The 41,240-nt window shown below is 63.9% G+C and carries 31 protein-coding genes and 1 pseudogene; 11 read left to right on the top strand and 21 right to left on the bottom strand.

Features of this window, described 5'->3' with window-relative positions; genetic code table 11:
* Positions 1–363 precede the first annotated feature (363 nt).
* The 6 genes from dctP to J5F18_RS03865 all read left to right on the top strand — a co-directional run bounded on the left by dctP (position 364) and on the right by J5F18_RS03865 (position 7,254).
* A complete protein-coding gene (dctP, locus tag J5F18_RS03890; protein WP_346301021.1) occupies positions 364–1,371 on the top strand; it encodes a TRAP transporter substrate-binding protein DctP in 1,008 nt (335 codons plus the stop codon).
* Between the two features lie 64 nt (positions 1,372–1,435).
* Positions 1,436–1,939 carry a TRAP transporter small permease subunit gene (locus tag J5F18_RS03885; RefSeq protein ID WP_346301020.1) on the top strand — a complete coding sequence of 168 codons (504 nt, stop codon included), beginning with the start codon at positions 1,436–1,438 and terminating at the stop codon, positions 1,937–1,939.
* Positions 1,936–3,270 (top strand): TRAP transporter large permease subunit, encoded by a 1,335-nt coding sequence (locus J5F18_RS03880; protein WP_346301019.1) that lies wholly within the window; start codon positions 1,936–1,938, stop codon positions 3,268–3,270. The genes J5F18_RS03885 and J5F18_RS03880 overlap by 4 nt, the downstream gene beginning before the upstream one ends.
* Positions 3,271–3,524: 254 nt before the next feature.
* A complete protein-coding gene (locus J5F18_RS03875) occupies positions 3,525–4,523 on the top strand; it encodes an iron ABC transporter substrate-binding protein (protein ID WP_346301018.1) in 999 nt (332 codons plus the stop codon).
* A 53-nt stretch (positions 4,524–4,576) separates the two neighbouring features.
* Positions 4,577–6,184 carry an iron ABC transporter permease gene (locus J5F18_RS03870; RefSeq protein WP_346301017.1) on the top strand — a complete coding sequence of 536 codons (1,608 nt, stop codon included), beginning with the start codon at positions 4,577–4,579 and terminating at the stop codon, positions 6,182–6,184.
* The gene (locus tag J5F18_RS03865) at positions 6,181–7,254 is read left to right on the top strand and encodes an ABC transporter ATP-binding protein (protein ID WP_346301016.1); all 1,074 of its coding nucleotides are present in this window, start codon (positions 6,181–6,183) and stop codon (positions 7,252–7,254) included. Before J5F18_RS03870 ends, J5F18_RS03865 begins: the two co-directional genes overlap by 4 nt.
* Positions 7,255–7,456: 202 nt before the next feature.
* Here the strand turns inward: J5F18_RS03865 and polA are convergent, their stop codons facing one another.
* Entirely contained in the window at positions 7,457–10,225 is a 2,769-nt protein-coding gene (gene polA, locus J5F18_RS03860) for a DNA polymerase I (protein ID WP_346301015.1), read from the bottom strand.
* Positions 10,226–10,379: 154 nt separating this feature from the next.
* On the opposite strand from polA, the gene J5F18_RS03855 reads away from it, so the two are divergent.
* The 3 genes from J5F18_RS03855 (at position 10,380) to speA (ending at position 13,627) form a co-directional block, all read left to right on the top strand.
* Positions 10,380–10,673, top strand: a complete 294-nt coding sequence (locus J5F18_RS03855; protein ID WP_346301014.1) for a DUF2782 domain-containing protein — start codon at positions 10,380–10,382, stop codon at positions 10,671–10,673.
* Between the two features lie 75 nt (positions 10,674–10,748).
* Positions 10,749–11,708, top strand: coding sequence for a homoserine kinase (locus J5F18_RS03850; protein WP_346301013.1), 960 nt, complete (start codon positions 10,749–10,751; stop codon positions 11,706–11,708).
* Positions 11,705–13,627, top strand: coding sequence for a biosynthetic arginine decarboxylase (gene speA / locus J5F18_RS03845; protein ID WP_346301012.1), 1,923 nt, complete (start codon positions 11,705–11,707; stop codon positions 13,625–13,627). The genes J5F18_RS03850 and speA overlap by 4 nt, the downstream gene beginning before the upstream one ends.
* Before the next feature lie 117 nt (positions 13,628–13,744).
* On the opposite strand, the gene J5F18_RS03840 is transcribed toward speA, so the two are convergent.
* The 10 genes from J5F18_RS03840 to J5F18_RS03795 form a co-directional block, all read right to left on the bottom strand.
* Positions 13,745–14,410: a fumarylacetoacetate hydrolase family protein gene (locus J5F18_RS03840; RefSeq protein WP_346301011.1), complete on the bottom strand. Its 666-nt coding sequence runs from the start codon at positions 14,408–14,410 to the stop codon at positions 13,745–13,747.
* 643 nt (positions 14,411–15,053) lie between these two features.
* Positions 15,054–15,995 carry a tyrosine-type recombinase/integrase gene (locus J5F18_RS03835; RefSeq protein WP_346301010.1) on the bottom strand — a complete coding sequence of 314 codons (942 nt, stop codon included), beginning with the start codon at positions 15,993–15,995 and terminating at the stop codon, positions 15,054–15,056.
* The gene (gene mobH, locus J5F18_RS03830) at positions 15,992–17,764 is read right to left on the bottom strand and encodes a MobH family relaxase (protein WP_346301009.1); all 1,773 of its coding nucleotides are present in this window, start codon (positions 17,762–17,764) and stop codon (positions 15,992–15,994) included. Before mobH ends, J5F18_RS03835 begins: the two co-directional genes overlap by 4 nt.
* Positions 17,765–18,544: 780 nt before the next feature.
* On the bottom strand, positions 18,545–19,252 hold the full coding sequence (locus tag J5F18_RS03825) for a hypothetical protein (RefSeq protein ID WP_346301008.1): 708 nt from the start codon (positions 19,250–19,252) through the stop codon (positions 18,545–18,547).
* A gap of 18 nt (positions 19,253–19,270) precedes the next feature.
* Positions 19,271–20,575 (bottom strand): TRAP transporter large permease, encoded by a 1,305-nt coding sequence (locus J5F18_RS03820; RefSeq protein WP_346301007.1) that lies wholly within the window; start codon positions 20,573–20,575, stop codon positions 19,271–19,273.
* Positions 20,572–21,078: a TRAP transporter small permease gene (locus tag J5F18_RS03815; protein ID WP_346301006.1), complete on the bottom strand. Its 507-nt coding sequence runs from the start codon at positions 21,076–21,078 to the stop codon at positions 20,572–20,574. Before J5F18_RS03815 ends, J5F18_RS03820 begins: the two co-directional genes overlap by 4 nt.
* A gap of 63 nt (positions 21,079–21,141) precedes the next feature.
* Positions 21,142–22,194 (bottom strand): TRAP transporter substrate-binding protein, encoded by a 1,053-nt coding sequence (locus J5F18_RS03810; protein ID WP_346301005.1) that lies wholly within the window; start codon positions 22,192–22,194, stop codon positions 21,142–21,144.
* A 2-nt stretch (positions 22,195–22,196) separates the two neighbouring features.
* Positions 22,197–24,170 carry an aconitase family protein gene (locus tag J5F18_RS03805; protein WP_346301004.1) on the bottom strand — a complete coding sequence of 658 codons (1,974 nt, stop codon included), beginning with the start codon at positions 24,168–24,170 and terminating at the stop codon, positions 22,197–22,199.
* A 199-nt stretch (positions 24,171–24,369) separates the two neighbouring features.
* Positions 24,370–25,272 (bottom strand): LysR family transcriptional regulator, encoded by a 903-nt coding sequence (locus J5F18_RS03800; protein ID WP_346301003.1) that lies wholly within the window; start codon positions 25,270–25,272, stop codon positions 24,370–24,372.
* A 40-nt stretch (positions 25,273–25,312) separates the two neighbouring features.
* The gene (locus J5F18_RS03795) at positions 25,313–26,200 is read right to left on the bottom strand and encodes a LysR family transcriptional regulator (RefSeq protein WP_346301002.1); all 888 of its coding nucleotides are present in this window, start codon (positions 26,198–26,200) and stop codon (positions 25,313–25,315) included.
* Positions 26,201–26,393: 193 nt separating this feature from the next.
* Between J5F18_RS03795 and J5F18_RS03790 the strand changes: the two genes are divergently transcribed.
* Positions 26,394–29,882 carry an indolepyruvate ferredoxin oxidoreductase family protein gene (locus J5F18_RS03790; protein ID WP_346301001.1) on the top strand — a complete coding sequence of 1,163 codons (3,489 nt, stop codon included), beginning with the start codon at positions 26,394–26,396 and terminating at the stop codon, positions 29,880–29,882.
* A 225-nt stretch (positions 29,883–30,107) separates the two neighbouring features.
* Here J5F18_RS03790 and J5F18_RS03785 read toward each other — a convergent pair whose 3' ends face one another.
* The 10 genes and pseudogenes from J5F18_RS03785 to J5F18_RS03740 form a co-directional block, all read right to left on the bottom strand.
* On the bottom strand, positions 30,108–32,336 hold the full coding sequence (locus tag J5F18_RS03785; RefSeq protein WP_346302166.1) for a DEAD/DEAH box helicase: 2,229 nt from the start codon (positions 32,334–32,336) through the stop codon (positions 30,108–30,110).
* Positions 32,337–32,465: 129 nt separating this feature from the next.
* A complete protein-coding gene (locus J5F18_RS03780; RefSeq protein WP_346301000.1) occupies positions 32,466–32,708 on the bottom strand; it encodes a plasmid related protein in 243 nt (80 codons plus the stop codon).
* A gap of 137 nt (positions 32,709–32,845) precedes the next feature.
* A pseudogene (locus tag J5F18_RS03775) lies at positions 32,846–33,955 on the bottom strand (DUF6094 domain-containing protein); the annotation flags it as partial.
* 68 nt (positions 33,956–34,023) lie between these two features.
* Positions 34,024–34,617 carry a hypothetical protein gene (locus J5F18_RS03770; protein ID WP_346300999.1) on the bottom strand — a complete coding sequence of 198 codons (594 nt, stop codon included), beginning with the start codon at positions 34,615–34,617 and terminating at the stop codon, positions 34,024–34,026.
* Positions 34,618–34,699: 82 nt separating this feature from the next.
* Complete coding sequence (locus J5F18_RS03765; RefSeq protein WP_346300998.1) at positions 34,700–35,323, bottom strand: DUF3275 family protein; 624 nt, start codon at positions 35,321–35,323, stop codon at positions 34,700–34,702.
* A gap of 93 nt (positions 35,324–35,416) precedes the next feature.
* Positions 35,417–35,956 carry a DNA repair protein RadC gene (radC, locus tag J5F18_RS03760; RefSeq protein ID WP_346300997.1) on the bottom strand — a complete coding sequence of 180 codons (540 nt, stop codon included), beginning with the start codon at positions 35,954–35,956 and terminating at the stop codon, positions 35,417–35,419.
* A gap of 77 nt (positions 35,957–36,033) precedes the next feature.
* A complete protein-coding gene (locus J5F18_RS03755; RefSeq protein WP_346300996.1) occupies positions 36,034–36,399 on the bottom strand; it encodes a hypothetical protein in 366 nt (121 codons plus the stop codon).
* Between the two features lie 329 nt (positions 36,400–36,728).
* On the bottom strand, positions 36,729–38,051 hold the full coding sequence (locus J5F18_RS03750; protein ID WP_346300995.1) for a sodium ion-translocating decarboxylase subunit beta: 1,323 nt from the start codon (positions 38,049–38,051) through the stop codon (positions 36,729–36,731).
* Positions 38,052–38,062: 11 nt separating this feature from the next.
* Entirely contained in the window at positions 38,063–39,880 is a 1,818-nt protein-coding gene (gene oadA / locus J5F18_RS03745; RefSeq protein ID WP_346300994.1) for a sodium-extruding oxaloacetate decarboxylase subunit alpha, read from the bottom strand.
* A 53-nt stretch (positions 39,881–39,933) separates the two neighbouring features.
* Positions 39,934–40,182, bottom strand: coding sequence for an OadG family protein (locus J5F18_RS03740; protein ID WP_346300993.1), 249 nt, complete (start codon positions 40,180–40,182; stop codon positions 39,934–39,936).
* A gap of 179 nt (positions 40,183–40,361) precedes the next feature.
* Here J5F18_RS03740 and J5F18_RS03735 point away from each other — a divergent pair.
* The coding region (locus tag J5F18_RS03735; RefSeq protein ID WP_346300992.1) for a tRNA-dihydrouridine synthase at positions 40,362–41,240 on the top strand (879 nt) is incomplete at its 3' end.

The following is a 41,240-nucleotide window of genomic DNA, read 5'->3' as shown; positions in this document are numbered from 1 at the left end:
TCAACGCTGACGCAGCAGGGAATCCTCGCCCTCTCCGTCGGCAACATATTGATTGTAAAGCATCTCTCTTGCCAGCACCGCGCCGGCGCCCACCCTTGTCCAGCCGCCGAATGCTTTATCAGCAGGTTATCGATTATGACAGCGACAGCGTGCTAGGTTGAGGAGGCTGCCGAGCCTGCCCAGCCGGTCAACCTCCGGCCGCCGGCGACGCCCCTCCCCGCAGACGCTGACAACAGGGGAAAGCAGCGGCACCCGATACGTCTTCTCGACCAACAGCAATAACCCCGCACAGGGACCGGCCTGGCCGCCGGCGTGGCATTGGCCGCCCTTACCACCACCGCCCAGGCCCAGGAGCGCTGGACCATGACCTCCACCTGGCCGGACAGCATCGATCTGATCCAGATCGACCGCCACTGGGTGGAGCTGGTCAACAAGCTGGCCGGCGACGAGCTTACGATCGAGTTCCGCGCCGGGGGCACCCTGATGCCCGCAACCGAGGTGTTCGACGCCACCGAGACCGGCAGCATCGAGGCTTCCGGCGACTGGCCCGGCTACTGGGCCGGCCGCAACCCGGCCTTCTCGCCGCTGGCCACCACCACCATGCTGTTCAACGGCGTCGACTACCTGAACTGGATCCAGCAGTGGGGCGGCTTCGATCTCTACCAGGAGATCTACGGCCAGTACGACATGGTCTACCTGCCCTACGGCATCACCAACAACGAGTCGGGCTTTATGGGCCGCACCCCCATCGAGAGCCTGGCCGACCTGGACGGCAAGCGCCTACGTCTGGCCGGCCGCGACCAGGGCCGGGTGCTCGAGCAGCTGGGCGGCTCCCAGGTGACCCTGGCCGGCGGCGAGATCTACCAGGCCGTGGAGCGTGGGGTGGTCGACGGCGCCGAGTTCTCCACCCCGGGCGTCGACTATCAGGCCGGCTTCGCCGAAGTGGTCGAATACTGGTCGGTGCCCGGCTGGCACCAGTCGGCCAGCGTGTTCGGGGTGATGATCAACAAGGACGCCTGGGACGCCCTCTCCGAGGAGACCCAGGAGAAGCTCAGGATCGCCGCCGACGCCACCATGGCCTGGTCATTGGCCTGGTCCGAGCGCGGCTCCACCGATGGCACCGAGAAGTTCATCGAGGCCGGCGTGACCATCAACCAGCTCTCCGACGAGGAGCTCGACCGCATCCAGGCGATCACCAACGAGGTGATCCTGCGCGGCGCCTGTGAGCACCCCGACCACGCCAAGGTCTACCATTCCATGATCAGCTACCTGGAGCACTACGCCACCTGGCGGGACATCTCCGCGCCCTTCAACATGAGCCGCACCATGGACAACCTGCCGTCCCTGGAAGAGCTCGAGGCCTGCCTGTAAGGCTCCCCCGGCCGCCCCGGCACTGCCCGGGGTGGCCCGCGTTCCGACGTCGGAGGCTGTTCCCATGAATGCGATTGCCAAGGCGATCGACTCGCTCAACGAGGTGCTCGGGCGGGTCATCGCGCCGCTGATCGCCGTCATCACCCTGGTGGTGCTCTACGATATCGCCCTGCGCCTGTTCACCGGGCGACCCAGCGACTGGGCCTTCGACATCACCAAGATGCTGTTCGGCGCCCACTTCATGCTGATGGCCGCCTACGGCCTGCGCCATCACGCCCACGTCGAGGTCGATGTGCTCAAGCGCCTGCTCTCGCGCAAGAAGCAGGCCGTCATCGAGATCCTCGGCTACCTGATCTTCTTCGTGCCCTTCATCCACATGCTGCTGACCCTGGGCTGGAGCTTCTTCATGCGCTCCTACAGCCGCGGCGAGACCACCTACGGCATGGTCTCGATCCCAGTCTACCCGATCAAGGGCGTCATCGTGGTGGCCGCCTTCCTGATCGGCCTGCAGGCCATCGCCATCGTCATCCGCGCCATCCAGCAGCTGCGCGAGGAGAGAGCCGCATGAACCTGAGTCCCGAACTGCTCACCCTGTTCATGTTCTCCGGCCTGCTGATCGGCCTGTTCATGGGCCACCCGCTGGCCTTCGTGCTCGGCGGCGTGGCGGTGATCGGCGCCTACCTCGGCCCCGGCGAGCGCGTGCTCGGCACCATCATCAACAACATCTACGGCAACGCCATGGACAACTACGTCCTGGTGGCCATCCCGCTGTTCGTGCTGATGGCGCGCTTCCTCAACGATTCGGGGGTCACCGAGAAGATGTTCGCGGTGATGCGCCTGCTGCTGGCCAACCTGCGCGGCGGTCTGGCGCTCACCGTGGTCATCGTCTCGGTGCTGCTCGCCGCCACCACCGGCATCGTCGGCGCCTCCATCGCGGTGATGGGCATGATCGCCCTGGCCCCGATGCTCAAGCACGGCTACAACAAGGAGCTCAGCTCCGGGGTGATCATGGCCAGCGGCTGCCTGGGCATCCTGATCCCGCCGAGCATCATGCTGATCCTGATGGCCAGCTACTCGCCGGTCTCGGTGGGCGCGCTGTTCGCCGGCGCCCTGGTGCCGGGGCTGATGCTCGGCGCCATGTACGCCCTCTACGTGCTGGTGATCTGCTACATCAAGCCGAGCTACGGCCCGCCGGTGCCCGCCGAGGAGCGGGCCGAGACCTCGACCGGGCAGCTGCTGATCATGCTGGCCAAGTACGTGCTGCCGCCCATGGCACTGATCCTCGGCGTGCTCGGTGCGCTGTTCACCGGGGTGGCCACCGCCACCGAGGCCTCGGCCCTCGGCGTGGGCATCGCCTTCCTGCTGTTCCTGATCTTCGGTGACCGCAAGCCGAGCACCTGCTTCCGCACCCTGATCGAGGCCGGCAAGACCACCACCATGGTGATGCTGGTGCTGGTGGGGGCCACCGCCTTCACCGGGGTCTTCTCCCGCGGCGGCGGCATGACGGTGATCAGCGACCTGGTGCTGGCCATGCCCGGCGGCACCGTGGGCGCGCTGATCCTGATGCTGTTCCTGGTCTTCCTGCTGGGGATGTTTCTGGACTGGACCGGCATCGTGCTGCTCAGCTTCCCGATCATGCTGCCGATCGTCCAGCAGCTGGGCATCGACGTGCTGTGGTTCGTGGTGATGGTGGCGGTGGTGCTGCAGACCTCCTTCCTCACCCCGCCGTTCGGCTATGCGCTCTTCTACCTGAAGGGGGTCGCGCCCAAGGGCGTGGAGATCGTCGATCTCTACAAGGCGGTGATCCCCTTCGTGGCGCTGATCGTGCTGGCCTGCCTGCTGATGGCCTTCTTCCCGGTGCTGGTCACCGGCCTGCCCTCGGCGCTGCTCGGCTACTGACGCCAGGTACCGGCCCTCCAGAGCGCCCGCCGTGCCCCGCACGGCGGGCGCTTCGGTTTTCGCCGTTCGGCTCAGGTGGGCAGGACGTGGCGGTGGCAGGAATTGACGTATGTCATGAAAAGCCTTTTGCGTATCATTATCATTTGCAGCAGACAATAATTTTGCTATCGTGCCGATAGACCGAGACTGGCAGTGGAACCATAACCGCCGCAGAGCGGATACGAACCAACCGCCAACCACAGGATCATTCCGACATGCAGAAGTCGCTGTTCGCCTCCGCCACCCTCGTGGCCACCCTGCTGGCCGCCCCCCTGGCCTCTGCCGCCGACCTGACCCTCTACTCGGGGCGCGGCGAGTCCATGGTGGAGCCGATCATCTCCCAGTTCGAGAAGAGCACCGGCATCAGTGTCAACGTGCGCTACGGCGATACCGCCCAGCTGGCGGTGCTGCTGCAGGAAGAGGGCGAGCGCTCACCGGCCGACCTTTACTGGGGCCAGGACGCCGGCGCCATGGGTGCGCTGAGCCGGGCCGGCCTGCTGGCCGAACTGCCCGGGGACATCTACGAGGGCCTGCCCGGCATCTACACCAGCGAGACCGGCAACTGGGTCGCCGCCAGCGGCCGCGCCCGGGTGGTCGCCTACTCGCCGGAGCGGACCAGCGAGGACGAGCTGCCCGAGAGCGTCTTCGACCTCACCGACGAGCGCTACGAGGGGCGCGTGGGCTGGGCGCCCACCAACGGTTCCTTCCAGTCCTTCATCACCGCCATGCGCGTGGAGCACGGCGACGAGCGCACCCTGGCGTGGCTCGAGGGCATGAAGGAGAATGGCGCCGTAACCTTCCGCAACAACACCAGCCAGGTGCAGGGCATCGCCGACGGCGAGGTGGACTTCGCGCTGGTCAACAGCTACTACCTGCCGCGCTTCGTGGCCTCTGATGAAGACTTCCCGGTGGAACAGGCCTTCTTCGCCGACGGCGACATCGGCAACCTGGTGAACGTGGCCGGCATCGCCGTGCTCGAGAGCAGCGACAACCAGGAGGCCGCCGTGGAGTTCGTTCGCTTCCTGCTCTCGCCGGCCGCCCAGCAGTACTTCACCGGCAACGTCTACGAGTATCCGGTCACCCGCGACGCGATCCAGAACCCGGTGCTCGAGGACTTCGACCGCTTGCTGGAGGTCTCCCCGCAGATCGACCTGGACGACCTGGAGGACCTCGAGGGCACCCTCCGGCTGCTGCGTGACGCCGGGCTGCTGTAGCCCGGGCCCGCGACCCGCCTCCTTCGGGGGCGGGTCATCGATAACGAGGCACCATGACCCAGATGCGCCACACCGCCACGCCGCACCGCACCCCGGGCCTGCCCCGGCTGCTGCCACGCGGCGTTCCGCTGCATATCCTGCTGCCGTCGCTGATCGCGGCAGGCGCCATGCTGGTGCCCCTGATCTACCTGGGCCTGCGCGCCTTCGAGGCCGACAGCGCCACCCTCGTCGATCTGGTGTTTCGCCCCCGCAACCTGCAGCTGCTGCTCAACACCCTGCAGCTCGCCGCCGGCGTGGTGGCGCTGACCACCCTGATGGCCTTCCCGCTGGCCTGGCTGGTCACCCGCACCGATATTCGCTTCAAGAAGACCCTCACCGTGCTGGGGGTCATCCCCCTGGCGGTACCCGGCTACGTGATGGCCTACGCGCTGATCGGCCTGGGCGGCAACTACGGGGTGCTGGCCCAGCTCACCGGCTTTCAGCTGCCGCGCCTCCAGGGCTACTGGGGGGCGACCCTGGCGCTGTCCCTCTATACCTTTCCCTACCTGTTCCTCAACCTGCGCGCCGCCCTGGCGGGCCTCGACGGCAACCTCGAGGAGAGCGCGCGCAGCCTGGGCTACTCCCAGCGGGAGATCTTCCGCCGGGTGACCCTGCCCCACCTGATGCCGGCGCTGATGGCCGGCTGGCTGGTGATCACCCTCTATGTGCTGGGCGACTTCGGCGCCGTGGCGCTGATGCGCTACGAGGCCTTCAGCTACGCCATCTACACCCAGTACTCCGGTGCCTTCGACCGCGTCTACGCCGCCTGGCTGGCGCTGATGCTGCTGGCGCTGGCCACCTGCTTCGTGATGCTCGACAGCCTGGTGGTGAAGCGCAAGTTGGCGCGCATCGGCACCGGCGTGGCCCGCCCGCTGACGCCCCAGCCCCTGGGGCGGTTGCGCCTGCTGGCCTGGCCCTACCTGGTGGCGCTATTCACCACCTCCATCGGCCTGCCGGTGATGATCCTGGCCTACTGGCTGCTGCTGGCGCCGCCGGATCTCTCCTTCTTCGCCCGGGTGCCCGGCACCCTGCTGCGCTCCGCCGGGGCGGCCCTGCCGGCGGCGCTGCTGGCCGCCGCCTTCGCCCTGCCCATCGCCTTCCTCACGGTGCGCTACCGCTCGCCCGTCGCCAGCCTGGTGGAGCGCTCCGCCTATATCGGCTATGCGATTCCGCCGCTGGCCCTGGCGCTGGCCATGGTGTTCTTCTCGCTGCGCACCGCCCCCTTCCTCTACCAGACCCTGGCGATGCTGATCATCACCTGGGCCATGGCCTCCCTGGCCCTGGCCCTGGGTCCGATCCGCAGCGCTCTGCTGCAGACCCGCCCAAGCATGGAGGAGGCCGCCCACTCCCTGGGCCACGGCCCCATCAGCACCTTTATTCACGTGATCTTCCCGCGCCTGCGCCGCGGCATCCTGGCCGGCGTGGTGCTGGTCTTCGTGCTGTGCATGAAGGAGCTGCCGATCACCTTCCTGCTGGCGCCCACCGGCTACACCACCCTGGCCGTGACCGTCTTTACCCGCACCTCGGAAGGCATGCTGGCCGAAGCCGCGCCCTTCGCCGCCGCCATCGTGGTGTTCTCCAGCCTGTCCGTGGGCCTGCTGCTCACCAAGGAGGGCAAATGATGTCCAATCTCAACCTCAAGGCCGCTCCCCGGGGCACGCCGACCCGGCTGCCGGAGCCGCTGCTCTCGGTGGACGGCCTGCACAAGCGCTATCGCCATCAGGACCCGCTGGCGGTGGAGGACGTGGGGTTCTCCCTGGACAACGGCGAGATTCTCGCCCTGCTCGGCCCCAGCGGCTGCGGCAAGACCACCACCCTGCGCATGATCGCCGGCTTTGAGCACCCCGATGCCGGCGAGATCCTGCTGCGCGGCGAGAACGTCACCCGGCTGCCACCTCAGCAGCGGCGCATCGGCATCGTCTTCCAGGATTACGCGCTCTTCCCGCACATGACGCTGGGCGAGAACGTCGCCTTCGCCATGCGCCATGTGCCCAAGGCCAAGCGAGCGGCCCGCGCCCGGGAGTGGCTCGACCTGGTGGGCCTGGCCGATCTCGCCTCGCGGATGCCCGACCAGCTCTCCGGCGGCCAGCAGCAGCGGGTGGCGCTGGCCAGGACCCTGGCCGCCGAGCCCGAACTGGTGCTGCTCGACGAGCCCTTCTCCAACCTGGACGCCGCCCTGCGCGAGTCGACCCGCAAGGAGGTACGCCGGCTGTTCAAGGCCGCCGGCACCTCGGTGATCCTGGTGACCCACGACCAGGCCGAGGCGCTCTCCTTCGCCGACCAGGTCGGGGTGATGCACTACGGCCAGCTGCTCCAGGTGGACCGTCCGGAACGCATCTACCAGGCGCCGGCCACCGCCTTCGTCGCCGAGTTTCTCGGCCACACCAACCTGCTCGAGGGCGAAGCCGACGGCGAGATCGCCCGCACCGCCCTCGGATCGGTGGCCATCGACTGCCACTGTCGCGGCCCGGTGCGCCTCTCGCTGCGCCCGGAGTACCTGGCTCTCTCGGCGGCCCCAGACGATCGCGGCGCGATCATCATCGAGCGGGAGTTCCGCGGCCACGACTGCTTCTACCTGCTGGAGCAGCAGGGCCAGCACTTCTGCGCCATCACCCCCAGCCATACGCTGTGGAAGATCGGCGAGCAGGTCAGCCTGGAGCCCCAGCGCACCGCCACGGTGCTGAGGGACTGAGCGCCTAGCGCCTAGCGCCTAGCGCCTAGCGCCTAGCGCCTAGCGCCTAGCGCCTAGCGCCTAGCGCCTAGCGCCTAGCGCCTAGCGCCTAGCAGGAAGATGCCGCCAGCCATGTTGCCGTCAAGTGCCTCGACTCGGCACCAGCCGCCCGTCACTGAACAGCTGGGCGCTAGGCGCTTGCAGCTGGGCGCTGCCCGAAGGGCTAGTGCGCCTCGTCCCAATTGGCCCCGCTCTCCGCCTCGACGATCAGCGCCACCTTGAGCTCGGCGGCGGCCTGCATGCGCCTCTTCACCTGCTCGATGAAGGCATCTACCTGCTCCTCGGCCACCTCGAAGACCAGCTCGTCGTGGACCTGCATCACCATCCAGGCGTCCATCTCCCCCGCCTGTAGCCAGGCGTCCACGTCGATCATCGCCCGCTTGATGATATCCGCCGCGGTGCCCTGCATGGGGGCGTTGATGGCGGTGCGCTCGGCGCCCTGGCGGCGGGCGCGGTTCTGGGAGTGGATCTCCGGCAGGTAGAGGCGCCGGCCGAAGACGGTCTCGACGAAGCCGTCCTCCGCCGCCTGGGCGCGGATGCGCTCCATGTAGCGCGCCACCCCGGGATAGCGGTCGAAGTAGCGCTCGATCCAGGTCTGCGCCTGGTTGCGCTCGATATGCAGCTGGCGACCCAGCCCCCAGGCGCTCATGCCGTAGATCAGCCCGAAGTTGATCGCCTTGGCGCTACGCCGCTGGTCCCCCGAGACCCTTTCCAGGGGCACCCCGAAGACCTCCGCCGCGGTGGCGGCATGGATGTCGCGCCCCTCGGCGAAGGCCTCGAGCAGCCCCTTGTCCTCGGAGAGATGCGCCATGATGCGCAGCTCGATCTGGGAATAGTCGGCGGCGACGATGCGGTAGCCCGGCCGGGCGATGAAGGCCTGGCGGATCTTGCGCCCCTCCTCGGTGCGGATCGGGATGTTCTGCAGGTTGGGGTCGCTGGAGGAGAGGCGCCCGGTGGCGGTGACCGCCTGGTGGTAGCTGGTGTGCAGCCGCCCGGTTGCCTGGTTGACCAGCCGCGGCAGCTTGTCGGTGTAGGTGGACTTCAGCTTGGCGAGCCCCCGATGCTCCATGATCACCTTGGGCAGCGGGTAGTCCAGCGCCAGCTCCTCGAGGACGGCCTCGGCGGTGGAGGGGGCCCCCTTGGGGGTCTTCTTGAGCACCGGGATCTTCTGCTCCTCGAAGAGGATCTGGCCGAGCTGCTTTGGCGAGCCCAGGTTGAACTCGCGCCCGGCCAGCTCATGGGCGCGGACCTCCAGCTCGCCGACCCTCACCTCGAGCTCCCGGCTCTGGGCGCGGAGGCGCGCCGGGTCCAGCGCCACCCCGGTGCGCTCCATGCGCGACAGCACCGGCACCAGCGGCAACTCGATCTCTTCCAGTACCTCGGCCAGGCGACCCGTGGCCGCCAGGCGCGGGCGCAGCTCGCGGTGCAGGCGCAGGGTGATGTCGACGTCCTCGCAGGCGTAGGGGGCCGCCTGCTCCAGGCTGATCTGGTTGAAGGTGAGCTGCTTGGCGCCCTTGCCGGCGATCGCCTCGAAGGAGACGGTCTTCTCGCCGAGGTACTTCAGCGCCAGGGAGTCCATGTCGTGGCGGGTGGCGGTGGAGTCCAGCACGTAGGACTCCAGCATGGTGTCCTCGAGGGGCCCCGCCACGGCGATGCCGTGGCTGGCCAGCACCGAGATGTCGTACTTGAGGTTCTGGCCGATCTTGGTCTTGGGGGTCTTCTTGAGCACCGGGATCTTCTGCTCCTCGAAGAGGATCTGGCCGAGCTGCTCGGGGGCATCCAGGTAGTCGTGGGCCAGGGGGATATAGGCGGCCTCCCCCGCCTCCAGCGCCAGCCCCACCCCGACGATACGGGCCTCCATGTAGTTCAGGCTGGTGGTCTCCAGGTCGAAGCAGAAGGCTTCGGCCGCCTGCAGGCGCGCAAGCCAGGCGTCCAGCGCCCCCTGCTCGAGGATCACCTGATCCTCCCGGGCGCCGCCGCCGGCGGCCGGCGCTTCCTCGTCGGCGTCGCCCGGGGTCGGCGTGGCGCCGGTGACGTCGTCCACCCCCTCGTCCTTGCCCTCCAGCAGCTCGGCGAGCCAGGCCTTGAACTCGTACTCGCGGTAGAGCGCGAGGAGCGCCTCGCGGTCGGGGTGGGCGATATCGAGGTCGTCGAGGCCAACCGGCAGCTCGCAGTCGGTCTTGATGGTGGCCAACTGGTAGGAGAGAAAGGCCTGGTCGCGGTGCGCCTCGAGCTTCTTCGGCAGCGTCTTGGCGCCGCGGAAATCCAGCGTCTTGACCCGTTCCAGGTCGGCGTAGATGGTCTCGAGGCCGCCCCCCATGCCCTGCAGCAGGCCAAGCGCGGTCTTCTCGCCCACCCCCGGCACGCCGGGAATGTTGTCCACCTTGTCACCCATCAGCGCCAGGAGGTCGATGATCAGCTCGGGGGGCAGCCCGAACTTCGCCTTCACGCCTTCGGCGTCGAGGGTCTCGTCCTTCATGGTGTTGACCAGGGTGATATGGGCGTTGACCAGCTGGGCCATGTCCTTGTCGCCGGTGGAGATCACCGCATCGCGCCCCGCCTCGGTGGCCTGGCGGGCCAGGGTGCCGATGACGTCGTCGGCCTCCACCCCCTCGATGCACAGCAGCGGTAGCCCCAGCGCCTTGACGCACTGGTGCAGCGGCTCGACCTGGGCGCGCAGGTCGTCGGGCATCGGCGGGCGGTGGGACTTGTACTCGGCGAACAGCTCATCGCGGAAGGTCTTGCCCGGGGCGTCGAAGACCACCGCCATGGGACTGTCCGGGTAGTCCTTGATCAGCCGCTTGAGCATGTTGAGCACCCCCTTGATGGCGCCGGTGGGCTGTCCCTTCGAGGTAGTCAGCGGCGGCAGGGCGTGGAAGGCGCGGTAGAGGTAGGAGGAACCGTCGACGAGTACGATGGGGGTATCGGCCATGGAGGCATCCATTGCAGCTGAGCGGGAAGTGTTCCTGATCCCCCATGATACGCATTGCCCGGCCGTTTTGCCGCGTCGGCTGGGCCGCGGGGCCGCGACGACTTACACTGGAGTCACAGCCACGTCATCGCCGCGCCGCGGCCAGGAGGCCCACATGAACGCACACCGCTCACTTCCTGCCCTGCTGCTGGCACTGGGGCTGGCACTCGCAGCCGTGGGGCCGGCCCAGGCCCAGACCGAGGCCGACCTGGAGCCCGATATCACCATCCGCCAGGAGGAGGACCAGACCATCCGCGAGTATCGCGTCAACGGCGAGCTCTACGCCATCGAGATCCGCCCCTCCCGCGGCCCCTCCTACTACCTGGTGGACCATGACGGCGACGGCAACTTCGAGCGCCAAGAGGGCGATCGCATCGCCGTGCCCCAGTGGATCCTGCGAACCTTCTGAGGCAATGCCACGACGCGTGCATCACTCGGCCAAGTCGCTACAATAGGCGGCTTGGCATTCCCGGGTGAGAGACACATGGCCGTATTCACACCGCTTACCGAGACCCAGGTCGCGGAGTTCCTGGCACAGTTCGATGCCGGCTCGCTGGTCTCCCTGGAAGGCGTGCCCGCCGGCACCGAGAACAGTACCTTCTTCGTCACCACCGACCGGCGAGCGCTGGTGCTGACCCTGTTCGAGCAGGGCGAGCACGAGGAGCTGCCATTCTTCGTGGAACTGCTCGACTATCTGGACGAGCACCGCCTGCCGGTGCCCGGGCCGCTGCATGACCGCGACGGCGTGGCGCTCCACAGCCTGGCCGGCAAGCCCGCGCTGCTCTTCCCGCGCCTGCCCGGCAAGCACCCCAAGGCCCCCAACCTGGCGCAGTGCCGCGCCCTGGGCGAGGCCCTCGGCCATATGCACAAGGTCTCCCAGCACTTCCCCGGCCACCGTCCCAACCCACGCGACCTCCACTGGCTGCTGCCGATGCACCACAAGGTGCTGGTCTACCTATCGCCGGAGGACCAGACCCTGATGAAGGACGAGGTGGAGATCTACCAGGACGCCTTTGGCAACGCCCCAGAGCTGCCCCAGGGCGCCCTGCACGGCGACCTGTTTCGCGACAACACCCTGTTCGAGGGCGATCGCCTGGGCGGGCTGATCGACTTCTACAACGGCTGCACCGGCGACCTGCTGTTCGACCTGGCCATCGTCATCAACGACTGGGCCACCGAGGCCGACGGCCGCCTGAACGCCGCCCGCCACGACGCCCTGCTCTGTGCCTACCAGGCCCAGCGGCCCCTGACCGAGGCCGAGTGCGACGCCTGGCCGATGATGCTGCGCATGACCGCCCTGCGCTACTGGCTGTCGCGGCTGCTGGTGGTCTACGTGGACCCGCCGGCCCACGACCTGACGCCCCACGACCCCGAGCAGTTCCGCACCATTCTCAAGGCACGCCTCGAACACGGTGCCCTGCCCCTTCCGGAGGTGAATGCATGAGTCTGTCCATGTCCAGTGCCGGCAGCCCGGCCAAGCGCGCGCGGCGCGTCTGGAACATCGACCAGTGGGGCAGCGGCTACTACGACGTGGACGACGCCGGTCACGCCCTGGTCCGCCCCCTGGGCAGCGAGATCGAGGGGCCGGCCCTGCCGCTGGGTGACCTGGTGGCCGAGCTCAAGCGCGCCGGCCTGCGCCTGCCGGTACTGGTGCGCTTCATCGATATCCTCCATGACCGGGTCGAGCAGCTGTGCACCGCCTTCGATACCGCCATGGCGGAGGAGGAGTTCGGCGGCGGCTATACCGCGGTCTACCCGATCAAGGTCAACCAGCAGCGCCGGGTGGTAGAGGAGATCCTGGCCACCCCCGAGCGCGGCCGCGACCGGGTGGGCCTAGAGGCCGGCAGCAAGCCCGAGCTGCTCGCCGTGCTGGCGCTCTCCGGCGACGGCCCCTCGCTGATCGTCTGCAACGGCTACAAGGATCGCGAGTATGTGCGCCTGGCGCTGATGGGCGAGAAGCTCGGCCACCGCGTCTACCTGGTGGTGGAGAAGCTCTCGGAGCTGCCGCTGATCCTCGAGGAGGCGGGCGAGCTCGGGGTCAAGCCGCGCATCGGCCTGCGCGCCCGCCTGGCCAGCGTGGGCCGCGGGCGCTGGCAGAACACCGGCGGCGAGAAGTCCAAGTTCGGCCTCACCGCCAGCCAGATCCTGGCGGTGGTCGAGCAGCTGCGCGCGGCCGACGCCCTGGGCAGCCTGCAGCTGCTGCACTTCCACCTGGGCTCACAGATCGCCAATATCCGCGATATCCAGCGCGGCCTGCGCGAATGCGCGCGCTTCTACCAGAGCCTGGTGGAGCTTGGGGCGCCGGTGGATACCGTGGACGTGGGCGGCGGCCTGGGGGTCGACTACGAAGGCACCCGTTCGCGCAGCTTCTGCTCGGCCAACTACTCGATGCTCGAGTATGCCCGCAACGTGGTCTACGCCTTCCGCCTGGCCTGCCGGGAGCAGAACCTGCCCGAGCCGCACCTGATCAGCGAGTCCGGCCGGGCGCTGACCGCCCACCATGCGGTGCTGATCACCAACGTGATCGGCGAGGAGCGGGTCAGCGATGCCGCCCCGGAACGGCGGGTCCAGGGCGACCCCCAGGTGGACGAGCTGTGGCGGGTCCACGCGCTGCTGGGCAACGCCCCCGACCAGCGCGGCCTGGTGGAGGCCTGGCACGACCTGGTCCAGGCCATGGGCGACCTTCACGAGCGCTTCGTGATGGGGCTCACCAACATCACCGCCCGGGCCGAGGGCGAGGCGGTCTACTTCGCCGCCTGCGCGAGGCTGCGCGCGCGCCTCGACACCCGCAACCGGGTCCACCGGGAGATCGACGACGAGCTGGCCGAGAAGCTTGCCGACAAGCTGTTCGTCAACTTCTCGCTGTTCCAGTCGATCCCCGACGTCTGGGGCATCCAGCAGATCTTCCCGGTGCTGCCGCTGACCGGCCTGGATCAGGAGCCGGTGCGCCGCGGCGTGATCCAGGACATCACCTGCGACAGCGACGGGCGCATCGACGGCTACGTGGACGGCCAGGGCGTGGAGACCACCCTACCGCTGCCCGAGTGGCAGGAGGGCGACGAACAGCTGCTGGGCTTCTTCCTGGTGGGCGCCTATCAGGAGATCCTCGGCGACCTGCACAACCTGTTCGGGGATACCGACTCGGTGGATGCCATGCTCGACGAGCAGGGCAACTGGACCTTCAGCCATATCCAACAGGGCGACCGGGTGGCCGACGTGCTGAGCTACGTCAACTTCGACGCCGAGGTGCTGCGCTGCCACCTGGCCGACCAGCTGGCCACCAGCGGCCTGGAGGAGGCCGAGCAGCAGCGCTTCCTCGACGAGCTGGCCGAGGGCTTGGCCGGCTACACCTACCTCGAATAGCCCTCCCGGCCCCGCTCGGGCAGGGCCTGCCTGCCCGCCGACCGACCCCACCAGCGCAGACGCCCCGCGGCCAGGCCGCGGGGCGTCTGGGTTTCGCCCGGCGCGAAGGGAGCGGCGTCACTCCACCACGCGGGTGATGATCGAAAGGCCGCCGGTCAGGCTGAAGCTCAGCTCGGCACCGCGGGGCAGCGGCCCCACGCCGGCCGGGGTGCCGGTCAGGACCACGTCCCCCGGCAGCAGGGTGAAGTGGCGGCTCATCTCGGCCACCAGGGTGGCCACCGGGAAGAGCATGTCCGCCCCCTCGCCGCGCTGGCGCAGCTCGCCGTCGATCTCCAGGGTGAACGCCAGGGCGCTCCAGTTGGGGACCTGGGAGAGCGGCAGGAAGGCCGAGAGCGGGCAGGCGCCGTCGAACGCCTTGGCCATCTCCCAGGGGTGCCCCTTCTCCTTGAGGCGGGTCTGCAGGTCGCGCAGCGTCAGGTCCAGCCCCAGTCCGATGCCGACCACGGCGCGCTCGGCCTCGTCGGCAGTGGCATGGGAGAGCTCCTCGCCGATCAGCAGGGCCAGCTCGGTCTCGTAGTGGACCTCCCCCCGGGAGAAGGGCGCCTCGATGGGGTCCTCCAGGGGCACCGCGCAGGTCGCCGGTTTGATGAAGAACAGCGGCTCGCTGGGTACCGGGTTGTCCAGCTCCCGGGCATGATCGGCGTAGTTGCGGCCGACGCAGACGATCTTGCCGAGCGCATGGGGAAATTCCTGGCCATCGGTAAAACGTGGAACAAAGCGCATGGCGGGTCTTCTCCTTCTCATTATGCGTGCCGCATCTCGGCGACAAGCCATACAGTCTACCGCACCAGGCGCCCCGTACCACCACCGGACGGGCGGGCAGATCGCCTCAGTCGGCCGGCGAGACAGCCGCGGGCGACTCCCTTGCGGGCTGATAGTCATGTCGAGATGCCCAGGCCAGGCTTCAAGGTCCGGGGAGGATGCTGGCTCCCGAAGAGCAGGTAACAAAAAACCGCCTCGCGGGCGGTTGATGTCTTCTCGTAACATGCTGATTGCACACGTGTTGCAATGGTGCCGGCACCAGGAGTCGAACCCGGGACCTACTGATTACAAGTCACAGCACCAAAAATCCTCAAAAAATCAACACGTTGCAGCGTGTGGAAGTCTTCGTGGAATGCTTACAGAGACAACCTGAGGACAGGTTTCATCACCAGCATCACACGGCATCATCGACTAGCTATTGAAGAGGACGAGGCTCCAGCTGTCAACCTAAACAAGGAAAAACTAATCAGACGATCGTCCCGGGGAGGCCGCCAGCTCGAGGGGGGATGCTCGATAGGAAGGGACAAGCGGTGCAGGAGCATCGAGCCAACCCCTGGCACCGCAGGTGGGTCATGGTCAGGTTGCCAATCGGTCGCGGCTGGGCCTAGACGCGTCCCTCCAGCACACTGCGCAGGCTTCCCATGTCGACCTCGACATACTCCAGCGTCGTACTGATGTTACTGTGCCCGAGCAGCGCCTTGACGATGTGCAGGTTGCGGTCCGGCTCCTTCATCAGCTCAGTGCCCAGGGTATGGCGGAACCGGTGCGGACTCATCTGGTAGCCGCAAATCTGGGAGAGCTTCTGATAGAAGCTCTCCACCTGCCAGGAGTCCATCGTCTCCATTCGGTGCCGCACGCTGAACCGGTTAACGTTGAAGATCTGCTCACCACGCTTGATACCCACCATCCTGGCCGAGTTCATCAGATTCTCCAGGTGCGGGTACAGGGCTTTGGAGATAGGAACAAAGTGCTCGCGGTTGTTCTTGGCCCCCTGCCAGGTGGCCGTGATCACCCGCCCCTTCAAGTCGATATCTTCGGGCTTCATCAGCAGCAGCTGGGTCAGACGAATGCCTGTGTGGTAGAACGTTTCAAACACAATCTCCCAGAACCAGACTGGATGAAGCATCGATGGCGACCTTCGGTAGCGCTCCATCTTCTTGTGCAGGTCGATTGCTTCTCTTGCCATATCCACCTGCCGCTTGCTCAAGGTTTTCTTCCTTTTCTTAGGAGAATTGACTTCCATCTTGGCAAACGGATTCGATGTGATGTCGATCAGCGCGTGATCAATCGCATGCTTGAAGAGAATCCTGTTGTGCCGACAATAGTTATTCCAACTGGAGTGTGCGAGATTCCTTCCCTCCTCCGAGAAGCAGAATTCCCTCCATTCCCTGACATCGTCACGGGATACCTCCACTGGCAGCTTATCTTGCCCAACGAACCTCCGGAACAGCTTCACTGGCAAGCTATAGGGAATACGACTCCTCTCCGTCAGCCAGCGCTCAGAAAAACAGGATTGCAACAAGTCATCAAAGGTAAATGTTTTCATTCTTCAGGCTTCCCATCAATCAGGTTAATAAAGGGGTTATCAAAAACCTCCTTACCCTCCTCCATCAGGTCATCCTTACCCACAAGATACCCAGACAGGGTGCTCGACTTCTTGTTTGGACCGACCACCTTCACCTTGTGAAAACTTCCGCCATCCTTGTTCTTCTTGTGAAGCTTCAGCTTCTGGAATGAATCCTGAACTGCTTTCCACTCATTCTCTTCTCCGCTCACTTCCTGGCAGTAGCGCTTGAACACCCTGGGGCTCACAATAAACAGTTTCCCGTCTACTGCATGCACCAAGGCCTTCGAGTCGTTCATTAATATCTTGTGGGTTTTCAGCCCGCCCCGCAGCCAGGCTAGAAAATCTTCCCCGGGTGATGCCTGCCCGGAAGATGCAGGGTGCGCAACCCCTTCGTCACTCTCAGCAGGGCCTTTCCCTGGCTCTATCCCTAAACTTGCCGCTGTTTTCTCAGCGCCACCTGTGGCGATATCAAGAATGGAGGCTTCCAGATCATCCCGAGTGTACTCGGTTCTATTTGAATCAGCCATCTCACCTGTTGTCTCCGCAGGCGCAGGCACCTCATCTGACTCCGGCTCTGGAAGCTCCTGCCTATTCGCCCGGCCACTTTCACAACCTTCAATGGCCTCGACGTTTCCCGAGAAAATCTCCGGCTCTTCATCACCATCCCATACTAGAGACTTGTGAACCTTGAGCATGGAAAGATCGGTTTGCCACTCCCCCATCTCGACCCTGCACTTCCAGACCGATCGCCCCTCCGGGTTCTCCATGATCAGGCCATGGGACTGCATTTCGTCATAGAGGCGAGACTCATTGGATGGCACACCCTCGATGCCATGGGAAAGGAGGTAGCTCTTGATCTCTCTTGGCACCAGCGGCGTCACCAACCACAGTGCCTCGGAGGTGACGAAACCCTGCGCCCCTTTTTCGTTGAGCCGGATCTTTTCTTTCACGACGTGGCGAATGGCACCTTTCAGCTTGCTCTGCAGGGAGTCCTTGGGGGCTTTCTCAATGTTGGACACCTTGCCGCCCAGCGACTTGGCGACGCTGGCCCTGTCAGCCTGACTGACGATTTCCCCTATCACTCCGGAGCGCTCCGAGTGCCCACTGATGGCGTACATCACCAGGCCAAACAGCTCCGGCTGGCTTCTCAACCACTCGAGCCCGGCATTGCCAATCACTTCCTTGCACAAGAGCGGATTGGCCGCAGCATGAAGGAAGTAGTCTCGCCCCTTGATATAGCGAACGCGATACTGATCGGGAATGATCCCCTCCCATAGGCACCAACTACGCCCGGATTTCAGGCGTATGTCGACGTCGACGATGACCTTGGCGATATCATGCAGCAGGCAGGCATAGATGACCGCCACGCTCCACAGCTCCCCGGTAGAGGACTGCCTTTCTGGGGACTCCTTCGGCGGGAGCAGGTGCTGTCGTCGGAGCCTCAGGCCAAACACACAGGTCTCGAGGCCGTGATCCAGCATCCCACCCGGGTAGCTATGGTGATGAGATTCCGAGGCCGGCAGCAGCTGGACCCGCTCTGCGTAGCGCTGCAGCGGCTCCTTGACGTAGGCCTCGAACACCGGCGCTGTCAGGGAGGTGCTTTCCTGGATCGCCCGCAGCAGCTGCTGCCGATAGGGTGTTGCCAGCAGCTGCGCGCCGGTGTGCGGGCTCTCCCAGCCGACGTCACCCTGGACGCTGTCGGTGCCGGTCGTGTTGCGGCGTCCACGTAATAATTTGAGAATCAGCAATTTTCGCTCCTCTGGATGCAGTCCGTGCATCACAGCGGTGGACCCTGATAGGCACCAGCAGAAACGTTAAATGCGATGAGAGGCGTTTTCCCCAGAGCACTCCTTGCTCCGGCGCAATAGCTCTGGGATGCGAACCATAGAGCGAATGATTTTATTTATCAGAAAGATTATTTTCACTGAGAACATCCATATATTTTTTATGAGATAATTATTATTTTATAGACGATATCACTTACAACTAAAGTCGAATCAATAAAGCAGCGCCTTGCCAGATTGGAAAAAGCCCCCTGCGAAAAGGGGGCATAGGTTGGGGTATCGGCCAGCTGACCAGCTGCCTGGCCAGGGCCATCTCCACGGAGTCTCCGTACATATTGAGAGCATTCAGGCCCGACTCGGGGATGCCTCCAGACGAGCTTTGGGCCACTGCGATCTACTTGGCCATCAGCACAGGCAGGCGATCGATGATGATCCGACATAGACGAGATAAGCACTTTTACCAGAGCCGCCTACATTGGAGGCTATAATTTCTGGAAGCAACATCCTCGAAAGCCAAATCAAACCAATCGGTATCAGTAGGATGTTAGCTTATCTTATAGCCAAGCAGCGAAAGCATGGACAATTCTCTTTCTCTTTATATCAACCGGAATCATTGCTTGAGAACAGAAATTCAATTAGCCGCAATAAACACCAAGGACACTTTAACAAGGGGAGGGAGTCCCAACCAGGCGCGGCGTGACATGCCAGCCTGGCAAAGACATGAAAATCATAAAAAACCAATTCCTAGCAATTTCGCAACCACTTAATATGGTCGTAAAGCCCCCCTATCAGTCTAGATGCCTGCTCATTATCCTTCGCAGAATTGATATTTCCCTCCTTGAGAAGAAGTTCTTCTGCCATGGATACGACCTCCTGGGAAATATCCTTCGGGACCACTACCACCCCATCCTGATCCGCCAAGATAAAATCGCCGGGCGCAACCATTACAGTGCCTCCCACTTGCGCAGGTAGAGCAACGGGTACACCACTTTGAGTGATTGCCCAGCGCTTCCCGCCATTGATCGGCGTCACACCTTTCGCTCGTACAGGCAAGCCGATCCCAGTGAGTTCGTCGCTATCTCGTGCAAGTCCATCGGTGATCACACCAAGGCATCCGTTCTGCTTGAGCTTGAGTGAAATGCGATCACCTATAAGGGCTCCCACTGAAAAGCCCTGAGATGCCACCACCAAGACTGCTCCCGATGTATCTAGGCTGGTAAGATAATACAGCGGCTGCAACGCTCCCTCGGGCACTTGCGTAGTCAAGACGGTCCGGGCTTCACCCTTCACACATACTGCAGGCCCACAGAAGGGACTTTTATCTCCCAACCTCAAGAATCCAGACATTACAACTTGATTAGGAAATCCTGCCTCATCCAACACATCGCTGAGGGCAGCACTACCAACATACAACAAGGCCCTGGCCAGTCCATCGTTAGTTACATAGGGCATCACCATCTCCTCTCGACATCAACGTCCTTGCACACCTAGCACTAAATCGGGAAGCCCGGTAGAAAGCACCGGCACCAGCGTCAGCACAGCCAACACGACCAGCCCAACGATGAAGAACACCGTTACACCCCTTGTTCCTTCTTCTATAGACACACCGCCAATCTTCGAGGCCAATGCCAGCACGATGCCAATCGGTGGAGTGATCAGGCCCAGACAAAGGTTGACGGTAATGATCACACCGAAGTGTATAGGGTCAATACCCAGCCCGACTGCGATGGGGAACAGCACCGGCAACAACATCACCTTGGCGGCATTCACTTCCATGAAGGTGCCAATAAACAACAATAGCACATTGATCATCAGCAGAAACAGGAGAGGAGAACGTACGGTTTCTTGCATCCAGCCAGCCAAGGTATTTGGGATGTGGTGGGAAGAGAGTATCCAGGCAAATAGCGCTGCAGCCGCCAGTATAATCATTACCGATGCCGTCATTCGCACACTCGACCTGACGGCGTCAATCAAGGACCGAAGACTCATATCCCGATAAACGAGGGTGCTGATGACAAGTGAATAGATGACTGCCAGCACAGAGGCCTCAGTCACAGTAAATACACCCATACGAATCCCCACCAGAATGATGACGGGCATCATGATGGCAGGCAATGCCTTCCAGAATGCCACCCCGATCTCTTTGATCGTGGCGGGTGCTGACGTGGGGTAGTTCCGTTTCTTGGCAATGTAATAGGCCGTCATCATCAGGGCCAGCGCCCAGAATAGGCCAGGAACGACACCAGCGATAAACATCCGGATCACCGACTGATCGGTAATAAAAGCGTACACAATCCAAGCAATGGAAGGCGGGATCAGCGGGGAGATCGGGGACGAGGCTGCCGTCAGGCCAATCGAGAACTTCCGGTCATACCCCGCTTGAACCATGGCCGGGATATAGGTACGCCCCATGGCGCTAGTATCCGCCACGGCAGATCCAGAAACCCCACCAAACATGATCGATGACATCACGTTACTGATGGCCAAGCCACCGGTAAATCGGCCCACCAACGCATTGGCAAAGTCAATCAATCGTCGGCTCAGGCCACCAGCCACCATGATGGAGCCCGCCAATAGGAAAAAGGGAATGGCCATCAGCGAAAAGCTGTCCATTCCGGAGTAGATTCGCTGGGCCGCTATCACTGGATTGATATGCCCTTGCAGAAAGATGACGGCAAAAGATGCCAGGATAATGGCAAAAGCCACTGGTAAGCCGATGGCAATCAACAGCACCATGGCACCGGCAAGCACCAGGCCGACCATTTCGATACTCATGAAGAGGCCTCCTTACGGCGCTTACAGCACTGCACATTCAAGCTTCCAAGTCTGGACAACAGAAGCACCACGGCAATCATCAGCGCCCCCACGGGAATTGCATAATAGGGGTAAGACATTGGAATGCCCAGCCCAGAAGAGGAAGTGCGACCGCCAACCTCGGCCAGCTGCATCCCATAATACCCAAGCAAACCACACATCCCTACTGTCAAGAGATCACGGATAAAACTGACAGCAAATTTCAACTTGCCCGACATCTTGTCAACCAGATATTCGACTGAAATATGCCCGTCACTATCTTTGATCAGGGAAGCCGATCCAAGCATGGTCAGCCAGACAATCAAGAACCTTGCAAGCTCTTCTGACCAAAAAGTTGGACTATTCAATATGTAGCGGGCAAACACCTGGTAACTAATTGATGCAAGCATGACCAATAGGATAGCCATGCATAAGTAGTCGATCGCATTGGCAAGTCTTGAGGCCAGTCGTGTCAGCAAGCTCATTGGCACCCTCTTTCGGCAGGAGCCCTCCCCGATCAGGGAGGGCTTGACAAGCACTATCAGCCCTTAGGAATCTGTAGAAATACGCTCTACCCAAGGTGCCAAATGAGGAAATTCATCGGCCATTGGCTTGATTTTTTCGCGAAATTCATCAAGGTTAGGCCGAATGATCGTCACCCCTAAACTTTCGAGCTCCTCCTCATGTTCTGCAACCAGCCTCAGACTTTCTTGTGAACCCCACTCCATGGCGCTCCGTCCTTCTTCACGAAGAATTTCCTGTAGCTCCGGAGAAAAAGAGTCAAACCGAGAATTGTCAAACAGGAATGTGTAGGCGCTATGTACATGCCCCGTCATAATTACATAGTCAGCCGCCTCGTGATAGCGGGAGCGTAGGTGAGCCTCAAGCGGGTTTTCGACGGCATCGATAATCCCCTGCTGAAGACCGGTATACACCTCAGCAGAACCCATCGGTACCGGACTGGCTCCAAGCGTTTCCCAGGTCTTCCTGAAAATCCGGATTTCAGGAACTCGAATCCGTAATCCATCCAGATCCCCGACTGACTCTACAGGACGCTTGGACGCCATTTCTCTTGCACCGCGGTAACCGGCGCCGATCAAGGTAAATCCAGTCTTGTTAGAGATCTCCTGATACAGCTCATCACCCAAGGGACTAGAGAAAACCTCCAGGAAATGGTCTGCATCCCTGAACAAGTAGGGATAGGATTCAATAGCCGCGATATCATCATACGGTTCCAGTGAGGCAATCACGGTTTGAACAATATCATTGGCACCGATCTGCAATGCTTCTACGCTTTCACGAACAGATCCGGTGGTGCCAGAATGGGCAATTTCGATCCTGACATTACCCTCTGTGCGTTCTGAAACCCCATTCGCAAATCGCTGGGCTGCCTCGTACCAGAGATTGTCGGGAGATGCGATGGTGGCCAGCTGAAGTGTTGCTCTTTCCACAGCGAGTACGCTACTGGATGCAACAAATAGGCTCGTGACCAACCCAAAAGCCACTGCAGGCTTTAGATTTTTTCGATTCTCGCTAGCGTTAAACATCATGACACCTTTGTAGTTATTAAGCGTTATCCCAAGTTTAACTTGAGCAAACAATCTTAACTCTTCCTCTTTTCCTGCTCCTCTTTCTGATCTGGTATTTTCATCACATCTGAAAATGTTCCGATGCGTCCCAATAATGCGCTGGCTGCCACGGTATAGGGGCTTGCCAGCCAGACACTCCCGGGGCCGGAGCGACCCGGAAAATTCCGGTTTATGGCACTGATGGTGACTTGATCCTCATGTATTGAGGCCCCTGGGCCACAGTTGGCACAGGCCCCGCACCCGGGCATGATCAGCGTCACCCCCATCTTTTCAAAGGTATTGAGGTATCCCTGCTCTTCACAGTATTGCTTGACGTCAAGCGTACCGAACTGCAAGTAAAATCGCGTATGCTCTGGTATTCTAAGTCCATGTTTCAGTCCCCAGGCCAAGACTTCATGGTAGCAATCGAAGTCATCTCGCTTCCCCGCCGTGCAAGAGCCTCCGTAAGCGATATCAATAGGTACCAGCTTCTTGAGTTCGCCGGCCTGCAACCCATTACCCGGATCTCCCGGGCTTGCCAGCATCGGCCCCAGCTCGCTGATATCGAGGCTCAGGGTCTCCCTGTAGTCAGCCCCTGGATCACTTCGCATCCAGTCTTCGATCTCGAAATCGATGCCACGCCGCTCACGCAGGAACGCTTGCGTGACCTCATCGGGTTCGACGATCCCGGTCAAACCACCCATCTCGGCCACCATATTGGTCAGGGTGGCCCTCTCATCGATGGACATCTTGCGCACGGCTTGACCGCCATATTCAAAAACCAAGCCAATGGCCCCACCGCTCTTGATGGGTTCCTGCTTGAGCAGGTGCAGGACGATATCCTTGGCAGTGACACCGGGCTGCAGCTCACCCTCGAGCTCGATACGCAGTGTTTCCGGCTTCTTGCACCGGATGTAGCCGGTCACCCAACTGTTGGCAATATCGGTGGCTCCGGCACCGAAGGCAAAACATCCCAGTGCCCCTGAGTGCGGTGTATGGGAATCGGTACCGACTACCACCTCACCGGGGAGTGCATAGCGTTCCGCCATCAACGCATGACAGATCCCCTCGGATCCGCTAGCCTCTTTCAGAACACCGTGGGACTTCACCGGGTAGCGCTGGATGAACTGATCATGCCCACTGGCCAAGTTGGCCACACCGGGCAAGAGTCCCTTGGTCACGTGGGGGTGGCTTTCGGATGCCAGTACCAGGTGATCCTGAAAGGCGATGATCCTCTCCGGCCGATCGAGGCTCACCGAATCGCCGAAGGCATTGTGTATCAAGTGAGCACACATGCCGGTGAAATAGTCATGGCTGAAGCGCCAGTCGGCGGCAACGAAGATGCCCTCGCCGCGCTGGCTATCGGAAAACTCGGGATGCAGGTGGCGCTGGATGATCTTCTCCACCAGTGTGAGGGATTCTCCGGCGCTCTCACGCCCCTGCACACTCTCGGCCCGGGGCCACTGCCTGGATTTGCTGTAGGCTAGCAGGCCACCGTGCCGGATGATCTCCTGTGTCACGGCATCGCGCCCCTCGAGAAACGCCTCGATGGGAATCGCTTCACCCGAGGTGATCTTATCCAGCAGGGTGAAGTCAGTGGAGGTGAGGATGCCGATGTTGTCACAGTTCTGCAGATAGATCCGTTCGAAGCTCTCGGCAATGATCAAGCGGATGCCTGCCGATAGCTCGGCCAGCGGACTGGACTCACGCGACGACCCTTTGCCATAGCGTTTGCCTGCTACCGTGACGGCGAAACCACCCTCACGAATGGCTTCCTCGGGAATGGGTAACCGGTCCCCCGCTTTGAAGCCGACATAGGGGTAGCGACCGAGGCGCTCATCGTAGACCAGCATGATCGTGGTCGGCGTAATCTCATCGGTGGAGACGTTGTTACGCAGCGGCTGAGCGGCATCAAGGTCGATGGGATGGCCGGCCAATTGGCGATCGATCTTTTCGGGATCATCCGAGAGATAGAGCACTCGGCCCGTGATAGGTACTGTACGTTGCATGGCGTCCTCCTGAAACTGAGCTCAAGGCTAGCAGCAACGTCACCGCAGGAGGCGTGCCATTTCCGAAACACAGGCATCGCGATTTATCAGCCCCGACACCCTAGACTTTAGCCTCTACTACCTTAGTCTAAAGAGATCTACTGATTTAACCAATGCCACTATAGCTTCCTTGGTTATCAAGAAGGTCATGAGTCAGTTCTCAGTCGCCTTCCACAAGGAACTCGACCAGTTTGCTCGCCGATGCGGAGAGCAAGGCACCGGCATTATGGATGATCACTTGCTGCCGCAGCGCCCAATCATCCTCAAGTGGCACCACCACGACATCCAGGGTATTGACATACATTTCACCGACCAGGTGGGGAACCACCGCAATACCCAGGCCCGCATCCACCATGCGGCAGAGCGCATCCAGACTGGTCACCCCAATGGTCACATTCAGGGATCGCGACAAGGCCTTTGCCTTGGTATTCAATAGCGCTGTCAATGCGCTATCACCCCGCAGCGCCACGAAGGACTCATCGAGCAGGGACGCGAAGCTGATCTTCTCAGCACCAGCCTTCGCATGATTGCGGATCATGATCACTGAGAGCCGATCCGCGCGGTAATTCAGCTTAGTGAAGTCATCGGTTTCGGGAATATTGTTGCAAATACCGAAGTCGACCTCGCCCCGCGTCACCATCTCGATGACCTCGATGGTGTTCTGCTCTTCCAACTCGACGCGCACATCGGGAAACATGCGTTTGAAGGACGCGATATCTTCGGGAAGAAACTGAACGATGGATGAGAGGTTGGCGGAGATCTTGACCGTACCCCGGATACCGGAGAAGAAACTCGACAGCTCGGCACCGAGCGATTCCAGGTTGGCCAGAACATCCTCGGCATGCCTGAGGACCACCTCCCCCACAGGCGTCACCGAGATTCCGCGATGATGGCGTATCAGCACCGGTAGGCCTACCGTGGACTCGATCTCGGCGATGCGGCGACTGACGGCCGATGGGGTAATGAACTCGCGGGCCGCCGCCCTGGCGATGTTCTTCTCTTGGCACACTGCGACAAAAAGCCGTAGCGACGTCAAGTCCAGCTTCTTGACGATATTCTCCATGACCTATTTTTCCTTGTTACACGAGTTTCATCTCGGAGAATCATGCGCTGCTGGCCTGGATCAGAAAGCTCTGCAGCGCCTGCGTTGCTTCGTCGAAGTCAGCATCATGATGCCAGATCAGGCCCAGTTCCATGGGTGGGACCCGATCATCCAAGGGGCGGCAGCCAATCTTCCTGCCCTCCAGGGACCAGGGCCGATAGAGCATGTCAGAGAGGATCGTCACACCGAACCCGTGTGCTACCAACCCCCGCAGCGCCTCCATGGACGAGGTACGGAAGGCCACGCGGGGCTGCACAGCGTGAGACTGCCAATAGCGAGTCGCCGAGACCTCCCCCTCATCGACGGTCGGCATGATATACGCCTGTTCGGCCACGTCCTCCAGGGTGACGTTCGATCGGTGCATGAGGGGATGGTCGGCAGCCAACCAGAGCTGGCGTCGCGAGCGAATCAGCACATGGTGCGCAAAGCGTTCCCGGTGGGCGGAATTGGACAGGATTATCAGCCCCAGCTCGAGATCGCCCTCCATTACGCACTTTTCGATGCCTTCTCGTTCCATGTCGATCAGCTCGACCTCGACCTCAGGATAGCTGCGTTTGAAACGTGCCAGCAGGTTAGGGAGGAAATAGCCGAGAACGGTGTAGGAGGCGCCGACGCGAACCGTGCCGCTGACGCTATGGCGCTGGAACCTAGGCTCGCTCAAGGCATCCTGAAGGGTATCGAGAATATGCCGGGCGTGCCGATAGAACTGATGCCCCTCCGCCGTGAGTTCGACGCCAGTGGGTTTACGCTCGAAGAGCCTCACCCCCATGCGTTCTTCGAGCTGATGGACTGCTGCGGTGACCGCCGACTGCGACACATTGACCTTGGCCGCCGCCATCGAGAACTGGCGAGCCTCGCTGGCCGCCACGAAGTAGCGTAGTTGCCGCATCGACACATCGTGGAGCTTTGACATAAAAAAAACAGATACCAGGTAGATATTTTTATCGTTTTACAATACCCCTGCCGCTCCCTAGTCTCAAGCTCCATCGAATGCCCTACTCACGAACAATCCGACTAGCGTCAGGCGGAGTTAGCTTATGAGCCTCCCTGCTTCAGCAACTGAACCACATAAAAACAATACGTTGTGCCTTATCAATGGTGTCCAGGCTCTGGCCCGGCTCCCTGCCATTCAGCGCCAGCGTGATGCTGCCACGGGGCTCAACACAGCCGGCTTCATCTCGGGCTACCGGGGTTCACCGCTGGGCGGTCTGGATCAGGCCCTGTGGAAGAACAAGGCAGAGCTCAAGACGAACCACATTCATTTCCAACCTGGCATCAACGAGGAACTGGCCGCCACCGCCATCTGGGGGAGTCAACAGGTCAACCTGTTCGAGGGCGCCAAGTACGATGGCGTCTTCGGCATGTGGTACGGCAAGGGTCCCGGAGTCGATCGCAGCGGTGACGTCTTCCGTCATGCCAACTCTGCAGGGACCTCGCAGCATGGCGGTGTGCTGGCCATCGCAGGCGACGATCACGCCTCCCGCTCCTCCTCCCTGGCCCACCAGACCGAGCAGGTCTTCCAAGCCGTCATGATGCCGACCCTCGCCCCAGCAGATGTTCAGGAATATCTCGATTACGGGATCCATGGCTGGGCGATGTCGCGCTATTCCGGCTGCTGGGTCGCGCTCAAGGCCGTGGCCGACACTGTCGAGAGCGGTGCCGTAGTCGACGTCGATCCCTGGCGGGTAGAGACCCATTTACCCGAAGACCTCGTCCTGCCCGAGCAAGGGCTCGGCATTCGCTGGCCCGATCCCCCCCTGGACCAGGAGGCTCGCCTGGCGCAATACAAGCTCCGCGCCGCCCAGGCCTACGCACGCGCCAACCGACTCGACCGAGTGACGTTCGACGCCCCCGAGGCGCGGCTGGGCATCGTCACCTCGGGCAAGTCCTATCTGGATGTCTGCCAGGCACTCGACAGCCTGGGAATCGACGCCGAGGGCGCCAAGCGACTCGGCCTGCGAGTCTACAAGGTAGGCATGGTCTGGCCCCTGGAGCCCGATGGGATTCGCCGGTTCGCCAGTGGGCTCGATGAGATCATCGTCGTCGAGGAGAAGCGCGCCTTTCTCGAACAGCAGCTCAAGGAGGTGCTCTTCTCTCTCGAGGAGCGCGCGCGCCCGCGTGTCGTCGGCAAGACGGACGGTAGCCAGGCGACTGCCGATCACTGGTTGCTCCCGGAGTGCGGCGAACTCTCCTATCTGGACATCGCCGGCGTCCTGGTGGCTCGGCTCCTCGAGCATCGTGAGGATACGGGCTTGCAAGCCCGTCTCGACGCGCTGCTGCAACGTCGCTACGCGCCTGGCCAGCTTGCGGCCTCGGGGATGCAACGGGTGCCCCACTATTGCTCGGGCTGCCCCCACAACACCTCCACCAAGGTCCCCGAGGGTAGCCGCGCCCTGGCCGGGATCGGCTGCCACTTCATGGCCGCCTGGATCTACCCGGAGACGCAGACCTTCTCCCAGATGGGCGGCGAAGGAGCGGCCTGGATCGGCCAGGCACCCTTCACCGAGACGCGACATGTCTTCGCCAACCTGGGGGACGGCACCTATTTCCATTCCGGTCTCCTGGCGATCCGGGCCGCCGTCGCGGCCAAGGCGCCGATCACCTACAAGATCCTCTACAACGATGCGGTCGCCATGACCGGTGGCCAGCCGGTGGATGGCACCCTGACGGTGCCGCAGATCTCTCAACAGTTGGCCGCCGAGGGGGTCAAGCGCATCATCGTGGTCAGCGATGACACGGACAAGTATGCCCAGATCAGCGGGCTGGCCGATGGCGTGCCGGTACGCCATCGCAGCGAGATGGAGGCGATCCAGCGCGAACTGCGCGATTATCCGGGCGTCTCGGCGATCATCTATGACCAGACCTGTGCCGCCGAGAAGCGCCGCCGGCGCAAGCGTAAGCAGTATCCCGATCCGCCACGCCGGGTGATGATCAACGAGGCGGTCTGCGAAGGGTGCGGGGACTGCAGCCGCCAGTCGAACTGCATGTCGGTGGTCTCGGTCGAGACCGAGTTTGGCGCCAAGCGCGTCATCGACCAGTCCTCCTGCAACAAGGATTTCAGCTGCCTCGACGGCTTCTGCCCCAGTTTCGTCACGGTGGAGGGTGGACAGCTGCGCAAGGGCAGCCCGGCCTATGGCACCCCCGCGGCCGATGCCCTGCCGACACCGGCGCTGGCGTCGCTGGACGCGCCTTACAACATCCTCATCACCGGCATCGGCGGCACCGGGGTCGTGACCATCGGGACGCTGCTCGGCCTGGCGGCACATCAGCAAGGCCTGGGAGTCGTGTCCCTGGACATGACCGGCATGGCCCAGAAAGGCGGGGCCGTCTGGTCCCACGTGCGCCTGGCCAGGACCCAGGAGGCGCTGCATGCCCCCCGCATCGGCCCAGGCGAAACCGACCTGCTGATCGGTGGCGACCTGGTCGTGAGTGCCGATGACGAGACCTTGTCGAAGCTGCAATCCGAACGGACGTCGGTGGTGCTCAACCTGGCCGAAAGCATCACCAGCACCTTCATCCGCCGCTATGCCCAGCAGGCCACCAGCGGCGATCTGGAAGCCAACCCGGACCCCCGCTTCGAAAGTGAACGGATGTATCGGCGCCTGGTGGAACGGGTCGGGCAGACAGGCCTGCATTCACTGGATGCCAGTACCCTGGCGACACGGCTGATTGGCGACTCCATCGCCACCAATACCTTCCTGCTCGGGGTGGCCTATCAGAAGGAGCTGCTGCCATTCTCGGAGTCCACACTGCTCGAGGCAATCGAGACGCTCGGCACGGCGGTGGACTTCAACAAGGCCAGCTTCCAGTGGGGGCGGCGCGCCGCTCATGACCTCGAGGAGGTCGAGCGGCTGACCCGGCAACAGGGTGCCACCGGCCCCCAACCAGGGCTCTCCCGCACCCTCGATGAGGTGATCGAGCGCCGCCAGGAACAGCTGACCGCCTATCAGGATGCCGCCTACGCCAAGCGCTACACCGACAAAGTGCAACGGATCCGCAACCTGGAGAAGCGCCTGCAGCCCCACGCCATCGGCCTGACGGAGGCCGTCGCTCGCCACTATTTCAAGCTGCTCGCCTACAAGGACGAGTATGAGGTGGCGCGGCTCTACTCCGATCCCAAGTTCATGGAGAAGATCCACGAGACCTTCGAGGGCGATTTCAAGCTCAACTTCCAGCTCGCGCCACCGCTGTGGGCACGCGGCAAGGCGGGGGATCCCCCCAGAAAACGGAGCTATGGCCCCTGGATGATGAAAGCCTTCAAGCTGCTGGCTCGCCTGAAATTCCTGCGCCAGACCCCGCTCGACCCCTTCGGGCACACCCACGACCGGAAACTCGAGAGAACGCTGCTCAAGGACTATGAACGGCTGCTGGACACTCTGGAAGCCGAATTGACCGCCGAGAATCATCCCGTGGCGGTCAAGCTCGCCGCCCTGCCCGATCGGATCCGCGGCTTTGGCCCCGTGAAGGAGCGGTACGCCCAGCACGCCCAAGAGATGCAACAGCAGCTGCTCCGGGACTTTCGCAACCTGAAGCCATCGATCCAGAAGATCGACTGCTATGAAGTCAGCTGAATGCCGTTTGCCATCGGGTCCTCTCTCGCCCGGTGGCCTTTTTCTTCTCGACCTCGTCAGCCGCTAGCTAGCGGCAAAGTGGGCTGCTGGTAGGGTGGTGGATCCAGAACTACGTAACAATGGCCCCCCTCACTCCGTTGAGGCCTCTCACTCCCTCCGTTATGAATCTTGAGGTTGTCCAGGAATTAGAGCCCCCTCCGAAGAGGGGGCATGGTTGGGTATCGATCAGCCGACCAGCTGCCTGGCCAGGGCCATCTCCACGGAGTCTCCGTCCGTATTGAGGGCATCCAGGCCCGATTCGGGGACGTCTCCCGACGTGCTCTGAGCCACGGCGATCTTCTTGGCCATCAGCGACAGGCAGGCGATCTGCGATGATCCGGCATAGCCGAGGTACAGCACTCTCACCGGCTGCCGCTGACCGATCCGCCAGGAGCGGCGGGCGGCCTGCTGCAGGGTGTAGACGTTCCAGCCCGTCTGCATGAAGACGATGGTAGGGAAGTCCAGCAGGTCGAGCCCGGTCTTCACCAGGTCCGGATTGGTGATCAGCACGTCGACACCGCGGTCGACCTGTTCGGCAATCCAGTCCTCGCGCCGCTGGGTCTCCACGCTGGAGCGCAGCACCGCGACCTTGAAGCCGGCCTGGGTGAGCACCGCCTTGAGTCGGCTGCTGGTATCGCGCTTGCCGGTGTAGGTCGTGTAGACCAGCACCTTGCGCCCCTCCGCCTTCTCTCGCTTGCAGATCTCCACCAGCTCACGCTCCTTGGGCATCGGCTGCCGCTCGCCGTAGAGGCTCTTCACGAACGCCAGCAGGCTGCCCGAACGCGGATGCTTGACCGTCTCCGGTCGGAAGCAGCAGTCCGGCCAGGCCAGCAGCGCATTGAGCACCACGCCCAGCAGGGTGGTGTCCTTGCGTGCCAGCGCCTGTCTGAGCTCGGCGGTCAGCTGACCCTCGAGCCGCCGGTAGGCAAAGGCCTGCTCGTCGTCCATCGGCACCTCGATGAAGTCTTCATCGTAGGGCGGCAACACGTTGCCACCGATGTCCTTGAGCTTGAGGAAGACGGTGAAGGGCAGCACGTAGCGCATGATCCCCTTGGGGCCGAAGCCCGGGGCCTTGACGGTGCGCACCGACAGCTTCTTGCCTCGCGCTGTCTTGTGCGAATCGCCATCACGTTCGGTGTAGATGTCCTTCAGCACCCCGTGGTCGCGCAGGAACGACATGGCCGCAGGGCCCATCGATCCGCGCCCGTTGGGGCGATACCCGTCCTCGAGCATCTTCGTCGTGAGGATGCGGAACAGCAGGTGGAACAGGTCATCGGCGTAGCCGCCCATCAGGGTGCCGGTCAGCAGCAACGACTTGCGCGCCTTGGCTGCCAGCACGCCCATGGCCTGGCCCTGGGCCGACCCGGCGTTCTTGTACTCATGTCCCTCGTCCACGATCAGCAGATCGAAGGTGTGATCCGGAAGCTGGCGTTTGATGAACTCGGTCGGCTGATACCCGCCTTCGCCGAAGCCGAACTCCATCGTGGCCATGGTCCGCTCCATCCGGGCCGCCTGCCGGTCGGAGAACACCAGCTCCCCGTTCTCATCCATGAGGTTGATGAACTCGTGGATGTTGTCGCCCAGCAGCGTGGCCAGGAATTCCTCGCCAAACTGCTGCACCAGGCGCTCCGAGGAGACCTTGCCGATGGTAGGCAGCTTGCGCAGCGCCTTGAGCACCAGGTCGCGCTGCAGGCTGCCCGTCGCCCGCTGTGGCCGCATCAGCGTCCAGAGAGGGCTGTGACAGTGCCGGCACTTGTGGCGCCGCTCTTCACGGAGAAACTGCGACAACGGTACCGCTTCGTTGTCGCTGTCGATCAGCGTGCCACCGCACTGAGGGCAGGCCGCCAGCTCGCCGCCCGGCACGCGCTTGCGCGCGGCGACGGGTCGCCAGTGAAAGCCCATGCGCATGCGCACACGCCCCAGGATGAAGAACTCCGGCCGTCCATCGGACGGCTGGCCCAGGGCCTCACGGAGCTTGAGCAGCTTGACCAGGGTGTCCGGGCCGTTCAGCACCCAGACCCTGGCCTGATCGACGGTCTCCAGGATCTCCCGCCGCCACTTGTAGACCAGGTGGGGCGGTGCGATCACCAGGAAGCGCCGATAGCCTTCACCGTGACAGACCGCCGCGGTGGCGATGGCCATCATGGTCTTGCCGGTGCCCATCTCGGCGTTGATGATGCCCGCCGGCTCGTGCCGGTCGAGCAGCAGCGCCGAGATGGCCTGGACCACCTCGGCCTGCTCGGGGAAAGGCGCTCGCTTGAGAGACGCCATGATGGCCTGGCGACGAGGGTTGGGCTCGCCGTCATAGACCGGGGGATGGGAGCGGTTGAGCGAGGCCAGCAGGCCGTCGCCAAACTCCTCCACGAAGGCGTTGAGGTCCACCTGAGGCCCGAAGACCTCGCCAGGCTTCGCCATGCCGGCCGCCGCCGGCAGCTGAGTGATGTCGTTCATGTCCGTCTCCTTGTGCACAAGAAAACGGCGGACACTCTCCTCCCCTGGCGGGTTGGGAAGGCCCGCCGTGGGGAATGGCGCCCGGGGCGCCGGTCAGTAGTCGTCTGGCAGCAGCAGCGTGGTGGCGCTGCGGTCCGCCTCGGTGATGATCCAGACCGTGAGCGACTCACCGACCCGGTAGGACGAGAGCAGCCTGTCACCGTGAATCAGCGCCTGCTCATTGCTCTGGCGGTCCTCCTCGGGCACGTCACCCCAGTCGCCGGTGACGTGTCGTCGGAGCAGCGCCATGGGCGAGACCTCGCCCCTCTCCACCCGCTCGTTGACGGCCCGGGTCATCACCACGCGCCCCATCTCGAAGCGGCGCGGATCCGGTCGGCGACCCGGTTGAGCGGGGCAGGCGCATCGCCTGCCTCGGCGTCTGCAGTCTGATCACCCTCCTCCGGCTCGCCGTCATTGGCCGCCGGCGTCGAGGTAATGGTCAGTAGCTGCCCACAGTGAGGCGAGTCCGGCGTCATCTCCCAGGCGCGTATCACCGGCACAAAGCGGTCGGTGAGCACGCGGGTCTCGGTGATGGAGCCGTCTTCCCGCTCGGTGAACTCGGTCTTGGCGACCTTATCCTTGTGGGTGTCGCCCTTGACCACCAGGCAGCGCCCGTTGGGAGCGGTCACCACGCCGGAGATCGCCCCGGCCGCCAGCGACAGGGCCAGATGCCAGGAGGAGAGTCGGCGTACCGGAGGACGCGGCGCCTGGCCGGTCTTCCCGAACACGCTGCCCACCTCAGGCCAGAGCCCCTGCAGCCGCACGACCTCATCGGCCAGCTGCTCGGCATCGAGCGACACGCGATAGAAGTGGCGCAGCTCGCCCTGAGCCGCCGGTACCACGTAGGGCTCGAAGGGCCACACCGCCGGAATCACCTCGGGCGTGACCTCCTTGCTTCCCACGCGCAGCAGCTGGGCGCGCATCGCCTTGGCCTCCTGGCTGCGCTCCGCCTCACGGCGTCGCACCCGGCGGCCCAGGATCACCACCTGCTGGAAGTCATCCACGGCGGCACGGAAGACCCGCAGCTCGGTGAAGTGGTTGACCAGCCAGCCGGTCAGCTCCCTGTCCAGGGCATAGTCGGGGACGATCAGCACCATCACGCCCCCGTACTGCAGAGTGCCAACGGTGTGCTGGTAGAACAGCTTCTCGAGGCGTCTGCGCCCCTTGCCCTGATAGCGCTCATAGCCGGCGTGGTCGGCCAGCAGGTCGCCATAGGGCGGGTTGAGCCACAGGCAGCCCATGCTGCGCGGCGAGATCACCGTGTCCATCAGGTCGCCCTGCAGGCCCCTGTCCACCAGGCCATGCATCGAGGCGGCCCGCTCGGCGTGATACTCCACGCCGCAGGCCTGTACGCGTTCGCGCCCCAGGTGTTGGGCAAGCTCGGCGATGGCGGCGCCCTCCCCCGCACAGGGGTCAAGCACGCGCATCCGGCCGGCGCTCGCCGGGCTGAGCGCCTGAAGCACCCGCTCGAGCGACGCCGCGTCCGTGGGGAAGTAGCCATTCCTGGCAAAGTTGCGCGCGATGCGCTGAAACATCAGTGCCATGCGACACCTCCAGTCGGTTGGGTGTGGTAAGCGCGGCCAGAATGTCCGCACCAGGGTGGAGCGAGCGCTCAGGGCTCGGGGGTGAGCACGCCGGCGCGAATCATGCCGCTGAGGCGCGGGGCCAGGTCGTTCTCATCGAGTGAGATCTCCCAGGCCTGAATCGGCCCCTGCGAGAACGAGGCCGGCAGTACTGCCTGCTGGGCATGCAGCAGCGTCATCACTGGCCCCTGCCAGTGATCCAGCAGGGGCACCGGGCAGAGTTCCCGCACGCGGGGCCATAGCTGGTCATCCACTGGGCAGGCACCCGCCTCGTCGTCGAGCAGGGCGATGCTGTGCAGGTTGGCGCGATCCGGCGTGATGCAGCGCTGGTCGAAGAGCCACACGTGCACCAGGGTGCCGAAGCGCGTCTGGCGTAGCCGGGCGGAGCGCCGGGAGTAGCGGTCCATGTCGCCAAAGACCATGACGTGGCGAGTGTCGCCCTGGCAGAGATGCAGGGTATCCAGGCCGTTGTCTGCCGCTGCTAGCGTCAGCCTGGCCAGCAGCTCCTGCAGCGCCGTATCCCGCCCCCACAGGGAGAGAAACAGGCACTCACGTTGCCGGCCAATGCAGAACGCATCGGCGTACAGGTCCAGGCACTCATCGAGGGTGTTGAGCTCGAGCATGATGGCCTCCATCGGTTAGCGAAGAGCGATGGGGACATCCCGAGCCCAGGGCATCGAGATGCCCCGGTGGGGAGTGGCTGCCTCAGGCAGCGGCTTGCCAGATCTGGGTCGGCGCCTGGAATCGGTAGCCCAACTCCTTCAAGCGACTCACCTGACGGCGGAACAGCGCCCGGTCCACGGTGGGATCGAGCTTGACGCTCTGCCCCAGGGGCCAGAGCAGGCCGAAGAGCTCGGCGTCGGGATTGGCCTCCTGGCCCGCGGCGTGGGTATCCGGGGCTTGCGGCCCTGGCCCCTCGCCAGCATCAACCTGAGGCGGCGGCGCAGGCGGAGCCATCGGCTCGCCCGACCCAGGCGCAAGAGGGGCTGGCGGCACGGGTGGCGCAGGAGCGGACTCCTCCTCCAGCGGATCCACCTCCGCGGAGTCGAAGCGCGGGCCATGCTGGGTCACCAGCATGCCGTCCTCGGTCAGCAGCATCTCGCCGACCCTGGCGCGGACCTCCACCACCAGCCGGCCTCCGGCGAAGTAGCTCGCCGGGCGGATCTCGAGCAGCAGAAACTCGCCCTCAAACACCCCTTCGCTGAACTGGTCCAGCTGAGGGTCCTTGATGACGAACTCGCCGATCGAGGCCGCCAGCCGGCCCACGTTGAAGGGGCCGTTGCGCCCATGAATGGTGCGGACGGTAAGCCGCCCGGGGATCTTGATCATCACCAGACTCCTGTTCGACAGGATGCGAAAAAAGCGGACGGGGCCGGCAGTGCCGGCACCCGTCCAAGCGGCATCGGGCAAGGGCCCGAGGTGTCAGAGATAGCCCCGCTCCGCGAAGGAGACCGAGTCCGAGCCGCCCACCACGATGTGGTCGAGCACGCGAACCTCGATCAGACCCAGTGCCTCCTGAAGGCGCTGGGTGATGCGTCGGTCCGCATCGCTCGGGTCAGGCTCTCCGCTCGGGTGGTTGTGGGTGAAGATCACCGCACCGGCGTTGTGGTGCAGCGCCGCCTTCACCACCTCCCGCGGATAGACCGAGGCGGAGTCGAGGGTGCCGTGGAACAGCTCGCTGAACTCGATCACGCGGTGCTGGGTGTCCAGGAAGATGGCACCGAATACCTCGTGGTCGTAGCCGGCCAGCTTGAGCCACAGGAACTCACGCACCCGGTTGGGCGTGGTGAGCTTCATGCCCTTGGAGACGGAACGCTCCACCACCTGTCGCGCCGCATCGATGACGCGGTCATCGGGGGCCGCCAGGTAGTTGCCGTCGCTGTCGCACACGAACAGCTGAGCCACGCTGGATGGGGAGTAGCGAGACTCTGCCGGGAGGGCAGCTGCTGAAGTGTGTGTCATGACCAGAACCTCCGGACATGACCGAGACCGCCCCCTCCGGGAGCGATGTCCCGGTCGGGGTGGGTAGTGAGGAAGGGTTACGCCGCGGCGAGCAGCGCGTGGTTCAGCTCGTCGTGGCGTGCCACCAGCAAGTAGTCACCGTGCTGGCGGTCGTTCTCCACCACGAGGGCCTCGAGCTCGAGAGCCAGAGACTGGTGAGGGTTCCCGCTGGGCGGGATGCGATGATGCGTCAGCCGCACTGCCTGGGTCCCAGCCGGGTACCCGGACAGCTGGCCGGCCACGTTCTGCAGCAGCAGCTGGAATCGTTCGATGGGGGTGACCCCATAGTCCGACACCACGTGCTCCGCGACGTACATGCAGTCGTCCATGACCCGCTCGCTGAGGCGGACCTTGCCCGCAAAACCGAAGTCACGGGCCAGAAACGACATATCGTAGGATTTCATGGTGGATCTCCTGCGGTAGTGCACACAGGGGACACACCTTCCCCACCGGGGATGTGAATCCCCTGGTGGGTGATGGCACATGAGTGCCGAGGAAGACGTGCTGCATCCAGCCCGGACGGGCGGCCTCGTCTCGGGATGCGCGAGGCCTTGGGAGGTGGCGTACCGCCAAGCGGCGCACCCTCGAAACGCCTGGGTGCTTGGGTGCCTCGGTTGGTGCCGGTCGAGGCCACCGGGCCGCCATGGGCGGCGCTTGCCTCTTGGATGGTATGACAAGAGCAGGAGCTGTCAAGGTATACCAGCTCCTGCTCTTGCTTGGGCGAGTGATTACCTCAGCCCAGGTACTTGATCATCACCCCCGCGGCCACCGCCGAGCCGATCACCCCGGCCACGTTGGGCCCCATGGCGTGCATCAGCAGGAAGTTGTGCGGGTTGGCCTCCAGCCCCACCTTGTTGGCCACCCGGGCGGCCATCGGCACCGCGGAGACCCCGGCGGCGCCGATCAGCGGGTTGATGGGCATCCGGCTCACCGCGTTCATGATCTTGGCCATGATCACCCCGGCGGCGGTGCCGATGGCGAAGGCCACCATGCCCAGCGCCATGATCCCCAGGGTCTCCACCGCCAGGAAGCTCTCGGCCATCAGCCGCGAGCCCACGGCTAGGCCCAGCACGATGGTGACGATGTTGATCAGGGCGTTCTGGGCGGTGTCGGTGAGGCGCTCCACCACGCCGCACTCGCGCATCAGGTTGCCGAAGCAGAACATCCCCAGGAGCGGCGCGGCGTCCGGCAGGAACAGCGCCACCAGCATCAGCAGGGCCAGCGGGAAGACGATCTTTTCGAGCTTGGACACCGGACGCAGCTGCGTCATGGTGATCTCGCGCTCCTTCTTGCTGGTCAAAAGCTTCATGATCGGCGGCTGGATCATCGGCACCAGGGCCATGTAGGCGTAGGCGGCCACGGCGATGGCCCCCAGCAACTCCGGCGCCAGCACGCTCGACACGTAGATCGAGGTGGGACCGTCGGCGCCACCGATGATGCCGATGGCGGCGGCCTGCTCGAGGGAGAAGTCCATCCAGCCCATGGCCGACAGACCCACCGCGCCGAACACCGTGGCGAAGATGCCGAACTGCGCCGCCGCGCCCAGGAACAGGGTGCGCGGGTTGGCCAGCAGCGGCCCGAAGTCGGTCATCGCCCCCACGCCCATGAAGATCAGCAGCGGGGCGATGCCCGAGGCCACGGCGACCTGGTAGAAGGTGTAGAGCAGGCCGTCACCGTAGCCCACGTTGACCGCCGCGTCGTGGGCGGCGCGCAGCTGGTCCGGCGAGGCGCCGTTGTCGACCAGCGCCTTGAGGGTGGCGCGCCACGCCTCCTCGCCGGCCAGCGGGTCCAGGGTGGCCCCCAGCGCCGCAGCCATCTGGTGGAGCACCGCGGGGCGCGCCACCTCGATGGCCTGGTCCAGCGCCGAGATGGCCAGGCCCGCCTCGGGAATGTTGGCCAGGATGCCGGCGAAGCCGATCGGCACCAGCAGCAGCGGCTCGAACTTCTTGGCGATGGCCAGATAGAGCAGCACCAGCCCCACCCCGATCATCACCGCCTGGCCGAGGGTCAGGTTGTAGGCTCCCGAGCCCTCCCAGAGTGTCAGCAGATTCTCCATGATCGTGGCCCTTAGAGCTCGATGAGCACGTCGCCGACGGCGACGCTGTCGCCCTCGCCGACCCGAACCGCAGAGACGGTGCCGGCGCTGGCCGCGCGCACCTCGGTCTCCATCTTCATGGCCTCGAGGATGATCACCACATCGCCCTCCTTGACGGCGTCACCCGGGCGCACGTTGACCTTGAAGATGTTGCCGGCGAGCGGCGCGGCGATGGTTTCGCCGGTGGAAGCCGGCGCGGCGGCGGGCTGGGCGGCAGCGCCCTGGGCCTTCACGTCGGCGATCTCGCCACCCTCGGCGACCTCCACCACATAGGCCGTGCCGTTGACCTTCACGGTGTAGGTCTCGGGGCCGGCCGGGGCCTTGGCCACGGCCCCGCCCTGCGGTGCGGCGACCGGCAGCCTGGCCTGGCCATTGCCGTTCTCCGGGGCCCGGGGCGCCGGCTCGAAGGCGTCGGGGTTGTCGCGGTTCTTGAGGAACTTCAGGCCGATCTGCGGGAAGAGCGCGTAGGTGAGCACGTCGTCGATCTCGCGCTCGCCCTCGGCCAGGCGGATGCCGTCGGCCTTGGCCTTCGCCTTGAGCTCGGCGGAGAGCTTGCCCATCTCGGCCTCGAGCAGATCGGCCGGGCGGCAGGTGATGGGGGCCTTGCCCGCCAACACCCGGGCCTGGAGCTCCTTGTTGAGCTCGGCCGGGGCGGCACCATACTCGCCCTTGAGCAGCGCCTGCACCTCCTTGGAGATGGACTTGTAGCGCTCCCCCATCATCACGTTCATCACCGCCTGGGTGCCGACGATCTGGGAGGTGGGCGTGACCAGCGGGATAAAGCCCAGGTCCTCGCGCACCTTGGGGATCTCCTGGAGCACGTCGTCGAGCTTGTCGCCGGCGCCCTGCTCCTTGAGCTGGCTCTCCATGTTGGTGAGCATGCCGCCCGGCACCTGGGCCACCAGGATGCGCGAGTCGATGCCCTTGAGGGAGCCCTCGAAGGCGGCGTACTTCTTGCGCACCTCGCGGAAGTAGGCGGCGATCTCCTCGAGCCGCTCGAGATCGAGGCCGGTGTCGCGCTCGGTGCCCTGCAGGATCGCCACCACCGACTCGGTGGGGCTGTGGCCGTAGGTCATGGACATCGAGGAGATGGCGGTGTCGACGTTGTCGATGCCAGCCTCGGCGGCCTTGAGGATGGTGGAAGTGGAGAGCCCGGTGGTGGCGTGGCACTGCATGTGGATGGGGATGTCCACCGCCGCCTTGAGCTTGGTGACCAGCTCGAAGGCGTCATAGGGCTTGAGCAGGCCGGCCATGTCCTTGATGCACAGCGAGTCGGCGCCCATGGCGGCGATGGTCTTGCCGAGCTCGACCCAGCCGTCCAGGGTGTGCACCGGGCTCACCGTGTAGGAGAGGGTACCCTGGGCGTGGCCCTCGACCTTGCGCACCGCCCGGATGGCGTGCTCCAGGTTGCGCGGGTCGTTCATGGCGTCGAAGACGCGGAAGACGTCGACGCCGTTGGTCTTGGCGCGCTCGACGAACCGGTCCACCACGTCGTCGGCGTAGTGGCGGTAGCCGAGCAGGTTCTGGCCGCGCAGCAGCATCTGCTGGGGGGTGTTGGGCATGGCCGCCTTGAGCTCACGGATGCGCTCCCAGGGGTCCTCGCCCAGGTAGCGGATGCAGGAGTCGAAGGTGGCCCCGCCCCAGGACTCCAGCGACCAGAAGCCGACGCGGTCGAGCTTCTCGGCGATGGGCAGCATGTCATCCAGGCGCAGGCGGGTGGCGAACAGCGACTGGTGGGCATCACGCAGGACGACGTCGGTGATACCGAGAGGGCGAGCAGTGTCAGTCATGGGCTTGACCTTGTCATAATAGTGAAGGGGTAGGCGGGAAACCGGGGAGCGCGTCAGCGACGGTGGCGCTGGCGGTAGCGATGCAGGGCGGCACCGATCACCGCCATCAGCTCGTCATCCTGGCTGGCGGGCGCCGGCGGGCGGGGCGCGGCGGCGGGCTTGGCCGGCTCGGGGGCGAAGCGCCGGATCACCAACGACATCAGGGTGGTGGTGATCACCAGCACGGTAAGAAAAACAAAAACAAACCCCATACCGAGCCCCATCAGGGCCAGGCCTTCCTCCAGAAGTTCGACATCCTGCATGCGGTGCCTCCGTGTGATCTTCAGCAACCATGCAGCGATCGTCCTACAACATGGCGGCTTGCGCAATTATCTCGATGGTATAACCTGCCACACTCGCAGCAGATTGCAATGGGGACATGGTGGAAGTCAGAGTTGTTAATTTACTACAAAACCCTAGTGGCCGCATCGGGCTCGCCCCCATGGAGGGGGTCATCGACGCCCACACCCGGGACCTGCTGACCCGCCGACCCGGCTTCGACTGGGCGGTCACGGAGTTCGTGCGGGTGGTCGATGCGAGGCTCCCGCCCCGCGTCTTCCACAGGCACTGCCCCGAGCTGCTTGGGCGCCCCATCGCGACTCCCGGCGGCGCCCCGGTGCACGTGCAGCTGCTGGGCTCGGACCCGGCAGCGCTGGCCGCCAACGCCCGGCAGGCGCTGCAACTGGGCGCCATCAGCCTGGACCTCAACTTCGGCTGCCCGGCCAAGCTGGTCAACCGCCATGACGGCGGCGCCTCGCTGCTGCGCGACCCGGGCCGCGTCTACGCCGCCGTGGCCGCCGTGCACGACGCCGTGGGCCACGCCATCCCGGTGACGGCCAAGGTGCGGCTGGGCTTCGCCGACCGCCGCCTGGCGCTGGCCTGCGCCCGGGCCGCCGAGGCCGGCGGCGCCCGCCAGCTGGTGGTGCACGGCCGCACCCGCAACGAGGGCTACCGTCCGCCGGCCCACTGGGAGTGGATCGGGCGCATTCGCACGCGCCTGTCGATCCCCGTGGTGGCCAACGGCGATATCTGGACCCTGGAGGACTACTGGCGGGCCCGCACCCTCTCGGGCTGTCGCGACGTGATGCTCGGCCGCGGCGCCCTGGCCGACCCCTGGCTGGCCCCGCGCATCCGCCACTGGCAGCGCACCGGCGAGCGGCTGCCGGCCACCCCCTGGGCCGCACGGGCAACCATCCTGGGCGAGTTTGCTGCAATGCAGCGTAGCATACTTCCCGAGCGCGTGGTCACCTCGCTGGTCAAGCAGTGGCTCAACCATATGCGCGCCCGGGACCGCGAAGCGGCCCAGCGCTTCGAGCGACTC

It is taken from the genome of Halomonas sp. BM-2019, assembly GCF_017584085.1.
Note: the sequence above shows the minus strand (reverse complement) of the source record. Positions and strands in the feature narration are given on the sequence as shown.

What these genes read in the sequence shown, in the direction of transcription:
- J5F18_RS03755 (WP_346300996.1), bottom strand. Translation starts at nt 36,399, where the DNA reads ATGAAATCCTACGATATGTCGTTTCTGGCCCGTGACTTCGGTTTTGCG.
- J5F18_RS03815 (WP_346301006.1), bottom strand. Translation starts at nt 21,078, where the DNA reads ATGAGCTTGCTGACACGACTGGCCTCAAGACTTGCCAATGCGATCGAC.
- J5F18_RS03740 (WP_346300993.1), bottom strand. Translation starts at nt 40,182, where the DNA reads ATGCAGGATGTCGAACTTCTGGAGGAAGGCCTGGCCCTGATGGGGCTC.
- J5F18_RS03875 (WP_346301018.1), top strand. Translation starts at nt 3,525, where the DNA reads ATGCAGAAGTCGCTGTTCGCCTCCGCCACCCTCGTGGCCACCCTGCTG.
- J5F18_RS03800 (WP_346301003.1), bottom strand. Translation starts at nt 25,272, where the DNA reads ATGGAGAATATCGTCAAGAAGCTGGACTTGACGTCGCTACGGCTTTTT.
- J5F18_RS03780 (WP_346301000.1), bottom strand. Translation starts at nt 32,708, where the DNA reads ATGACCCGGGCCGTCAACGAGCGGGTGGAGAGGGGCGAGGTCTCGCCC.
- radC (WP_346300997.1), bottom strand. Translation starts at nt 35,956, where the DNA reads ATGACACACACTTCAGCAGCTGCCCTCCCGGCAGAGTCTCGCTACTCC.
- J5F18_RS03855 (WP_346301014.1), top strand. Translation starts at nt 10,380, where the DNA reads ATGAACGCACACCGCTCACTTCCTGCCCTGCTGCTGGCACTGGGGCTG.
- speA (WP_346301012.1), top strand. Translation starts at nt 11,705, where the DNA reads ATGAGTCTGTCCATGTCCAGTGCCGGCAGCCCGGCCAAGCGCGCGCGG.
- J5F18_RS03785 (WP_346302166.1), bottom strand. Translation starts at nt 32,336, where the DNA reads ATGGCGAAGCCTGGCGAGGTCTTCGGGCCTCAGGTGGACCTCAACGCC.
- dctP (WP_346301021.1), top strand. Translation starts at nt 364, where the DNA reads ATGACCTCCACCTGGCCGGACAGCATCGATCTGATCCAGATCGACCGC.
- J5F18_RS03750 (WP_346300995.1), bottom strand. Translation starts at nt 38,051, where the DNA reads ATGGAGAATCTGCTGACACTCTGGGAGGGCTCGGGAGCCTACAACCTG.
- polA (WP_346301015.1), bottom strand. Translation starts at nt 10,225, where the DNA reads ATGGCCGATACCCCCATCGTACTCGTCGACGGTTCCTCCTACCTCTAC.
- J5F18_RS03850 (WP_346301013.1), top strand. Translation starts at nt 10,749, where the DNA reads ATGGCCGTATTCACACCGCTTACCGAGACCCAGGTCGCGGAGTTCCTG.
- oadA (WP_346300994.1), bottom strand. Translation starts at nt 39,880, where the DNA reads ATGACTGACACTGCTCGCCCTCTCGGTATCACCGACGTCGTCCTGCGT.
- J5F18_RS03880 (WP_346301019.1), top strand. Translation starts at nt 1,936, where the DNA reads ATGAACCTGAGTCCCGAACTGCTCACCCTGTTCATGTTCTCCGGCCTG.
- J5F18_RS03795 (WP_346301002.1), bottom strand. Translation starts at nt 26,200, where the DNA reads ATGCGGCAACTACGCTACTTCGTGGCGGCCAGCGAGGCTCGCCAGTTC.
- J5F18_RS03840 (WP_346301011.1), bottom strand. Translation starts at nt 14,410, where the DNA reads ATGCGCTTTGTTCCACGTTTTACCGATGGCCAGGAATTTCCCCATGCG.
- J5F18_RS03885 (WP_346301020.1), top strand. Translation starts at nt 1,436, where the DNA reads ATGAATGCGATTGCCAAGGCGATCGACTCGCTCAACGAGGTGCTCGGG.
- J5F18_RS03835 (WP_346301010.1), bottom strand. Translation starts at nt 15,995, where the DNA reads ATGAAAACATTTACCTTTGATGACTTGTTGCAATCCTGTTTTTCTGAG.
- J5F18_RS03865 (WP_346301016.1), top strand. Translation starts at nt 6,181, where the DNA reads ATGATGTCCAATCTCAACCTCAAGGCCGCTCCCCGGGGCACGCCGACC.
- J5F18_RS03825 (WP_346301008.1), bottom strand. Translation starts at nt 19,252, where the DNA reads ATGCCCTATGTAACTAACGATGGACTGGCCAGGGCCTTGTTGTATGTT.
- J5F18_RS03870 (WP_346301017.1), top strand. Translation starts at nt 4,577, where the DNA reads ATGACCCAGATGCGCCACACCGCCACGCCGCACCGCACCCCGGGCCTG.
- J5F18_RS03820 (WP_346301007.1), bottom strand. Translation starts at nt 20,575, where the DNA reads ATGAGTATCGAAATGGTCGGCCTGGTGCTTGCCGGTGCCATGGTGCTG.
- J5F18_RS03765 (WP_346300998.1), bottom strand. Translation starts at nt 35,323, where the DNA reads ATGATCAAGATCCCCGGGCGGCTTACCGTCCGCACCATTCATGGGCGC.
- J5F18_RS03805 (WP_346301004.1), bottom strand. Translation starts at nt 24,170, where the DNA reads ATGCAACGTACAGTACCTATCACGGGCCGAGTGCTCTATCTCTCGGAT.
- J5F18_RS03770 (WP_346300999.1), bottom strand. Translation starts at nt 34,617, where the DNA reads ATGCTCGAGCTCAACACCCTCGATGAGTGCCTGGACCTGTACGCCGAT.